This window comes from Palleronia pelagia, assembly GCF_900110115.1.
Lineage (GTDB): Bacteria > Pseudomonadota > Alphaproteobacteria > Rhodobacterales > Rhodobacteraceae > Palleronia > Palleronia pelagia.
On record NZ_FOCM01000003.1, the window covers coordinates 220,920 to 276,309 of the forward strand.

Here is a 55,390-nt window from a genome sequence, read left to right on the forward strand (position 1 = left end):
CGCTCGGTAAACTGGTCGACCCCGTTGGCGAAGACCAGCTCGGCGCCCGAACGTTCCAGCAGCGTCTTCGCGATGAACAGGCCCAGCCCCATGCCCTGGCTGTCCTCGCGGCGCGTCGTGCGACCGGCATTGCGGCTGCGCATGAACGGGTCGCCCAGGACGGGCAGAAGGTCGGGCGGAAAGCCGGGGCCGTCGTCCGCAATGCGCAGGTTGATGGTCTCGTCGCTCCAGCGGGCGTCGATCCAGACCCGCGACCGGGCGAAATCCACCGCGTTTTGGATCAGGTTGCGCAGGCCGTGCACCACTTCGGGGCGGCGCAGGATCACGGGCTCCTCGTCCTCGGGGTCGAACTCGACGGCGCCGGTGGGGGCGAGGTCGTAGATCAGCTCGACCCCGCGGGCGCCGTGCGGCTCGGCCGCTTCCTCCAGCACCGCCGACAGGGGCGCGTGGCGCATGTGGCTGTCCTGCTTGCCGGCGCGACCCATGGAGTGAAGGATCATCCGGCACCGCTCGGCCTGGTCGCGGATCAGCCGCGCGTCGTCGCGCAGGTCCGAGTCCTCGCCCAGCTCCTCGAGCATCTCGCCGCTGACCAGCGCGATGGTCGACAGGGGCGTGCCCAGTTCGTGCGCGGCGGCGGCGACCACGCCGCCCAGGTCGGTCAGCTTCTGTTCGCGCGCCAGAGCCATCTGCGTCGCCTGCAACGCGTCGGCCATGGCCGTCATCTCCAGCGTGACCCGGCGCGCGTAGGCGGCCTGGAAGATGACCCCGATGCAGATCGCCGCCCAGAAGCCCAGCCGAAACAGCGGGGGCAGGTGCATCTCGGCCCCGTCGGTGGTGCTGAGCGGGACGTAGACCCAGAAATTCGTCGTGGTCAGCCCCACCGCGACGACGCACACCAGCAGGGTCGCGTTCAGCCGCAGCACCGCGGCCGAGATCGCCACCTGCGCGAGGATCAGGGACGCGAACGGGTTGTTCAGCCCGCCCGTGAGCATGAGCAGCGTCGACAGGTGCACCATGTCGAAGACCAGCACGCCCGCCAGCCCGGTCTCGTTCAGGCGCTTGTTCTCGGGATAGATCAGCGCGGCGGCGACATTGGTGATGACCGCCACCGCGATGGTGACCGCGATCAGCCCGGTGGGCAGCGCCAGGTCGAGGAACACCAGCGACAGGATGACGGTCACGACCTGCCCGGCAATGGCGATCCAGCGCAGCAGGATCATGGTGCGCAGGCGCACCCAGTTCGACCGTCGCGGCGCCGCGAAGATCGGTTCGTTGGGGCCGAAATCGGGCGCTGTGTCTGTCTGCGTCATCGTTTCGCTTGTAAGGCCGGTCACGCGGCCCGATCAATGGGCCGGATTCGGGACGAAAGGACGCAAGCGATGAAGAAGGCTTACCTGTTCGGCGGCGCGGCGGTAGTGGCCGTTGGGGTCGGGCTGACCGCCGGCCTGCTGCTGCGCGAGGATGGCGGTCCCTTCGCGCCCTGCCGGGACAACGTCATCGCCGGGGGCGGCAGCACGATCGGTGGCGACTTCACGCTGGTGTCCGAGACCGGCGAGACCGTGACGTCGGACGACGTCATCGACGGACCGACCCTGATCTATTTCGGCTACACCTTCTGCCCCGATGTCTGCCCATACGATGCCGCGCGCAACGCCGAGGTCGTGGACCTGCTGGACGCGCGCGGCTACGACGTGACGCCCGTGTTCATCACCATCGACCCGGCCCGCGATACGCCCGAGGTGCTGGCCGAGTACACCGACTACCTGCATCCAGACATGCTGGGGCTGACCGGCTCGGCCGAGCAAGTCGACGCCGCGGCGCGGGCCTATCGCGCGTATTACGGGCGCGGGCCCGATGTGGGCGAGGACGGCTACCTGATGAACCACTCGGTCTTCAGCTACCTGGTCCTGCCCGAACACGGCTTCGTCGAGTTCTATCGCGGTGCGCCCGGCGTGGCCGGCGAGGGGATCGAGTCCGACGCGATGGCCGAGAGCATGGAGTGCTACCTCAGCAGGGCGTGATTTGATCGCCGCCGTTCCGCGCCTATGTCACACGACGTAGTAGAGAATTGCGGGATGCGGGATGAGCGAGACTGCCCAGAAAATCGGTTCGGACAAGAGCCTTCTTCTGCTGGATGACGACGAGGCGTTCCTGAAACGCCTTGCCCGGGCGATGGAGAAGCGCGGCTTCGAGGTGCGCACCGCCGAGTCGGTCGAAGAAGGACTGGCCGCGGTCCGCGAGGCGACGCCGGCCTACGCCGTCATCGACCTGCGCCTGGGCGACGGCAACGGGCTGGACGTGGTCGAGCAGATCCGCGAGCGGCGCGAGGACACGCGCATCGTCGTGCTGACGGGCTACGGCGCCATCGCGACCGCCGTGGCGGCGGTGAAGATCGGCGCGACCGACTACCTGTCCAAGCCCGCCGACGCGAACCAGATCAGCGCCGCGCTGCTGGCCACCGGCGAGGATCTGCCCCCGCCGCCCGAGAACCCCATGTCCGCCGACCGGGTGCGGTGGGAACATATCCAGCGCATCTACGAGCAGTGCGACCGCAATGTGTCCGAGACGGCCCGGCGGCTGAACATGCACCGCCGGACCTTGCAGCGGATCCTGGCCAAGCGGTCACCGCGCTAGGTTTCAGGCGGCTTCGGCCCGCAACCATCTTACGAACTTGCGCAGCGTCTCGGGGCGGTGGCCCGGTCTCGTGACGACGAAGTAGCCGTAATCGGTCTCGGTATCCTCGAACAGGTCGATGAGGCTGCCGCGTGCCAGGTCATCGGACACCACAGGGTAGGGGAGGATCGCCACCCGGTCCGACCCGCGCAGCGCCTGTAGCAGCATGGCATTGTCGTCGAACTCGGTCGCGCGCACCCGGTCCAGGTCCAGCCCGTGCGCGCGGGCCCAGTCGATCTCGGCCTGCCTGTAGGGCCCGAGAAGCCAGGGCCAGGTGGACAGCGGCGACAGGTCCGTGAGCGGGCCGACGGCCGGTGCCTCGGGCCCCGCGACGACCACGTGCACCGATCCCATCAACCATTCCGACTCGACGCCCGGCCAATCGCCCTTGCCCTGCCGGATGGCCATGTCGAACCCGTCGCGCGACAGGTCCACCACGCGGTTCGACGGCAGCAGCTCCAGCTCGACCTCGGGGTGGCGGGTCCAGAACCGACCCATGCGCGGCATGATCCAGCTGGCCGCCAGCGACGGCGTCAGCGACACCCGCAGCGGCCGGGTGCTGTTGCGCGTCGCCATGTCCCGCGCCGCACCGGCAATGCGTCCGAACCCGTCCGTCAGCGCGGCACAGAGCGCGATCGCGTCATGCGTCGGCGCCATTCCGTCAGGCGTTCGCTGGATCAGCGCCACCCCGAAATGCGCTTCGAGCTTGCGCACGCTCTGCGACACCGCGGCGTGGGTCACGTTCAGCTCGGCCGCGGCGGCGGTGTAGGAGCCCAGCCGCGCGACGGCTTCCAACCCCCGCAAGGCCTGAAGCGAAGGAACCCCGTGCCAGTCCATTGTAAGCCCACCTTACATGCAAGAATCCGTTCTGATTCGGTATGGCCCACTAGAGCAGCTACATGAGGGACATCGGAAGTCGAAAGGTGCAGCGCCTACCGTAAGAAGCGCATCGTTCCCTTCCTTGGTCCCAAGGGGCCCACCGGAACCCTCACCGCAGGAAAGGATCCTGTCATGATGAACATCTTCGCTCAAAGCTTCCTCGTCGCCACGCGCCAGGAACCCGGTTACCGCAACCGCGCGCAGAAACGGGCAGAAGACGCCCGGACCGAGCGGTGGCACAGCGACCGGCGTTCGGGCTTCAGATCTGCGCCAGCAGAGACGCGTGACGGGCGGTGAACGCCGCCCGCACGTCGCGCGGGGGGCGCAGGACGATGTCGAGATCCGCGATCAGCTCGGAGTTCGGCCGTCCGAAGAATCGCGTTGCCTCCGCTTCGGCGAAACCTGCGATCTGCACCGCTTCCATCCATGCACTGACCCGGTCCGCCGCCTTGATCTGCCGCTTGATGTTCTGCGGCAGGGCGGCGGGCAGGCCGAACCGCAGGTGGATCGCCGCCGTCAGCCGGGCGTCCAGTTCGCCGTAGTTGGCGCCGATGGTGGCCTTCACCGGCGAGATCATGTCGCCGATGACGTATTCCGGCGCGTCGTGCAGCAGCGCGGCCAGCTGCCAGCGCGGATCGGGACGGGCGCTGGTCGCGGTGAACAGGGTTTCGACCAGCAGGGAATGCTCGGCCACGCTGTAGGCGAAATCGCCCCTCGTCTGCCCGTTCCAGCGCGCGACGAAGGACAGACCATGGGCGATGTCCTCGATCTCGATATCCATCGGAGTGGGATCCAGCAGGTCCAGCCTGCGGCCCGACAGCATCCGCTGCCATGCGCGGGGGGTCTTCATGGGTAAGCCTTCGGTGCCGATGTGTCCGTTTCCGCAGCCATAACGCGGGACGCTGACGGGCGCGACCGTGTCCTTCCGCGACCGCGACGTGGCGCTGCGTTGCCCGGTGGCCCGTTGAGTGCTATGGCGCAGAAAATTTTGCAAAGGATGGTGGACATGTCTGACGACTATGTCGTGAAGGATATCGGCCTGGCCAACTACGGCCGGATGGAGCTGGACATCGCGGAAACCGAGATGCCGGGCCTGATGGCCTGCCGCGAGGAATTCGGCGAGGAAAAACCCCTGAAGGGCGCGCGTATCGTGGGCAGCCTGCACATGACGATCCAGACCGGCGTCCTGATCGAGACGCTGGTGGCGCTGGGCGCCGATGTGCGCTGGGCCTCGTGCAACATCTTCTCGACCCAGGACCACGCCGCCGCGGCTATCGCCAAGGCCGGGGTGCCGGTCTTCGCCGTGAAGGGCCAGACCCTGGAAGAGCACTGGGACTACCTCGACCGGTCGTTCCAGTTCGACGACGGCCCCAACATGATCCTGGACGATGGCGGCGACGCGACGCTGTATATCCTGCTGGGCGCCCGGATCGAGGGCGGCGAGGAATTCGGCGTGGCCACCTCGGAAGAGGAAGAGGTCATCCAGAAGCAGATCAAGAAGCGTATGGAAGCCTCGCCCGGCTGGTTCACCAAGATGAAGGAGCAGATCAAGGGCGTCAGCGAAGAGACCACCACCGGTGTGCACCGCCTCTATGACCTGAAGAAGAAGGGCGGTCTGCCTTTCCCTGCGATCAACGTGAACGACAGCGTCACCAAGTCGAAGTTCGACAACAAGTACGGCTGCAAGGAGTCGCTCGTCGACGGTATCCGCCGCGCCACCGACACCATGATGGCCGGCAAGGTCGCCGTGGTCATGGGCTACGGTGACGTGGGCAAGGGCTCGGCCGCGTCGCTGCGCGGCGCCGGTGCCCGCGTGAAGGTGACCGAGGTCGACCCGATCTGCGCGCTGCAGGCCGCCATGGACGGGTTCGAGGTCGTGCTGCTGGAAGACGTGGTCGCGGACGCCGACATCTTCATCACCACAACCGGCAACAAGGACGTCATCCGCATCGAGCACATGCGCGAGATGAAGGACATGGCGATCGTCGGCAACATCGGCCACTTCGACAACGAGATCCAGGTCGCCAGCCTGAAGAACCACAAATGGACCAAGATCAAGGACCAGGTGGACATGATCGAGATGCCCTCGGGCAATCGACTGATCCTGCTGTCCGAGGGCCGTCTGCTGAACCTCGGGAACGCCACCGGCCACCCGTCCTTCGTGATGTCCGCGTCCTTCACCAACCAGGTGCTGGCGCAGATCGAGCTCTGGAAGAACGGCGGCCAGTACGAGAACGACGTCTACATCCTGCCCAAGCATCTGGACGAGAAGGTCGCCCGCCTGCACCTGGACCGGATCGGCGTGAAACTGACCCAGCTGGATCCCGAGCAGGCCGCCTATATCGGCGTGACGCCCGAGGGTCCGTTCAAGCCCGAGCATTACCGCTACTGAGCTTCAGTCAAGCGACAGTCCTTGTGGGGCCCCGGTATCGCCGGGGCCTTTTCGTTTGCCCATGGGGGCTTTCGCGTCATGCCAAGCTTGACGCACGCCTGTTTTGCCTTCGAAACTGCGCGCGGCACCATAACAGGAGGACAACGCGCCATGGGAAAACGGGATGACCTGATCGAGAAATACGCGGCCGACCTGCGTGAGAAATGCGGGATGGAGCCGGACATGGACCTTCTGCGCAAGGTCACCATCGGCTGCGGCCCGGCGATCTACAACGATGACGCGTCCACCGTGGCCGCCAGCGACACGGAAGAGCTCAACCGTATCCGCGAGAACTTCCTGATGAAGAAGCTGGGCCTGCCCGACAACGACAGCCTGATGGGCGGCATCCAGGAGGTCATCCGCATCTATGGCCGCGAGAACCGCAACAAGTATCGCGCCGTGGTCTACTACATGCTGACCAAGCATTTCGGCCGCGAAGCCGCCTATTCCTGAGCCCCCCTGCGCGGGGGCGCACTGGCCCCCGGGGGAACCGCCCCTAGATCCCGCCTCAGCAATGGGGCGGGACGTGCATGAAGGACGCAATCCGGGGATGGTTTTTCGAGGGTGACGACCCCATGCCGTGGCGCGAGGTGGCGATCACCACGCTGGCCGTGGCGGTGCCGCCCGTTCTTGCCATCCTTGCCTTCGGCCGCATGGGCGCTGTGGCCTTCATCGCCTCGCTGGCCGCGCACCTGTCGGCCAAGGACGAGGGCGTCCTGACCGGCACCGTCGTGTCATTGGTGCTGGTCATTTCGGGACTGCTGAGCCTCGGTGATCCAGACCTGGCGCTGCTCACCGCTGCCTCACTGGGAATAATGACCGGCATCTGCGGGTTGCGCGGCATGGCGCGCCCACCCCTGCGCGCGCTGATCACCTGGACCGTCTTCACCAGCCCGATTCTGCCTGCGACCGAAAAACCGCTGCTGTTCGCGCTGTTCATCCTCGCCATGGTCTGGAGCCTGGGCGTCACCCACGTCTTCGGCCAGAGCCGCACCACCGGCGACGAGGACCAGGAGAGCGCCGAGTACGCGCTGGTCTTCGGCATCGCCTTCGCCGTGGGGCTGACGCTCTCGGTCTATATCGGCGGGCGGTATTTCGGCGATCACGGGTTCTGGTTTCCGCTGACCTTCGTGGTGCTGTGCCTGCCGCCGCACGGGCGGCTGTTCCGGCGCACCCTGAAGCGGACCGTGGGCACCGTGCTGGGCACCGCCGCCGCGGTCGCCGTCGCGCTGGTCAGCGAGGCGACGTGGCTGGTGGTGACGCTGGGCGCTGTCAGCCTGCCGCTGGCCTTTCGGATGCTGCCCTATAGCTACACCATCTTCACCGCGATGCTGACGATCTGCGTGCTGGAGCTTCTGGCGCTGGTCTCGCCCGTCAGCACCCTGGCGGCGGAACGGCTGTACACGATGGCGGCCGCGGCGGCGATGACCTACGCGCTGGGCATCGTGGGCTACGGCGTCCTGATGATCCTGAAGCCCGACGCGGCCAAGACCCTGCGCGAGGGCTAGAGCCCGCCCAGGTCGCGTATCAACTCCCATTCCCCGGGCGTCACGGGCTGCACCGACAGGCGGGAATTCTTCACCAGCACCATGTCGGCCAGCCGGTCGTCGGCCTTGATCTGGTCCAGTGTCACGGGCGTCGGCAGCGGCTCGACCGCCTTGATGTCCACGCATTCCCAGCGGTCGTCGTCGGTGGTGCTGTCGGGATGCGCCGTGGCGATGACCTCGACGATGCCCACGACAGCACGTTCCTTCTGCGAGTGGTAGAAGAAGCCCAGGTCGCCCACCGCCATCTCGCGCATGAAGTTGCGCGCCTGGTAATTGCGCACGCCGTCCCATTCCTCGCCCGCGTCGCCCTTGGCGACCTGGTCGTCCCACGACCAGGTCGAGGGTTCCGATTTGAACAGCCAGTAGCTCATGCCTTCGCCCCCTTGCGGCCGCTGCCCAGCATGGGCGCGGCCTCGGTATCCAGCGGCCAGCGCGGGCGCGCGGCCAGGCTCATGTCGTCGGTCTGCCCCAGGCGGAGGCGTTCGATCCCCGCCCAGGCGATCATCGCCGCGTTGTCGGTGCAAAGCGCCAAAGGCGGCGCGGTGAAGGCGATGCCCCGTTCTGCGCAAAGGTCGCTCAGCCCGGCCCGGATCGCGCCGTTGGCCGCCACGCCCCCGGCCACGGCGAAGGCGGTGGCCTCGGGCATCAGGTCCAGCGCGCGGCGCGACTTGGCCACCAGGATATCGGCCACCGCCGCCTGGAACGACGCGCAGATGTCGTCGCGGGTGGACGCGGGCAGGGTGCCGTCGACCAGCGCCGCGTCGCGGGCGCGCAGCACGGCGGTTTTCAGCCCCGAGAAGGACATGTCGCAGCCGTCCCGGTCCAGCAGGGGCCGGGGCAGGGTGATGACATCGCTGCCACGCGCCGCCGCCCGCTCGACCTCGGGGCCGCCGGGCTGGGGCAGGGACAGGGCCTTCGCGATCTTGTCGAAGGCCTCGCCCGGTGCGTCGTCGATGGTGCCGCCCAGCCGGGTGAACCTGTCGGCGGCCGTCACGCGCAGGAACTGGCAATGCCCGCCCGAGACCAGCAGCATGAGATACGGGAACGCCAGCCCGTCGGTCAGCCGGGGCGTCAGCGCGTGGCCGGCCAGGTGGTTCACGCCGATGATCGGCAGGCCCAGTGCGGCGGCGAAACCCTTGGCGCACATCACGCCCGCCATCACCCCGCCGATGAGGCCCGGGCCCGCGGTCACCGCCACGCCGTCCAGGTCACGCGGCCCGAGATCGGCGGCCGCCAGCGCGCGCTCGATGGCGAGGTCCAGTTTCTCCACGTGGGCGCGGGCGGCGATCTCGGGCACCACGCCGCCGAAGGCCGCGTGCAGGTCGGCCTGCCCGAAGACCACGTTCGACAGGATCTCGGGCGGCTGGCCGGGGGCGTGCCGCACAACGGCCGCGCCGGTGTCGTCGCAGCTGCTTTCGATGCCGAGAATGGTGAGCGTCGTGTCCATGCCGGCCTGTTGCCTTGGAAGTCGCCCGGGCCTACCACTTGGCCCTGCAGCCGTCCATTGTGAAGGAGCCGCGCCATCCCCGCGCCGCCGCTTGTCCTTTCGCGTCCGCGCCCGGCCGCCCTGAGATTCGCCCGCACGGTACGCGGCCTGGGTTTCGGGGGGCCGATCCTGTTCGCGCCCGTGCTGGAGATCGTGCCGATGGCGCCCGGAGACCTGCCGGGGGGCGATCTGGTCTTCACCTCCGAACACGGGGCCATCCGCGCCGCCGCACTGGGCCTGCGGGACCGGCGCGCCTTTGCCGTGGGACCACGCACCGGGGCGGTGGCGCGCGCGCTGGGATTCGACTGCGCCGACGGACCGGGGCAGGCCGCTGAACTGCCGGAATGGCTGATGACGCAGGGCGCCGGGCCGATCCTGCACCTGCACGGCCAACACGTCACCGGCGACCTGGCGGGCGCACTGCGGGAGCTTGGCGTGCTGGCCGAGGCCCGCGTCGTCTATGACCAGGTCTCGCGCGCGCCCGGTGCCGCCGCGATCCGCGCGGCGTCCGGGCCGGGTGCGATCCTGCCGTTGTTCTCCGCGCGCACGGCACGCCTGTTGGCGGACGGATTGGAGCAGGTGGACGACAGCGCGCAGGTGCTTTCGATCAGTTCGGCGGTCGCGCGGGCTTGGCCTTTGGGCGGTGTGCAACATATTGCATCAACGCCCGATGCGGCGGGGATGGCGGCTCTGGTGGCCGCCCTTGTTGCACCGGCAGTGGAACGCTAAGGTCGCGTGACGCTTTGGAAAGCAGGAACAGCCGACCCGTCCGGGCGGCGAGAAGGTGGGAAGACGTTGGCATGACCGAGGCAAAGACCGAAAGCACCGACACGACCCGGGGCGGCGCCGAAGACACCAAGGCCGACCCCACGACCGAGACGACCGCGACCACGACGCCCGAGACGCGGAGCACCGGCAACGATGACAGCCGGGCCGCCCACGAAACCAGCCGCACCCCGTTCGCCACGCTTTTCCTTGGGGGTTTCATCGCCGCCGCGCTGGGATACGGCGCGGCCTATTACGGTGAATTCGGCCTGTTCGGCGCTGGCGAGGACGAAGCGCTGGTCGAGGTTGTCGCCGCGCAGGAAGCCCGGATCGACGCGATCGAGGCGGCGCTGGGCGCCCCCGACGAGGTGACCGAGCGGCTGGACGCCTCGGATGCCGGGCTGACCGAATTGCAGCAGAATTTCGGGTCGCTGGCCCAGAACATCGATTCGCTGGATGAGCGCATCGGCGGGGTCGAGGCCGGTCTCGCCGGTCTTGCGCCGGGCGAAGACGCCGAGGGTCAGACCGCCGGCGTGGACCTGTCTATGATCGAAGACCTCACCGACGCGCAGAATTCGATCCAGGGGCAGCTGTCCCAGCGGATCGACGAGCTTGCCGCGCAGGTCGCGGCGCTCGAGCCGGGGGCGAGCACCGACAGCGTCGCCGCGTTGGAACAGCGGCTGGCCGACCTTTCGGCCCAGGTCGACGCACAGTCCGAGGCCATCGCCGGCGCCGAGACCGCCGCCGAGACCGAGACCCGCCGCATCGCTGCGCAGGCCGCGATCAGCGAGATGCGCGCCGCCATCGAAAGCGGTGCGCCCTTCGCCGATGCCGTGGGCGCCTTCGAGGACGCGAGCGGCCAGGACGTGCCCGAGGCGCTCAGCGCGCCCGCCGGTCAAGGCGTGGCCACCCTGTCGTCGTTGCAGGACAGTTTCGACGCCGCCGCGCGCGACGGTCTGGACGCCTCGCTGGCCGTGACGGCCGGCGACGGCGCACTGTCGCGCATCGGTGCGTTCGTGAAGGCGCAGACCGGTGCCCGCGCGCTGAGCGAGCAAGAGGGCAGCGGCCCCGACGCGGTTCTGAGCCGCGCCCAGGCCCGCCTGAACGAGGGCGATCTTCGGGCCGCGCTGACCGAGCTCGACGCGCTGCCCCAGGAGGGTCGCGATGCCATGTCCGACTGGATCGCCCGCGCCGAGACCCGGCTGCGCGCCAGCGCCGCGCTGGCCGACCTGTCGCCGACTTCCAACGCTAACTGAGGACGATCGTCATGCTGTGGTCCCTTCTGAAGGTCGTTCTGTTCTTCTGTGCCGTCGCCGCCCTGACCTGGGGCGCGGGCCAGTTGCTGAATGCAGATGGCGCCATCCGCGTCGCCGTCGCCAATACCGAATTCACGCTCGGGCCGCTTCAGGCGGCCATCGCGCTGATCCTGCTGATCGTCGCGGTCTGGATCGTGTTGAAGATCATCAGCCTGCTGGTCGCGATCCTGCGGTTCCTGAACGGCGACGAGACGGCGCTGAGCCGCCATTTCTCGCGCAACCGCGAGCAGAAGGGCCTTGCCGCTCTGGGCGACGCCCTGCTGGCGCTGGCCTCGGGCGAAGGCAAGGAGGCGCAGGCCAAGGCCGCGCGGGCGCAGAAATACCTGGATCGCCCCGAGCTGACCAACCTGCTGGTGGCCCAGGGCGCCGAGATGACCGGCGACCGCGCCACAGCCGAGCGTGTCTACAAGGAATTGCTGGCCGAGGATCGCACCCGCTTCGTCGGCGTGCGCGGCCTGCTGAAGCAGAAGCTCCAAGACGGCGACACCGACACCGCGCTTGCGCTGGCCGAAAAGGCCTTCGCGCTGAAGCCCAAGCACGCCGAGACGCAGGATACCCTGCTGCGGCTGCAAGCGGGCAAGCATGACTGGGCCGGGGCGCGCAAGACACTGGGCGCCAAGCTGAAATACGGAACCCTGCCGCGCGACGTTCACAAGCGGCGCGACGCCGTGCTGGCCCTGTCCGAGGCGAAGGACCTTCTGGCCGAGGACAGCACGATCTCGGTCCGCGAGAACGCGATCGAGGCCAACCGCCTGTCGCCCGACCTGATCCCGGCGGCCGTCATGGCCGCGCGGGGCTACATCAGGAACAACCAGACCCGTTACGCGACCCGGGTGCTGAAGAAGGCCTGGGAGGCACAGCCGCATCCCGACCTCGCCGCGGCCTTCGCCGACATCTCGCCCGACGAGACGACGGGCGAGCGCGTGCGCCGCTTCGGCACCCTGACGCGGTTGAAGCCCGACCACCCGGAAACCAAGATGCTGCTGGCCGAGCTGCACATCGCCAACGAGGACTTCCCGGCCGCACGTCGCGCGCTGGGGGACCTGGCGACCTCTCACCCGACGACGCGGTCGATCACCATCATGGCCGCGATCGAGCGGGGCGAGGGCGCCGATGATGCGATCGTGCGCGGCTGGCTTGCCCGTGCCGTGACGGCGCCGCGCGGCCCGCAATGGGTCTGCGACAACTGCCAGACGGTGCACGGCGAATGGGAGCCCGTCTGCGGCAATTGCGGTGCGTTCGACACGCTCAGCTGGACGGAACCCAAGGCCGGGTCGATCTCGGTGCCGAAACAGGCCGAGATGCTACCCTTGGTCGTTGCCGGCGGGTCGCCCAGCAGCGACATCGTGATCCCCGACGCGCAGGAAGAGTCCGCGACGACGACCACCCCGTCCGAGCCGCCGATCCCGTCCGAGCCCGCGCCGGCCGCCGAACCGAAGGCCGAGGAGAAGCCCGCGGCCGAGCCGGCCCCCGAGCCCGCGCCGAAGCCCGATCCCAAGGTCCAGCCGGTCGGCGCCGACGAGACGCCCGAGGCCACGGCGGTGCCCGAAGCCGAGGTCATCGTGCCCCAGGACCAGCGCGACGAGGAAAACGCCCGCCGCCCCTGAATTGCCCTTCCACCGCCGCGGTATCCTTGTTACAGACCGCGCCGGTGGACGCCGCTGTAGCTCAGCTGGTAGAGCACGTCATTCGTAATGATGGGGTCGGGGGTTCGAGTCCCTTCAGCGGCACCACCCGTTTTCACTGAAAATTCTCGGAAGCTGGATCGGCCGAATTCCGATCACTTTTACCGCCGCGCCGCCTGACGAGGGTGCGGCTCGCGCTATGCTCTCCCGCAACCCGCCGCACGCGCCAAGGAGAGCTGTCATGTCCACCACCTTCACCGTCAACGGCCGCGAGGTCACAGTCGACGCAGACCCGGACACGCCGCTTCTGTGGGTGCTGCGCGACGAGCTTGGGCTGACCGGCACCAAGTTCGGCTGCGGCATCGCGGCCTGCGGGGCCTGTACCGTGATGCTGGACGGCATGTCGCGCCGGTCCTGCGTCACGCCCCTGTCGACGCTGGACGGCGCGCGGGTCGAGACCATCGAAGGCGTCACCGGCCCCGAGGCCGAGGTGGTCCAGGCGGCCTGGGTCGATATCAACGTCCCGCAATGCGGATACTGCCAGTCGGGGCAGGTCATGGCGGCCACGTCGCTGCTGCAGATGATCCCCAAGCCCACGGACGAGGAGATCGACAACGCCATGGCCGGCAACATCTGCCGCTGTGCAACTTACGTTCGCATCCGCCAGGCCATCCGCCAGGCCTCGGACAACCTGGAGGCCTGATCATGCTGCCGCACATCGCCAAAGCCGCCCCCCGTGTCGCGACCACGCGCCGGGGTTTCCTTGCCGGGGCCACCGGCCTTGTCATCGCCACCCATCTGCCGGGCAAGTCCCGCGCCCAGGCCGCCCGCGTCGTGACCGAAGGCATTCGGCGCAGCTTGCGCCGAATGCCTTCGTGCGCGTGGCGCCGGACAACACCGTGACCGTTCTGGTCAAGCATATCGAGATCGGCCAGGGCGCGAATACCGGCCTGCCGGTGCTGGTCGCCGAAGAGATGGACGCCGACTGGTCCCAGGTCCGGGCCGAGGCCGCACCCGAGGACGTGACGCTCTACAAGAACCTGGCCTTCGGGATCCAGGGCACGGGCGGCTCCACCGGCCTGTCCAACAGCTACATGCAGATGCGCGAGGCCGGGGCCGCCGCGCGGGCGATGCTGGTCGATGCCGCCGGCCGCCGCTGGGGTGTGCCCGCGACCGAGATCACCGTCTCGAAGGGCGTGGTCAGCCACGAGCGGTCGGGCAACAGCGCCACGTTCGGCGAGCTGGCCGAAGAAGCGATGGAAAGCGAGATACCGGTCGGCGTGCAGCTGAAGGATCCCGCCGATTTCACGCTGGTGGGCACGAAGGTCACGCGCACCGACTCGGCCGCCAAGTCCACGGGACAGGCGACCTTTGCGCTGGATATCTACCGCGATGGGATGAAGACCGTCGCCCTGCTGCACCCGCCGCAATTCGGCGCAACGGTGGTGACGGTCGATGACAGCGCCGCCATGCAGGTCGCCGGCGTCCGCCAGGTGGCGCAGGTGCCCAGCGGCGTGGCCGTCATCGCCGACAATACCTTCGCCGCGCTGAAGGGTCGTGACGCCCTGAGCGTCGAGTGGGACACCAGCAGCGCCGAGACCCGCAGCAGCGCCCAGATCGCCGAGGCCTTCCGCGCCCAGGCGCAGCCCGGCGCCGGCACCCAGGTCGAGGGCAACGGCGATATCGACGATGCGCTGGCCGGGGCTGACCGCACCTTCGAGGCGGAATACCTGTTCCCCTATCTCGCCCACGCGTCGATGGAGCCGCTGGACGGCGTGATCGAGGTGAAGGACGGCGAGGTCGACGCCTGGATCGGGTCGCAGTTCCCGACCGCCGACAATCAGACCATCGCCGGTGTCCTGGGCCTGTCGCCCGAACAGGTACGCGTGCACACGATGTTCGCCGGCGGCTCGTTCGGGCGCCGCGCAACGCAGGGATCCCATTTCGCGGCCGAGCTCGCCAACGTCGCCAAGGCGGGTGGCGACGGCGCCTACAAGCTGATGTGGACGCGCGAGAACGACATGCGCGGCGGCTATTACCGCCCGCTGACCGTGCACAAGCTGCGCGCCGGTCTCGACGCCGAGGGCAACATCACCGGCTGGGACAATCTTGTCGTGAACCAGTCGATCATGATGGGCACGCCGATGGAGGCGATGGCCGTGCAGAACGGTCTCGATCCCACGTCCTACGAGGGGTCGAACGACCTGCCCTATGGCTTCCCGGCCCACCGGCTGAGCTGGGCGCGGGGCGAGGCGGGCGTGCCGGTCCTGTGGTGGCGTTCGGTCGGGCACACGCACACGGCCTACGCGGTCGAGACGTTCCTGGACGAGCTGCTCGAAGCCGGCGGCAAGGACGCGGTCGAGGGGCGTCTTGCCTTGATGAAGGACGAACGCCCCCGCGACGCGGCGGTCCTGCGGCGGGTGGCCGAGATGGCCGACTGGTCGGGGCCCGGCACCGGCGACACGCGCTTCGGCGTCGCCTATGCCCGCAGCTTCGGCAGCTACGTGGCCCAGATCGCCGAGGTCGAGGATCGCAACGGCGTGCCCCATGTGCGCCGGGTCTGGTGTGCCGTGGATTGCGGTGTGGCCGTGACGCCCGACGTGATCGCCGCCCAGATGGAAGGCGGCATCGGTTACGGCCTGGGCCACGCGCTGTATTCGCAGATCACGCTGGACGACACGGGCCGCGTGCGCGAATCCAACTTCGACACCTATCGCAGCCTGCGCCTGTCCGAGATGCCGCAGATCGAGGTTTCGGTCATGGACAGCACCGCCAACCCCACCGGCGTGGGCGAACCGGGCCTGCCGCCGATCGCCCCGGCCGTGGCGAACGCCTGGCGCAGCCTCACCGGCGTGTCGCGCCGTGACCTGCCCTTCGTAAATCGTATGTCCTGAAAGGAATGACCATGAAACCGATCGGGACGCTTGCCCTGGCCGCGCTGCTGGCCGCCGGGCCCGTTTTCGCCGAAAGCCACCAACCCGAGATCGCGACCGAGCTTCAGCCCGTCTCGGCCTTCGAGGATATCGAGAACGACGACGAACGGGCCTCGGCGCTGTTCACCGAGATGGCGAAGGTGCTGCAACACCCGCGCTGCCTGAACTGCCACCCGGTCGAGGGGGGCCCGCTGCAAGGCGACGATATGCAGCCGCACGATCCGCCCGTGGTGCGCGGCGCGGGCGGCATGGGGGCCATCGGGATGCAGTGCAACACCTGCCACGGGGCCGAGAACGTCGCCTTTACCGGCGCCCAAGGCTCGATCCCCGGCCATTCGCCCTGGATGCTGGCACCGCTTTCCATGGGCTGGATCGGCTTGACCGTCCCCGAGATCTGCGCCCAGCTGAAGGACCCCGAGCGTAACGGCAATCGCGACCTGGCCGCCATCCACGAGCACAACGCCGAGGATGGTCTGGTCGGTTGGGGCTGGCATCCGGGCGAGGGCCGCACGCCGGTGCCGGGCACGCAGGAGCAGTTCGGCGAGCTGACCCAGGCCTGGATCGACGCGGGCGCGGGCTGCCCGAGCTGAGTTAGCCGTCCGAAGTTTTTGAAGCGGGCCGCCAACGGGCGGCCCGTTTTCTTTTGAGCGATGTCCGGGACTCGCTTTCGCGTGCCCCGAAGCTTTGCCTACAGCGCCAGTTCCGGCGTGAGACCCGTCTTCTCCAGCGCCCAGGCGGCGGCCCAGACGCCGTCGCGCCGGGTCAGCATCAGGTAGTTGCGTTGCGCGCAGTAGATCCCCGGACGACCGGGCAGCGCGCGCAGACGGATCGGGTGGCCTTTCAAGGGCGCTTCGCCGAACCGGGCCAGCGTGCCCAGCCCGCGCGCGAAGGCCGTGGGCGGCGCGGGATGCGAAATGCCCGAGGCCACGAGCTGATGCAGCGGCCCGCTCGCGGCATCCATCGTGCCGCGCGTGGCCAGGTGGATCTCGCCCGACAGGACCGTCACCGGCGTCTCGGGCCGCTCGTGCCGGTCGAGGATCAGGCGCAGGAACCGCTGCCATTCGGCCCGGTGGGTGCGGCTTTGCCACTGGTCGCGCAGGTCATCCTCGTATTTTTCCATCCGGTGCGTGAGGCCCATCAGCCGCTCGACGATCGACAGCCGCGGCCCCAGGGCGGGGACCGATGACAGCAGGAACAGGTGCCCCGTCGGAGCGCCGGTGATCGCGTCGGTCACGTCATGCCAGGTTGCGTCGTCCATGACCCGTTCGGGCCGCCGGGTGGAGCGCAGGTCGGGCGCAACGAAGCTGACGCCCGGCGCATCCACGCGCCACGACAGGTGCCCCGACCCGGTGGCGACCGGGGGCTGCTCATCGGGCGCGCAGCCCATCTGGAACATCAGGAACGATTCGCGCGCGACCTCGAACAGGGTGCGGCCCACGTCGCTGTCCAGGATGTCCTCGGGCAGCGATCCCCAGCCGTCGCAGATGTCGTGGTCGTCCCACATGGACAGGCTGGGCACGCGCGCGGCGACCGCGGCATAGCCCGCCTGCGCCGACTGGAAGGCATAGCGCAGGAAGAACGCGCGGCGGAGCGCTTCGCGCAGGTCGGCCAGCGTGGAGGCCGACTGGGGGCGGGTGTCGATGTCGGGCCAGTCGCGGCTGATCGGATGCGCCTCGGTCACCTCGTCGGCATAGATCTGGTCGCCGCCCTGGAGCAGCAGGTGCAGCGGCGCGCGGTCGTTGCGTTCAGCCAGCTGGCGCCACATGGCGTTGCGGCTGGCCTCGGGGCGGTCGAGATCGCCATGCTCCTGCCCGTTGCACGAGGTGTAGGCCACGTTCAGGTCGCCGCCCCAGCGGGTGTTCACGCGGTATTCGCGCCCGTCGATCTGGTAGCTTGCGGCCGGATCCGCGGGCAGGCGGAAATCGTATCGCCACATGGTCGCCCCCGCCGCACCGCCCAGCCGCACGGGGTCGACCTGCGTGCCATCGGCCTCCAGCACCGGGGGCTTCCTGCCGTCGTGGCGGACCAGTGTCGCGGCGAGGGTCACGCCCCGTTCGTCGACCTTGCGCAGGTGCAGCATCGGAAGGGTGTCGGGGGCACGGTCTGGCAACATCGCCCTGAGATAAGCCCCCCGCGCCCGCCCGCAAGTGCGCTTGAACCGGCGGTGATCTGGTATACCATTTGCCGGGAAACCGAGGAGGACAAGATGGCAGACAAACCGACAGTCGGCTTTATCGGCGTGGGCTACATGGGCCACGGCATGGCCAAGAATATCCTGCAGGGCGGCTATCCCATGCAGATCAAGGGCAACCGCAACCGCACCCCCGTCGACAGCCTTGTCGGGATGGGCGCGACCGAGGCCGATACGCCCAAGTCCATGGCCGAGGCTTGCGACATCATCCATATCTGCCTGTCGAATTCCCCCCAGGTGGAAGAGATCATCCGGGGCGAGGACGGCATCCTCGCGTCGGGCAAGAAGGGCCTGATCGTGGTGGACTGCACCACCGCCGATCCCGGCTCGACCGACGCGCTGGCGGCAGAGCTGGCCGAGGCGGGCATGACCATGGTGGACGCGCCGCTGGGCCGCACCCCGAAGGAAGCCGAGGAAGGCACGCTGGACGCCATGGTGGGCTGCGACGACGCGACCTTCGAGACGTTGAAGCCGGTGATCGAATGCTGGGCCGGCACCATCAACCATATCGGCCCCGTGGGCAGTGCGCACCGGATGAAGCTGATCATGAACTTCATCGCCATGGGCTACGGCGCGCTTTTCGCCGAGGCGCTGAGCCTCGGGGCGAAGTCCGGTATCTCGCCCCAGACCATCCGCAAGGTCATCGGCGAAAGCCGCATGTCCAACGGGTTCTTCGAGACGTTCATGTCCTACGCCGTCGACCGCAATCGCGAGGCGCACAAGTTCACCATCACCAACGCGCTGAAGGACGTGACCTATGTCGCCTCGATGGCGCAGGGGGCGGGGGTGATGAACCCCATCGGCGCGGCCACGCGGAACTACTACGCCCATGTCGCCGCGCTGGGGCAGGGGGCGGATTACGTGCCCATGGTCGCCGACCACGTGGCCCGTCTGAACGGGCTGGACCTGGCCGACGAGGTCAAGAAGGGCGAGAAATAAGCGCCGGGCTGGCCGGGGTCAGTGGGCCCCGGCCTTGTCCTTGGTGCCGAAAAGGCCGCTGACGGTCTTCACCACCGGCACCAGGATCGCGCCCAGGATCAAACCGATGACACCGTCGAGGAACGCCGTCACCGCCCATTCGACAGCACCGCGATAGCCCGACAGCGCATCGCCCGCGGCGACCGCCAGGTCGTGGATGATGTCGTAGGGCAGGTGCCAGCCCATCTCGTGCAGGCCGTGGACGATGATGTTGCCGCCGACCCACACCATGGCGGCGGTCCCGATGACCACCAGCGCCTTCATGATCCACGGCATCGCCTTCACGATGAACCGGCCCAGCGACCGCGTCACCGACAGCCGCCCCTTCGCGGCCATGGCGACGCCGGCGTCGTCGGCCTTCACGATGACCGCCACCGCCCCGTAAACCGCCACGGTGATCAGGATTCCCGCCGCGCCCAGTACCAGCGCCACGCGCCACAGGCCCATATCCTCGGGCAGGGACGACAGCACGATGGTCATGATCTCGGCCGACAGGATGAAATCCGTCTTGACCGCGCCCTTGACCTTCTTCTCCTCGAGATGCGCGTCGGCCATCTTTTCCTTCACCAGGTCCTCGGCGTGATGATCGGCCGGGTTGATGGCGTGAAGCACCTTCTCGGCGCCCTCGAAACACAGGTAGGCGCCGCCCAGCATCAGAAGCGGCGGGATCGCCCAGGGCGCGAAGACCGACAGCAGCAGGGCGATGGGCAGCAGGATGACGATCTTGTTGAAGAACGACCCCTTGGCGATCTTCCAGACGATCGGGATCTCGCGGTCGGCGGAAAAGCCGTGGACGTATTTCGGGGTGACCGCGGCGTCGTCGATCACGGCGCCCGCGGCCTTGGACGACGCCTTGACCGCCTGCCCCATGACATCGTCGACCGAAGCCGCCGCCACCTTCGCGATGGCCGCCACGTCGTCCAGTAGCGCGATCAGACCGCTCATCCGGCGTCCTCCTTTGCCTGCTCCGGGGTGACATAGCACCGCAGGGCGGCCGCGCAATGCGAGGGCCGGTACGGCGGGCCAGGTGGCTTGGGGCGATCAGCCCGGCTTGCGCGCCCATCCCATGTAGATGACGGCGGTCGTGGGCACGCGGCCGAAGACCGGATCCAGCCGCTTGTTTAACCTGCGCGGCCCCAGCCCGGTCGTCTCGCGCGGCGCGAGCCCAGCCCGTTTCAGCAGGGTGTCGAGCTCGGCGGGCTTGATGAACATATCGGGGTCGTGGGTGCCCTTGGGCAGGATGCGCAGCACGTCCTCGGCCATGGTGATCGCCGCCAGGCGCGACACGGGGTTGCGGTTGAGCGTGTCGAACAGGAACAGCCCGTCCGGGCGCAGCACGCGCGCCACCTCGCGCAGGGTCTGCTCGACGCTTTCCACGTGCTCCAGCACGTCGACGCAGACCACCGCGTCGAAGGCGCCGTCGTCGTAGGGCAGCGCCTCGCCCTTGCCCACGTCATAGCGGATGTCGCGCCCGCCCTGCTCGGCGTGTTGCCGCGCGGCCTTGATCGAGTCTTCGGCCGGGTCGATGCCCGTGACGCGCGCACCGCGATCGTCCAGCGCCTCGGCCATGAAGCCCCCGGCGCAGCCCAGGTCCAGCACCTGCTTGCCCTGCCAATCGATCAGCCGGTCGAACCACGACAGACGCCCCGGCACCATGTTCTTTAGGGTGCGCACCCAGCGGATGTCGTCCGACCACCATTGCCGGGCGAAATCGTCGTAGATCTGCAGGTTGTTGCGTTTCGTTTCGGCCATGTCCGCCCCTTCGATCCTTCGCCGCACAGATAGCGCGGGTTGCGCCACACCCAAGCCATGCAATGACCTTATTCGGTTAGCCCCCGGTTCATCGCTGCGACCGTAGATCCGTCTTCGGGATTTAAGGGGGTGACACCATGGCATCGAACGCGCCGATCATAATCAAACGCAAGAAGAAGGGCGGCGGCGACGGCCATCACGGCGGTGCCTGGAAGGTGGCCTATGCCGATTTCGTCACGGCGATGATGGCCTTCTTCATGCTGATGTGGCTGCTGAACGCCACGACCGAGACCCAGCGCAACGGGCTGGCCGACTATTTCAACCCGGCCATCCCCATTGCGAAGCTCTCGGGCGGGGGCGATGGCGTGTTCGGCGGGGACGACGTGGCGTCGAACGACCAGTTCGTGGGACGCGCCGGGGGCGCACAGGTGGTGCAGTCGTCCGGCGCAGGTGCGGGGCAGGGCGCCGAGGCGGCGCTGTCTGACGCGCTGGGCGACGTGAAGGATCAGCTCGACGCCAATTCCGGGGAATCGACCGTCGCCGACGACCTGCTACAGCATATCGACGTGCGCATCACCGACGAGGGCCTGATCGTCGACATGTTCGACCTCCCCGGCGCGCCGCTGTTCGAGCCCGAGCGCGATACGCCCACAGCGCTGGGCCGCGAGCTGATCGCGGTGGTCTCGGACATCTTCCGCCTGGCCGAGAACCGGGTCGCCGTGAACGGCCATGTCCGCGCCCAGCCCGTCGTTCGGGTGGAACGGGCGGAATGGGACCTGTCAGCGGCCCGGGCCCAGAAGACGCGCATCCTGATGACCGGAAACGCGATCCCGGCCGATCGCATCGCCCGCATCGGCGGCTTTGCCGACCGGAACCGGCTGCACAAGGCGCCGACCGATCCGCGCAACAACCGGATCGAGCTCATCCTGCTGCGCTGACCTGCGTTAGCGGCCTGTTAAGCCCGGTCGGCTAACCCTTCCTCAAAGACGACGCGGTGACATCAGAAAGGCGCACCCCATGACGATCTCTTCCTCCCTCGCCGCCGGGGTCTCCGGCCTGAACGCGAACGCCCAGCGGTTGGCCAGCATTTCGGACAATATCGCGAACTCGGCGACCATGGGCTACAAGCGGGTCGAGACCGACTTCCACGCCATGGTCCTCGAAAGCGGCAATGCAAGCCGGTTCAACGCGGGCGGCGTGCGCAGTTCGACCGCGCGGCTCATCGACGAACGTGGCCAGTTGCAGACCACGCAGAACGCCACCGACATTGCGATGAATGGACGGGGGTTCCTGCCCGTCTCGCGGCAAGCGGCGCTGTCCCAGCAGGGCGAACTGCCGCTGTCGCTTATGACCACGGGATCGTTCCGACCCGACGATAGCGGCATCCTGACCGACCCCGTGGGAAATGTCCTGCTGGGCTGGCCGGCCCGGCAGGACGGCAGCTTCCCGTCCTTCCCGCGTGACAGCACCGACGGGCTGGAGCCGATCAACATCTTCCACAACCAGTACTCGGCCAATCCCACGACCGAGATGACGATGCATGTGAACCTGCCCTCGGACGACAGCGCGCCCGGCGCCAGCGGCGATCCGTATGACATCACCCTGGAATACTTCGGCAACCTTGGTCAGAAGGAGTCGCTGAATGTCGTTTTCACCCCGACCGTGGGTGGCGCGGCCCCGTCGAACCAATGGACCATGCAGGTGACCGACAGTGGCAGTGCCGGCGCCGTCATCGCCGAGTACACGCTGGACTTCAACACGGGCAACCCGGGCGGCGGCACCATGGCGTCGGTCACGGCGGTGACCGGCAATGCGTATGATCCGGCGACCGGTACGGTGGACCTGACGACCGGCGGCGGGACGGTTTCGCTCGACATCGGGCGACTGAACGAGAACTCGGCCATCACCCAGCTGGACTCGGTCTTCGCCCCCTCGTCGCTGTCGAAGAACGGCACGTCTGTCGGAACGCTCCTTGGCGTGGAGATCGACCCGAGCGGCATCGTCAGCGCCGTCTACGATTCGGGGTTCACCCGGTCGATCTACCAGGTGCCGATCATCGATGTCGCCAATCCCAATGGTCTCAAATCCGGAGATGGCCAGACCTACTCGGTGACCGGTGATAGCGGCGACATGTTCCTGTGGGATGCCGGCGAAGGGCCGGTGGGTGAGACCGTGGGCTATACCCGTGAAGCCAGCACCACTGACGTGGCGAACGAGCTGACGACCCTGATCCAGACCCAACGCGCCTATTCGTCGAACGCCAAGATCATCCAGACGGTGGATGAGATGCTGCAGGAAACCACCAACCTCAAGCGCTGAGCGGCGCCGATCCCCTAGAAAATCGACGGGAGCCCCCAATTGGCCATTTCGAATGCATTGAACAACGCCATATCGGGCCTCGGCGCGGCCGGGCGCAGCGCGCAGGTCGTGTCGTCGAACATCGCCAACGCCCTGACACCCGGCTATGGCAAGCGCGAGGTCGACCTGGCCAGCCGGGCCCTCACCGGCGGAGTGACCGTGGCCGGGGTCACGCGCGCTTCGGATCCCGCGCTGCTTGCCGAACGCCGTGCATCGGATGCGGCCGTGGCCGGCGGCGACAGCAAGGTAACCGGCCTGCAACGATTGGCCGATGCCATGGGAGAGCCCGGCTCGCCGCAATCCATCCCGGGTCGCGTCGCGGCTCTGTCTGGGCTCTTGACCGAGGCGGCCAGCCAGCCCGCATCGCAGCCGCGGCTGAACGCGCTGCTCGACGGCGCGCGCGCCCTCGCCGGCAGCCTCAACGCGGCCTCCGAAACGGTGCAATCAGTCCGGCTCGACGCTGACAGGTCGATCTCCGCGCAGGTTGATCGTCTCAACACCAGCCTCGTCCGCGTGGATACACTGAATGGCGACATCCTGCGCGCCCGCGTGCAGGGCAACGACGTGAACGGCCTTCTGGACGCCCGCCAGGCCGAGATCGACAGTATTGCCGGGATCGTCCCGCTGCGGGAACTGCCGCGCCCGAACGGCGGCGTGGCGCTGATCACCACGGGCGGCGCTTTGCTGCTGGATGACCGACCGGCCGAGATCGGGTTTTCGCAGGCGGGCGCGATGTCGCCCGGCGATGCGCTGGGCGGGTCATTGTCGGGTCTGAGCATCAACGGCCTACCCATCGACATGACGCGCAACTCGGGCCGGATGGCGGGTGGATCCCTGCAGGCCGCCTTCGACTTGCGCGATCGCACCGGGGTCGCCGCACAGGCGCAGCTGGACGGGCTGGCGCGCGAGCTGATCGCACGCGTCTCTGCCGCCGGTGTGGACCCGACGGTCGCCGCCGGTGCACCGGCCTTGTTCACCGACGCAGGCGCGGCATTTGCCCCCGCCAACGAAGTTGGCCTCGCCGGACGTGTGGCTCTGAACGCGGCGGCGGATCCCGCGCAGGGCGGCGCCGTCTGGCGGCTCCGCGACGGGCTGGGCGCAGCCGCGCCGGGCCCGCAGGGAGACGCGCGACTTCTGAACGCGCTGGGCGCGGCGCTCGGCGCCTCACAACCTGCCGCGTCGGCTGCGCTTGGAACCGGATCCTTCAGTCTCGGCGGGCAGGCCGACCAGGTCGCGTCGAGCCAGGGATCGTCCCTGTTCCGGGCCGAGCAGGATCGAACATTTGCGCTGTCCCGGTCGTCTGAACTGATCGCCCGCGAGCTCGAGCAGGGGGTCGATACCGATGCCGAACTGCAAACCCTTTTGTTGGTCGAACAGATTTACACCGCCAATACCAGGGTGATCCAGGCCGCCGACTCGATGTTGCAGCAACTTCTGGAGATCTGACCTTGCCTTTCTCATCCATTGGCGACCTGGCCCAGACTTTCGTGACCCGCCGCGCCAACACCCGGCTGACGTCCGAGCTCTCCAAGCTGGGGACCGAACTGACCACTGGCCTCAAGCGCGACAAGGGCACCGCCCTTTCGGGCGATCTGGGGATGCTCACCGCGCTCGAACGCAGCGTGACCGAAATCGCCGCCCTCAGCAGCGCGGCGAAGGAAGCCAAGGTCTTCGCCGACGCCACCGAGGCTCGCTTGGGCCGTATCCAGGACCGGGTACAGGATCTTGGGACGAAAGCGATCCTGTCCCAGGGCGGCGTCGGCGGCAATGTCGAACCCGCCGTCATCGCCGCGGCACAAGACGCCTTCGCGACGACCGTGTCGTCAATGAACGCGACGGGGGTGGGCCGCTTCCTGTTCTCGGGAACGGCGACCGGAACCCCCCCGCTTCGGGACGCCGATGCGATCCTGGCCGACCTGGCAGCGGCCGTCGCCGGGGCTCCCGACGCGGCCAGCTTCAATGCGGCGGTTGATGCCTATTTCGGCCCCGGGGGCGGATATGAGACGACCGATTACCAAGGCACGACCCAGGACCTCGCGCCGCAAAGGGTCAGCCAGGATGAAGCGGTCGACCTTGGCCTTCGGGCCGACTCCTCTGTCTTCCGGGATACTCTTGCCAACATCGCGAGGATCGCACTTCTCGACGGCGGCGCCTTCGTTGGAGCCCCGGCCGAACGTCAGACTATAATCGACACCGCGATCGGCGGGCTGCGCGTCGCGGGCAACGCACTGACCCGTGAACGGTCGGTGGTTGGCAGCGCGCAGGGCCTGATCGACCGCGCGATCACCCGGAACGCCTCCGAAACAACGGCGCTTGATCAGACCCGCATCAGCCTCATAGGAGCCGATCCCTATGAAACCGCGACACGGATCGAGCAGACGCAGGTCCAACTCGAATCTCTCTACACATTGACCGCGCGCCTATCGCGCCTGAACCTGGCGAACTTCCTGTGATGCGCTGGCTTGAGATAACATGCGCGGTCTTGATCCTCGGCCTGACCGCCGCCTCGGCATCGCCGGTACGGATCAAGGACCTGGTGGAGTTCGATGGCGTCAGGGGCAACGACTTGCTGGGCTACGGCCTGGTGGTCGGGCTGAATGGCACCGGAGATGGGTTGCGCAATTCCCCCTTCACCGAAGAGATCATGGCCAGCATGCTGGAACGGCTGGGCGTAAACGTCACCGGCGAACAGTTTCGCCCCAACAACGTTGCGGCTGTGCTGGTGACCGCGGTCTTGCCGCCCTTCGCCCGCGCCGGCAGCCAGATCGACGTGACCGTGTCAGCTATCGGCGACGCCAGTTCGCTGCTTGGTGGCACCCTTGTCATGACCCCGTTGAATGCTGCGGACGGCCAGATTTACGCGGTGGCGCAGGGCACCATCATCGCCGGTGGCGCCACGGCCGAGGGTGACGCGGCCACTGTCACCCAAGGCGTGCCGACCTCCGGGGCAGTGCCGGCCGGCGCACGCGTTGAACGCGAGATCGACTTCGACTTCGGCTCGCTGACCCGCGTGCGGCTGGCCTTGCGGACCCCCGACTTCACCACGGCGGCCCGGATCGAACAGGCGATCAACGCGGATTTGAACCGCGGGGTCGCGATCATGCTGGACGCGGGAACGGTCGAGGTCGATATCGCCGCGACGCGGGCCCGCTCACCCGCCCACGCGCTGGGCCGGATCGAGAATATCCGGGTCGAGCCCGAGCGGCGTGCGCGCGTGGTGGTGGACCAGAGATCGGGCACCATCGTCATGGGATCGGACGTACGGATCAGCCAGGTGGCCGTCAGCCAGGGTGGCCTGACCATCCGCGTCGAGGAAGCACCGGTCGCGGTCCAGCCGAACCCCTTCGCGCCGGGTGAGACGGTTGTCGTACCCCGCACCAATGTCGGGATCGAGGACGAGGCGGGGATAGGGCTGGCCGTCGTGCCGGATGGGACATCCCTGTCCGAGGTGGTGGCCGGCCTGAATGCGCTGGGCGTGGCGCCGCGCGACATGATCGACATCCTGAAGACGATCAAGTCCGCCGGCGCGCTGCATGCCGAACTCGTGGTGCAATGAGGGGTCGATGTGACGGGAGACTTGGTGGAACCGGAGCTCAGTTTTCTTGCCGCAGGGGAGCATCGGGTCGTGTCCCCGATTGAGCGATCTGCGCGGCGATGTGGTCGGCCACCACGCCCGGCGCCTCTTCGGGCACCAGATGGCCGTAGGGGCCCAGCTCCAGGACCTGACCGCGGGAGGCCAGCCGCGCCGCCTTGCGAGACACTTCAGGTGATACGGTCCGATCGGCGTCGCCAACCAGCAGGACGAGCGCGCCGGTCCAATCGCGCAGCAACGACGGAAGGCCTGCGGTCGACCATTGCGCCATCATGTCGAGCGTGCCGCGCAGGTGCTGGGGGTCGGCCAGGAGACGCGCGTAGATGTCGAGGCTCTCTTGGGGCAGGCGCGACCCGGTGCTTCCCATGATCTGGCTAAGGCGCGCCGGGCTGCGCGCCACGCGCGACAGCGCGGCGCCGATGCCGGGGGTCGCCGCCATGGCACGGGCGGCCATGGGAAACGCCCAGGCGGCTGCACCCTGGAACCCGTCCAGCGCAGGGTTCACACCGATGAGTCCGTCCACGCGGTCGGGCGCCTGCGCACCCATGTGCACGGCCAGCGCGCCGCCCGCCGAGTGTCCGACGATCCAGCGGGGCCGCGCGCCGAGCCAGTCCATGAGCCGCCACAGATCCTCGGCCATGGTGACCGGACGGCTGCGTTGCCGTGTCCCGGGCCGGGTGAAGCCATGGCCCGGCAGGTCGGGCGCGATGACGCGGAAATCCTTGGCGAGGAGCGGCATGACCCCCGCCCAACCATGGCACGTGCCGCCCGTTCCGTGCAGCAACAACAGGTCCGGACCGTCGCCCATGACCTGCACGTGCCAGTCATGGGGTCGGCAGCGAACGCGGCGCGAGGCCGCCCGGTTCGGCCAGTCCCGCGCGTCGCGCGCCCAATCCACGTTCAGCCGTCCAGAAGGGGCGCCACCGTTCGGGACAGGCTGGCGGCGTCGGCGCGGGGCAACGGGACGTAGCTGGCCGCCGCGCGCTCGGCCAGCGTGGCGAGGGTGGGGCTGGGCCGCCGCCCGGTATCAATGACGATCCCGCCCGGCAGGCCGCGCCCCGCGCGCGTGGCGGCGGTCAGGGCGTCGTCCTGGGCACGCTGCCGGTCGGGCCGCCCGTCGAGGTCTATATTGGCGCGCCCGTCCGTGAGCAGCGCCAGCGACGGTGTCAGCCCGCGCCGCGCGGCTATCTGCGCAAGATCGCAGGCGGTGGAAACCCCGGCGGCCAGCGGGGTGCCACCGCCGCCCGGCAAGGCGGCGAGCCGTTTCTTGGTCTGCACGAGCGAACGGGTGGGCGGCAGCAGCACCTCGGCCGCCTTGCCGCGGAAGGCCACCAGCGCCACGTGATCGCGCCGGGCGTAGGCTTGTGCCAGCAACAGCTCGATCGCGCCCTTCGCCTCGGCCAGCCGCGCCACGGCCTGCGAGCCGGACGCGTCGACGCAGAAGATCAGCAGCCGCTCGGTCCGCTCCTCGAAGCGCTGGATGCGGAAATCGGCGGGCCGCAGGTGAACCAAGCGGGGGACCTGCGCGGTGCGGGCGCGGATGGTCTGCCATGGGGCAGCCGCGCGGAGGGTGGCCACGAGATCCAGCCGCGCGGCATCGCCCGGCCGACCGGGTCGCGCGGGCAGGGGACGCCCCCGCCGGTGGCCGCGCTGGGCCGCGCCGGTGCCGCCGGAGCCCTTGGCGGCCCGCGCGCGGCGCCCCTCGGCAAGGCTGCGGAGCAGATCAGTCGGCAATTGCGCGCGGGCCGCGGCGACGAGTAGCTCGGCCGGCAGGCTGTCGGATGGCGCGTCGGTGCTGTCATCCGCGGCGGCGCTGTCGCGCTCCTCGGGCGGCGGCGTGTCGTCCTCGGCCGTCTCGTCGGTGTCTTCCGTCTGGGGCAGCGGCGTGCCGCGATGGGCGAGGCACAACGCCACCGCCCGCGCGAGGTGATCCTCGGTGACCGTAGCCGCGCCGTCCAACGCCGCGAGGCCCCGCGCCGTGCGGGCGGCAAGAAGGGGGGCGCGCATCCCGTCGATGGCGAGGGCGGCTGCGGTTTCGACCAGCGCGCGGACCTGGTCGGGTGCGAGCGTCACGTCCGGCCCCTGCATCGCCGCGCCTCCGGGCGACACGGTGTCGAGATCGTCCAGCGCATCGTGGCGCATATCGTCGAGATAAAGGAACAGCCCCAACCGGTCGGCGAGCGCAGCCGGCAGGCCCTCGTCCTCGGCGGCGCCCTCGTCGAGGCAGACTAGCACCAGGCCGCCGTCATCGACCGCCTGCGCCAGCCGCGCGGCGCGGGCCGGGTCCAGGCGTTCGGCCCCCGTCACGATGACCAGCCCGCCGTCTTCAAGAATGCCGGGCCGGGACACGACCTGCCCCGCCGACAGGGTCGCGGCAAGGTCGATTCCACCGCTCAACGCGTCTTCCGGGGTTTGCGGACCGATGCGGCGGGCGCCGAGCGGTTCGAGCGCGGCCAGTACCGCGTCGCGCACCGGGCCCGGCCGCGCGCGAAGCCACAGACCGCCAAGCCCGGCACCGTCCAGCGCCAGCAGCCGCAGCGCATCGCGGATCCGTCGCGGTGTCATTCCGCCGCGACGCGGACCGGGCCCAGCGTGTCGGCTACGATACGTTCGACCCGGGCGGCGCTGCCCGATTCGTCCATGGGATCGCGGCGCAGGCGATGGCCCAGGGCCATGGCGGCGACCCGGCGCAGATGTTCGCGCTCGACGGTCCCGGCGCCCTCGAATGCGGCGGCGGCGCGGGCGGCCTTCAGCAGCGTGAGCTCGCCCCGCAGCCCGTCGGACCCGAGTGCGATGCAAAGGGCGGCGCAATCGGTCAGCGTGTTCTCGGGCGTCGACACCTTGGGCAATGCCTTGCGCGCGGCGAGGATATCCTGCCGCAGCTGGGCGTCCTGCGGCTTCCACAGCTTCAGGAACCCGCGCGGATCGCGATCGAAGGCGTCGCGGCGGCGCATGACCTCGACCCGTGTGTCGATATCGTGGGGCGATGTCACCTCGACCGACAGGCCGAACCGGTCCAGAAGCTGCGGGCGCAGCTCGCCTTCCTCGGGGTTGCCCGAGCCCACGAGCACGAAGCGCGCGGGATGGCGGATCGAAAGACCCTCGCGCTCGACCAGGTTCTCGCCAGATTGCGCCACGTCGAGCAGCAGGTCGACGATGTGATCCTCGAGCAGGTTCACCTCGTCGATATACAGGTATCCGCGGTTCGCCTTCGCCAGCAGGCCGGGCTGGAACGCCTTCTCGCCCTTGGTCAGCGCGCGTTCGATATCCAGCGCGCCGGTCACGCGGTCGTCCGAGACGCCCAGCGGCAGGTCGACCACCGGGGTCGGGCGGCTGACGATGCGGGTGTCTTCGACCGCGGTCCAATCGGGGCAATCGGCCTTCCGGGGGCTATTCACCGGGCAGCCCGCCACGCATCGGATGGGTGGCAGCAGTGCGGCCAGCGCGCGCACGGCGGTGGACTTGCCGGTGCCCCGGTCGCCGAAGACCAGAACGCCGCCGATGGACGGATCAACCGCGGTCAGCACCATGGCGTGTTTCATGGCTTCCTGGCCGACGATGGCGGAAAAGGGAAAGGGTTGGCTCATGCGGCCTGTCCTTCGGTTGGGAGGGGTCGGGCGGCCTGCCAGTGGCCGCATGTGTCGATGACGCGGAACCGCGCGTAAAGCTCTTCCGCGAACCAGTCGCCGTCCCGCACCGCGCGGATGGCGCGGGCATGGGGCCCGTCCGCCCGGGCGAAGGCCGCCATCGAGGCGGCGTTGGGCCAGACGGAAAAGGTGATCTGGTGCAGGAACGGAATCTCGCCGATGCCGATCTTGAACGCCACGTTGGGATCGGCGCCGATCACGTCGGAGATCGCGGGCGCCTGGTCCCAGAACCGCAGCAGGTGGCGCGGCCGGATCGTCGCCCGGGTCAGCGCGGCCAGCGGTCCACCCGGGTCGGGCGATGCGCTGAAGGGCGTGCGCCGCGACCATTCCCCCCGCACCGAGGTCGGGCGCAGGAACAGGGTCCAATCTTCCGAGGCGCGATCGCGCCAGCGCCGGAACACGGGCGTGTCGCGCAGGCGGATCCGCGCGGTGGCGGCATCGGGCCAGACCGCCAGAATCGCCCAGACGGCGGTTTCGGGGCGTGGCGTGAACCCTTCGCCGCTGCCCGACCCGCAGAGCTTCCAGAACTGGCAGTCGGGAACACGGGACAGTGGCAGACGTGAGGCACCCATCTGCGCGAACGCCCAAAGGCGCGCGGAAACCGTGTCAAAACGGTGGATGGACAGGGTCACGGTCTGGATGGGGCGCCCTCCGCAAGCGGCCACGAAGTGTAAATCTAGTCTGACAGATATCTGATCACTTGCAAAGCGCGCGGCGTGATACAGCTGATTGTCAGGCAAAGTTGACATCTATAGGCTGTAACCATGCGCAGTACATCGAAACCCAGTGATCCAAGCCACGCCGTCGTCATCGGCGCGGGTCTGGGCGGCCTGGCCGCGGCCATGCGGCTGGGGGCCAAGGGCTATCGTGTCACGGTGCTGGACCGGCTCGACAGCCCCGGGGGCCGCGGCTCGGCCCTGCACGAGGAAGGGCACCGATTCGATCTCGGGCCCACCATCGTCACCGTGCCGCAGCTGTTCCGCGAGCTCTGGTCCGATTGCGGACGCGACTTCGACGCCGACGTCGATCTGCGCAGCCTCGATCCGTTCTACCAGATCCGCTGGCCCGACGGGTCGACCTTCACCGCGCGGCAGGACACCGACGCCATGCGCGACGAGGTCGCCCGCCTGTCGCCCGGTGACGTCGCGGGCTACGAGCGATTCCTGGAAGACAGCGAGGCGCGGTACCAGTTCGGGTTCGAGGACCTTGGGCGCCGGTCGATGCACCGGCTGCGCGACCTGGTCGCGGTGCTGCCGAAATTCGCGTGGCTGCGCGCCGACCGCTCCGTCGCCGCCCACGCCAAGCGGCGGTTCCGCGACCCGCGGCTGCAGATGGCGTTCAGCTTTCACCCGCTGTTCATCGGGGGCGATCCGTTCAACGTGACCTCAATGTATATCCTGGTCAGCCACCTCGAGAAGGAATTCGGGGTCCACTACGCCATCGGCGGTGTCGCCGCCATTGCCGAGGCGATGGTGCGGGTGATCGAGGACCAGGGCGGTCACGTGCGGCACGGGGCCGAGGTGGAAGAGATCGTGATCGAACGCGGCACGGCGAAGGGCGTGCGTCTGACCACGGGCGAAAGCATTGCGGCCGACCTCGTGATCTCGAACGCCGACGCGGGGCACACCTATGACCGGCTGCTTCGCAACCATGCCAAGCGGCGCTGGACCCCGGCCAGGACGAAATCGCGCCGCTGGTCCATGGGGCTTTACGTCTGGTATTTCGGCACGCGCGGCACGGCGGAGATGTGGGGCGACGTGGGCCACCACACCATCCTGAACGGCCCGCGCTACCAGGGGCTGGTGCGCGACATCTTCATCAAGGGGCAGCTGTCGCAGGACATGAGCCTGTATATCCACCGCCCCTCGGTCACCGATCCGACCGTGGCGCCCGCGGGCGACGACACGTTCTATGCCCTGTCGCCGGTGCCCCACCTTGGGTTCGACCATGCGGCCGACTGGGAGGCCGAGGCGGACCGGTACCAGGACCTGGTCGCCGCGCAGCTGGAGACCGTGATTCCCGGTTTCCGCGACCGCATCAGCGCGAGCCACGTGATGACGCCCAACGATTTCCGCGACCGCTACCTGTCGCCGCACGGATCGGGTTTTTCCATCGAGCCGCGCATCCTGCAATCGGCCTGGTTCCGGCCCCACAATGTCAGCGAAGAGGCGCGCGGGCTTTACCTGGTCGGCGCGGGCACCCACCCGGGCGCGGGGCTGCCCGGGGTGATCTCGTCGGCCGAGGTTCTGGGCAAGCTGGTCCCCGACGCCGCGCGCCCCGTTTCGCCGCCGATCCCCCAGAAGGTTGCCGCCGAATGATCGACCCCGACGACATGCAGCATTGCCGCGACGCGATCCGCCACGGGTCGCTGTCGTTCCACACCGCGTCGCGCATCCTGCCGGCCAAGGTGCGCGACCCGGCGCTGGCGCTCTATGCCTTTTGCCGGCTGGCCGACGACGCGGTGGACCTGGTCGACGACAAGGCCGCGTCGGTCCTGCGGCTGCGCGACCGGCTGGACCTGGCCTATGACGGGCGGCCGCTGAACGCGCCGGCCGACCGGGCCTTCGCCGCCGTCATCGCCGATTACGAGATGCCACGCGCCCTTCCCGATGCCCTGCTGGAAGGGCTGGCCTGGGACGCGCTGGGCCGGCGCTACGCGACCCTGTCCGAGCTGCATGACTACTGCGCCCGGGTGGCGGCGGCCGTGGGCGCGATGATGTGCGTGCTGATGCGGGTGCGCGATGCCGATGCGCTGGCCCGCGCCTGTGACCTGGGCGTGGCGATGCAGCTGACCAATATCGCCCGTGACGTGGGCGAGGATGCGCGCGCGCGGCGGATGTATCTGCCGACCGACTGGCTGGACGCGGCGCGGATCGACGCGGACGCCTTCTTCGTCGAACCGCTGCCCACCGACGCGGTGCGCGGCATGGTGCGGCGTCTGCTCGACCACGCCGACCGGCTGTACCTGCGGGCCGAGGCTGGCGTCGCCGCCCTGCCCATGGGCGCGCGCCCGGGCATCTTCGCGGCAAGGCACATCTACGCCGGCATCGGCACCGCCGTCCGGCGCAACGGGTGCGATTCGGTCAGTTGGCGCGGCCGCACGTCGCGGCGGCAGAAGGCGGGCTGGATGGGCCTGTCGATGTTGCGCGCGGGGATGACTGTGGCGATGCCGCGCTCGGCCGTGCTCTATGCCCGTCCCCTGCCCGAGGTGCAGTTCCTGGTCGATGCCGCTGCCCGGCAGCCGCGAGCAAGCGCGCCCTGGGGCGAAGGCCGCTCGGGCGCGCTGATCGGCGCATTCGCGCAGCTTGAACAGGTCGACCGCGTGCGATCCGGCCGCGCGGCAGGCTGAAACAGGCATTTCCTGAAAACTGGTCGGGCAGAGAGGATTCGAACCTCCGACCCCCTGCTCCCGAAGCAGGTGCGCTACCAGGCTGCGCTACTGCCCGACCGTGGGGGGCGGACTACTGCTTCGGCGGGCGCTTGGCAAGGGCCTGATAGCCGGGCGGCACCCGGTTCGCCTGGTTTCGCAGAAGCATGGCGATCCGGGGCACCGCCACGTTGTCGGTGCGGTGGCGATAGGCGGTGGCGGGCGTGGTCTGCGACCGGCCGCCTAGGCTTTCGCGCAGCACGATGTAGACGCCCGACGCGATGATGATGGCCGCGCCGATCCAGGTGGGCGTGTCGGGACGTTCGCCGAACAGCAGCGCGCCGAAGATCGCGGCCCAGATGATCTGGCTGTACTGCATGGGGGCGACCACCGCGGCCTCGCCGTTGCGGAAGGCCGCGATCATCAGCAGGCCCGCAAGAAACGCCAGGAGCGCGACACCCCCCGCCATACCCACGTGGAGCAGCGGCATGGGCTGGTAGACCAGCGGCATCATGGCGCCCGCCAGCACGAAGTTCGTCATCATCGGATAGAGCAGCAGGACCACCGGACGTTCGTCCTTGCCGATCTTGCGCACCACGACCGACGCGGTGGCCGAGCCGCACGCGGTCAGCAGCGCGGCGGCGTGGCCCAGCGTCAGTTCGTCGGCGTTCCACGGCCGCAGCACCACCAGCACGCCGATCAGCCCGGCCACCACCGCCGCCCAGCGATGGGCCCCGACCCGTTCCCCGAGGATCGGGATCGACAGCACCGTGATGATCAGCGGCGCCGCGAAGATCAGCGCATAGACCTGCGCCAGCGGCAGGTTCGAGAACGCGTAGAACGCGCCCATCAGGGCCGAGACACCCGCCAACGTGCGCAGCGCCGTCCACCAGGGGTGCACCGGGCGCAGCGTGCCCGAGACCGGGTCGCGCATCAGCATCACGGTAACCAGCGGGAATCCCAGCAGCACCGAGAAGAAGATGATCTGGAAGGACGAGTAGGTCGCCCCCAGCGCCTTCACCAGCACGTCGTGGGTGGCGAAGATCGCGTAGGCCAGCAGGGCGAAAAGCGGGCCTTTGATGGCGTGGGGCAGCGTGAAGGTCATGTCGTCTCAGAACGCCTGAACGCGCCACAGGTCAAGGGGGAACCGCCGCGCCCGGCGAACGCTGTCCTGCCAGATCGGAAAGGGACCGCCCATGGAAATCATCTACCTGCTGTTGCGCGCCGCCACGGGCGTCGCGCTTGTCGTGCTGCTCGCCCGCCTGAACGGCCTGCGCAGTTTCTCGAAGATGTCGGGCTTCGACTTCGCCATCACGGTTGCAACGGGCTCGGTCCTGGCGGCCGTCGTCACGGCGGACAAGATGCAGGCCTACCTGGTGGCCATGGGCGCACTGGTCGCCCTTTTCGTCGTTCAGCGCGCGTCGTCACAGGCGCGGTCGCGGAGCGATTCCTTCCACCAAGCCATCGACAACACGGCGCTTCTGTTGATGGAGAACGGCGAGATCCTGCAGCACAACATGCTGCGGGGCCGGGTCACCCACGATGACCTGATGGGCAAGCTGCGCGAGGCGAATGCCCTGCGCCTGGCCGATGTCCGCGCCGTGGTGCTCGAGGACACCGGCGACGTCAGTGTCCTGCACGGCGCGGATCAGGTCGACGATTGCCTGCTCGAGAATGTGCGCCGTTAGCCGGCGCCCAGCGCGGCGACGATGGCATCGCCCATTTCCGAGGTGGTGACGGGGTCCTTGCCGTCCTCGCCCAGCAGGTCGGCGGTGCGCAGGCCCTGCGCCAGCACCGCCTCGACCGCGCCTTCCAGCGCCATCGCGTCGTCGCCCCGGTCGAAGCTGTACCGCAGCGCCATGGCGAAGCTAAGGATACAGGCGATGGGGTTCGCCTTGCCCTGTCCCGCGATGTCGGGCGCCGAGCCGTGGACGGGCTCGTACAGCGCCTTGGGCCGACCGTTTTCCATCGGCGCGCCCAGCGAGGCCGAGGGCAGCATCCCGAGGCTGCCGGTCAGCATCGCGGCGGCGTCGGACAGCAGGTCGCCGAACAGGTTGTCGGTCACGATCACGTCGAACTGCTTGGGATTGCGGACCAGCTGCATGGCGCCGTTGTCGGCATACATGTGACTGAGCTCGACATCGGGGTAATCCTTGCCGACCTCGGTGGCGATCTGGCGCCAGAGCACGCCCGATTCCATCACGTTGGCCTTCTCCATCGAGCAGAGCTTCTTGCCCCGGCGCATGGCCAGCTCGAAGGCCGAGCGGCAGACGCGCTCGATCTCGGACTCGGTATAGCGCTGGGTGTTGATGCCCACGCGCTCGTTGCCTTCCTCGATGATGCCGCGCGGCTCGCCGAAATAGATGCCGCTGGTCAGTTCGCGCACGATGACGATGTCCAGCCCCGCGACCACGTCCTTCTTCAGCGAGCTGAAATCGGCCAGCGCGTCGAAGCACTGGGCCGGGCGCAGGTTGGCGAACAGGTCCATTTCCTTGCGCAGGCGAAGCAGGCCGCGCTCGGGCTTCACGCTGAAATCCAGGTCGTCGTATTTCGGGCCGCCCACGGCGCCCAGCAGCACGGCATCCACGCGCTGGGCCTGTGCCATGGTCTCGTCGGTCAGGGGCGTGCCGTGCTTGTCGTAGGCGCAGCCGCCCACGAGATCCTCGGTCACGTCGAAGGTCAGGTTGCGATGGGTGCCGAACCAGTCGATGACCTTGCGGACCTCGGCCATGACCTCGGGGCCGATGCCGTCGCCGGGAAGGATCAGAAGGGAAGGGTTCGGCATGGGTTACGCTCCGTCGCTATGGGTCCAGCGCGGGGTATAGCGGGGGCGTTGGGCCGTCAAGCGCGGGGCCCCGGGCGTGGTTAGGGCAGGGTGATGTCCGCCCAGACCAGGCGATGGCGCGGCCAGTCTTCGGCCGGCCCCAGATCGGCCGCCAGGGGGGTGCCCGGGGCGGGCCAGAGCACGCCGGCATCGCGCACCGTGATGTCTGTCGAGGGCAGAAGCACGCTCAGCCGCAGGTTGCCCGGGCCGTCCAGGTCCGCAGTGTCGAGCGACGGATCGCCCCGGTGGTCGGGGTCCGCGGCGGCCATGCCGCCGGCGCTGCGCGGGGCGGAATCCTGCACGCGCGGATCATCCAGAAGCGCGTTCACCGCTTCGGCGCGCCCCTCGCCATCCATCGGGTCGATATTGCCGAGACCCAGGATCACGAAAGGCGCGGGCGGCGCAGGGACATCCAGCGCGCCGTCCAGCAGGCGCAGCCACAGCGCCGTCTCGTCATGGGCGCGGCGACCGTTCAGATCCTCGGGTCCATCGAAGACCGGGGGTGTCGCGGACCAGGTCATCAAGTGCAGAACGGAGTCCTCGACCGTGATCGGAACGATCCAGTGGCCGGTGGAGGACAGCCGCCTTTGCGCGGCGGTTTCGGGGTCGGGGAAGGGAGCGTCTGGGGGTATGGCGCCGGGAAGATCGTCCCACAGCAGATCGGACAGATCGGTGGCGGCGCGGGCGTCGATGGGGAATCGCGACAGCACCGCCATGCCGCCCTGCCCGGCGAAGCGTCCGTAGCCCATCGCGTCGCGCGGGCCGCCCAGGCGGCCGTCGCCGTCCAGGTCCAGCCCCGTTGCGCGGCCGGAATTCGGCGGCAGGGCGAAGCGGTAGGGGTAGCCAGGCGCGCCGGCGTCGGTCGCGGTATCGGCCAGGGCATTCAGCGTGGCGGCGCCCGCGTCGTAGTCGACCCCCTGCAGAACCAGGATGTCGGGTGCGGCCTCGGCGATCATGCGCGCGACGGCCTGCGGGCGTGGGGCATCCTCGAGAATGTCGCGCAGCATCAGGCCGGGGCCGCGCGCGAAGAGATCGGTGTTGAAGGTGGCGATCCGCAAGTCGGTGGCGCCGGCCAGACCCGGCAGCGCGGCCAGCAGCAGCGCGGCGGACAGGTGGCCGATCAGGCGGATACCACGCCGCCCGAGGTGAGGGAGGACTGGCGCCGCCGCTCGTCGATCATCGTGGCGATCCGGGTCATGGCGATGCCGCGCATGAACAGCGAGGCCGGCAAGAAGGCCCAGGCCGAGATCACCCAGATCATCGTCTGCGGGTCCTGCAGGCTGATGCGGCCGAACTGGTCGGATGCTGTGCTGATGGCCACGGGCATGAGGAAGGGCAGCAGCAGGCCGAACAGCACGTTGATGCGTCCGTCGCGTTCCAGCCGGGTGACGACATCGCCGCCACGGGTCGGATCGAAGGTCGGAAGGTTGACCCAGACGTTGAAGCTGCCGCCTTTCAGCGGCCAGCTGCGACGCCCGAGGAGCAACACGAACACCGCCAGCGACAGCAGCGAGATCACGTGCGCCAGGCCCACGGCGCTGCGCACGAGCAACAGTTCGCGGACCGTCGCGTCGTCGGGCATGATCAGCACCAGCAGGCGCACCGGCGAATAGGGGAAGTCCATGGCGCGGCCGATGACATGGCCCACGATTTCCAGAAGGACGGTCAGCGAGTTCGGGTCGCTCTGCCCGCGCGCGATCAGGCTGATGGAGGCCACGGTCAGGAACAGCATGAGGAAGCGAATGCGATTGAACGGCGCAGCGTCGCGGAATTCGTAGAGGCAGGGATAGCGCGAGCCGTATTCGAACATGGTCAGGACGCCGGCGCAGATGGCGATGAACGCCACCGCCTGTGTCGTGTCGGCGGACACGACAGGCAGGATCAGCGATGGCGTCGCGATCAGCAACGCAACCATGACCCCGCGCAAAAGCGCGCCTGTTACCCGTGAGATCACTGTCTCATTACCCCATTCCGGACGCGACCGATACGATGCCGGGCGCTTGTTCCTACCATGGTCCGCATCTGCGTGCGGTATGCCTCAATCTTGCCCAATTTTTGCCCCACTTGCCGCTGGACGCGCAACGTCGGATCTTGGTTAACAGATCATTCGGGGCGGTTTCGTGGAATAACTGGTGCGACTTTGCATCAAATAAGGCACAAAAAAGGGGCCGACCGTAAGCCGACCCCTGCATCTTGTGGTTGTGCCTTGCCGACCTACAAGGGTCAGACCCAGGGACGCGCCTGCGACGCCTGCGCCTCGAACGTGTCGATCGCCGCGGCCTTTTCCAGGGTCAGGCCGATATCGTCCAGTCCCTCCATCAGGCAGTGCTTGCGGAAGCTGTCGACCTCGAAGGAAATCTGCTCGCCATCGGATGTCGTGATGGTCTGGCTTTCCAGATCGACCGTCATCCGGGCGTTCGACCCCTTCTCGGCGTCCTTCATCAGCAGGTCCACCTGCTCCTGCGGAAGCGCGACGGGCAGGAGGCCGTTCTTGAAGCAGTTGTTGAAGAAGATGTCGGCGAAGCTGGTCGAGATCACGCAGCGGATGCCGAAATCCTTGATGGCCCATGGCGCGTGCTCGCGCGACGAGCCGCAGCCGAAATTATCGCCCGCGACCAGGATTTCCGCGTCGCGGTAAGCCGGCTGGTTCAGGACGAAATCGGGGTTTTCGCTGCCGTCGTCGTTATACCGCATCTCGTCGAACAGGTTCACGCCCAGCCCCGACCGTTTGATGGTCTTCAGGAACTGCTTGGGGATGATCATGTCGGTGTCGATGTTGATCAGCGGCAGAGGCGCGGCAATGCCGGTCAGCTTTTCGAATTTTTCCATGGATTTGATCCTTATGCCGGTTCGGCCACGGGTTGCATGAGATCGCGTACGTCGGTCAGCCGACCGGTGACGGCGGCGGCGGCGGCCATGGCGGGGCTCATCAGGTGGGTGCGCCCACCGCGGCCCTGGCGACCCTCGAAGTTGCGGTTCGACGTGGCCGCGCAGCGTTCACCCGGGGAAAGCTGGTCGGGGTTCATGGCCAGGCACATGGAGCATCCCGCCATCCGCCATTCGAAGCCTGCGTCGCGGAAGATGTCCGCCAGGCCTTCCTCCTCGGCCTGCGCGCGGACGAGTCCCGAGCCCGGAACGACCATTGCGCGCTTCACGGCAATCTTCTTGCCCTTCAGGATCTCGGCCGCGGCGCGCAGGTCCTCGATCCGGCCGTTGGTGCAGGAGCCGATGAAAACCGTGTCGATCTCGATCTGGTTCAGCGGCGTTCCGGCGGTCAGGCCCATGTATTGCAGCGCGCGCTTGGCTGCGTCGACCTTGCCGCCCTGGAAGCTTTCGGGCGCGGGGACCTCGGCGGTGATGGGCAGGACGTCCTCGGGCGAGGTGCCCCAGGTGACCACGGGCGCGATGTCTTCGCCGCGGATGGTGATGACCTTGTCCCAATGGGCGTCGTCGTCGGACTTGAGCGTTTTCCACCAGTTCAGCGCGGCTTCCCATTGCGCACCCTTCGGCGCATGGGGGCGGCCCTGCACGTAGGCGAAGGTCTTCTCGTCCGGCGCGATCAGCCCGGCGCGGGCGCCGCCCTCGATCGCCATGTTGCAGACCGTCATGCGGCCTTCCATGGACAGGTCGCGGATCGCCTCGCCGCAATACTCGATGACATAGCCGGTGCCGCCGGCGGTGCCGGTGCGACCGATGACGGACAGGGTGATGTCCTTGGCCGTGACGCCGGGCGCGAGCTTGCCCGTGATCTCGACCTTCATGTTCTTGGACTTCTGCTGGATCAGAGTCTGGGTGGCCAGCACGTGCTCGACCTCCGAGGTGCCGATGCCGTGGGCGAGCGCGCCGAACGCGCCATGGGTCGCGGTGTGGCTGTCGCCGCAGACGACGGTCATGCCAGGCAGGGTCCAGCCTTGCTCGGGCCCGATGATGTGCACGATGCCCTGCCGCACGTCGCTGACCGGGTAGTAGTGAATGCCGAAATCCTTGGCGTTCTTGTCCAGCGCCTCGACTTGGATGCGGCTTTCGGGGTTTTCGATCCCCTTCTCGCGGCCCTCGGTCGTGGGCACGTTGTGGTCGGGAACGGCGATGGTCTGGCCCGGGGCGCGCACGGTGCGGCCAGCCAGGCGCAGGCCCTCGAAGGCCTGCGGGCTGGTGACCTCGTGGACCAGGTGTCGGTCGATATAAAGAAGGCTGGTGCCGTCCTCGGCCTCGTGGACCAGGTGAGCGTCCCAGATCTTGTCGTAAAGCGTCTTGCCGGACATGGCGTGTCCTCTGATTGGCGAATGTCTGTAGGTGGGTGCGGACGGGGCGCAGCCCTATAGGCGCGCCAGCACCGTCCGGGTGGCCCCGAAGAAACGTTCGCGCAGGCGGGTGCGGTCGCAAAGGTCGAAGACTCGGGTCATGGGCGCGGGTTTAGCCCAAGCCATGCGGCAAATAAAGCACCTCGCGCCCGGCCGGCTTGTCTTGTGATCGGGGCCTCGTCATTCTGCCGGGATGGACCAGGAATTCGCGGCGCTCAGGACCGCCTTCGTCGAGCTGTGGGATCTTGCCCAGCTGCAGTTTCAGAGCCTGCTGCTGCCCTCGCGCCTGTGGCAGATCGCAATCATCGTCGGCATGGTGGTCGCCGCCTGGACGCTGAACGCATGGTGCAGGCCGCGCATGCACGAATGGATGCGCGGGCTCGAGGGGCGGCCGAAATGGCAGCTGCGTCTTCTGCTGACAGTGAACAAGCGTCTGAAGCTGATCTTCTTCGTGGTGCTGATCTGGCTCGCCGTGTGGACGGTCCGCGCCTACACGCCATTCCCGTCGCGCAGCTATATCCTGGCACTGGCGGGGTCGCTCTCGCTGGCCTGGCTGGGGGTGGTCTTCGCCACGCGGCTGGTGCGCAACCCGGCCCTTCGCGTCGTTGTGCGCTGGGGCTTGTGGATCTACGTCACGCTTTACCTGCTGGGCGTCACCGAGGAGGTCGGCGCGGCGCTGGACGGCATTGCCTTCGGCTTCGGAGATTTTCGTCTGAGCCTGCTGACCCTGCTGAAGGCCGCCGTTCTTGTCAGCCTGCTGATGGTGGGCGCGCGGCTGGTGGCCACAAGCTCGGCCGAGCAGATCCGCCGCAACGAGAACATCAGCCCGTCCATGCGTGTGCTGATGGTCAAGGTCATGCAGATCCTGCTGTATGGCGCGGCGTTCTTCATCGCGCTGAAAGTCGTGGGCGTCGACCTGACCGGACTTGCGGTCCTTTCCGGCGCCATCGGGGTGGGGTTGGGCTTCGGTCTTCAGAAAGTGGTGTCGAACCTCGTTTCGGGCGTCATCATCCTGCTGGACAAGTCGATCAAGCCCGGCGACGTGATCTCGCTGGGCGAGACGTTCGGCTGGATCAACACGCTGGGCGCGCGGTACGCCTCGATTACGACCCGCGACGGCAAGGAATACCTGATTCCGAACGAGGACCTGATCACCGGACAGGTGGTGAACTGGTCGCATTCGAACAATTTCGTCCGGCTCGATATCTATTTCGGCACGGCGTACGGAGACGATCCGCACAAGGTCCGGAAGATCGCGATCGAGGCGGCGTCCGAGGTGAACCGCGTGCTGACCACGAAGCCGCCAGTCTGTCATATCGTCGGATTCGGCGACAGCTCGGTCGACTATATCCTGCGGTTCTGGATCACCGACCCGACCCAGGGCCTGACCAATATCCGCGGCAACGTCTACCTGGCGCTGTGGGATGCGTTCCAGGAGCACGGCATCTCGATCCCGTTCCCGCAGCGCGAGGTGAAAGTGCTGAACGACGCGGTGTCGATGGAGACGCGGGCCCTGGACTGACGGGCGCGGTGGGATCGATTACTTGTGGACCAGTGACGTTTTCGGCGCGAACGGCTTATCCAGTTGCCTCGCCGTGATCACGTCAGCCCGCGGGCTAACGTGGCTGGCAGGCGTCGCGCCAAGGTATTTCCGGACCAGTGATAGGGCGGGGCCGGGCGCGACAGGCTGGCGACTTGCAAGGGGGCGGCGCGGGCGCCATCTTCCGGTCATGTCCTGGCTCACACGTATCGCCGAACGCCTGATCGAAGCCTCCCGCGACGCGGGGGACCTGTCGCAGCTCGAAGGGGAAGGCGCGCGCCTCGCGATCGAGGAAAGCGGGCTGGACCCGATGGAAGAGGCGGGCATGAAGGTCATGAAGTCCGAAGGCGTCGTGCCACCCGAGGTCACGCTGTACCAGCGGGCGTCGCAGCAGCGCGCGGCCCTGGCCGCCGCCACGACCGAGGCCGAACGCCGCGCGGCCATGTCGGCCCTGTCGGAGACGCAGATGCGCCTGGCCATGATGTCCGAGCGGCGGCGCGGGCTGCGCTATTGATCCGGCGCGCCGGGCGCTAGGTTGCCGGGCATGGACTGGATGCTTTTCCTCATCTTCCTCGTGGGCTGCGGCGCGGCCGCCACCACGGGTGCCATGTTCCAGCCGGGGCAGTGGTACGACGCGCTGGCCAAGCCGCGCTGGACGCCGCCCGACTGGGTGTTTCCGGTCACGTGGACGGTGCTTTACCTCTGCATTGCCGCCGCAGCCGCACGGGTCGTCGTGCTGGACGGCAATGCCTACGCCATGGCGTTCTTCGCGGTGCAGCTTGCGTTCAACGTGCTCTGGACGCCAATCTTTTTCGGGCTGCACAGGATGAAGGCGGCGCTTCTGGTGATCGCCCTGCTCTGGGCGTCGGTGGCGGCGACGCTCTGGCAGTTCTGGCAGCTCGACTGGATCGCCGGCCTGCTGTTCGTGCCCTACCTGGTCTGGGTCAGCATCGCGACGGCGCTGAATTTCGAGGTCTGGCGCCTGAACCGGCACAACGCTCTCAGGACCTGAACCGCCAGCCCGCGCGCCGCGGGACGCGCACCGCCAGCATGGGCATCAGCCAGGGTCCGCGGAACCGGTCGAGGTCCAGCGCCTCGTGCACGCCGGTACTGGGTTCTCCCTCCACCACCGTTTCCACAGCCGCGCGCGTGTAGAACGGCGCGTCGAGCATCGGCAGCACCTGGCGCGGCGCCTGGCCTGCATCGCAGCGCGTTTCGCGCCGCACGGCCCAGAGAGACCGGGGCAGGCGCGCACGGGGCGGGGGCGTGTCCATCTCCACCACCGACCCATCCGCGCCGATCTTCAGGGCTGTGGCCCCGTGACTGCCATCGCGCAGCACCGCGTCGTAGAAGCAGGCGGCGCCGTCCTTCAGCGGATAGCGGCCCCAGGTCCAGTAGCTGAAATCGGTCTCGAGCGCCCGGGTGCCGAAATTGGCGTCGAAATAGCCGTGGCCCGACCATTGCCCCCGTTTGCCTAGGTCGACCTCGACCCGGCCCGAGGGCGCGAACGGGCGCCAGACATGGGCGCCGTCGGGGGTCAGCGCCAGTTCGACACCCGTGACCGCGTCGGGGGTCAGCGTGATCGTCCCGCGCACACGGCTGACCAGCGGAAGCGAGCTGACCTCGTCCATCGTGATGACCAGCTTGCCGTCGGTCCAGCGCATGGACGAGGGCCCGACCTCGAAAGTATCGGGCGACTGGCGCAGCGCGGCCCGGCCCCGGTCGGTCATGGTGAAGCGGCCGCCGGGACCGTAGGTGGCCACGTTGATGCAGCAGTGGTTTGCCGGATCGCGCCGCCCCGACCAGCGATACCAGGGCGAGAAGACCGAGCCGATGAAGCCGATTACCGACAGCGCCCGCGTCCCGTCATCGCTGAGCGCGTCCATGTACCACCAGGCATAGCCGTCGGGCGGAACCTCTAGGTCGAAATTCGGTCGCTCAGAATCGTCTCGGCCGCGTGCCGACCGGAGAGCGTCGCCATCGGCACCCCCGCCCCCGGATGCGCCCCGCCCCCCGCCAGGTAGAGACCCGGCACCCGGCTGCGCGCCGTCGGTCGCGCGAAGGCCGCCATCATCCCCTCGGGGGATCGCCCGTAAAGAGCACCGCCGCTGCCCGGAAACAGGCTTTCGAACCCGGCCGGCGTCGTCAGGGCCTCGGGCCCCGGTGGCGGATCGAAGCTCAGCCTGCGGTCCTTCAGTGTTTGAAACGTCCTTCGGTGACATTCTTCGAACTCCTGTTCCGGGCTGTCAGGCGCGGCGTTCACGATGATCTCGAACCGCTCGGGTGCGGGCGGCGCGGCACCCGTTCCGCGATCCTGTGCACAGACATAAAGGGTGGGGTCGCGGGGCGGCGCGCCGCGGGCGATGGCTTCGAACTCGGTGCGCGGGTCGCGCCCGAAGAACACGTTGTGATGGGCCAGGTCGCGACCGTGGGGCGTGGCGGCAAAGGACCAGACCTCGGCCGACAGGCTGCGCGGGGTGACGGCCTCGGGCGCGACGGCGTCCAGCACGCCGGTGCCCAGATGCCCGTGGGCCACCGCGCGCGGGTCGCCATTGAAGACGACCGCGTCGCATTTGAAGTGGTCGCCGTTCCCCATCGTTACGCCGCGCGCGCGCCCGCCGGATACGTCGATCTGGGCGACTTCGGCGTCATAGTGCAGCGCGACGCCTTGGTTTTGGGCGAGGTCTTCGATCGCGCGGGCCAGCGCGTGCATCCCGCCTTCGACGCGCCACACGCCCGCGGCCTCGGCCTGCCAGACCAGCGACAGAAGCGCGGGCGCGGTGTAGGGCGAGCCGCCGACATAGGTGGCGTAGCGCCCGAACAGCTGCCGCAGCCGGGGGTCGCTGAAATCGCGTGCCAGCCGCGCGGCGAGGCTCAGACCCGGCGCCATCGCCCCGATCAGGCGCGGGTTGCGCATGACCAGCCCGGTGACGGCCGCGCGATCGGGCACGGCGGTTTCGATCATCGGCGTCTCGAACGCGTCATAGAGCGCGCGGGTTCGGGTGCAGAAGGCGCGGAACTGCCCTGCCGCCCGGGCGCCCGCGAAGGCGCCGACGGCCTCGGCGCTCTGGTCGAGATCGGCGTGCAGATCCAGCTGGCTGCCATCGGGCCAGAAGTGCCGCGCCAAAAGCGGCTCGGGCACCAGCGTCACGTGGTCGTCCAGCCGCGCGCCGAGATCCTCGAACAGCGCGTCGAACACGTGGCGCAGGGTCAGGACCGTGGGTCCGGCGTCGACCGGCCCGGCGTCCGAGGGCACCTGCCGCATCTTGCCGCCCGGCGTTCCGGCCCGTTCCAGCAGGGTGACGGCGTGCCCGGCATGGGCCAGCCGGGCGGCGGCCGCGAGGCCGCCCATGCCGGCGCCGATGACGATGATGCGAGCGGATGCCATGTCCGAAACTTGACTCGGTTCCGCGCATGTGTCCAGATAAGTTGACAGTTTGGGGTATGGGTTCATGTCTCGAAATCCTGACAAGATAGGAGCCGTCATGCCGCTCACCGCCCGTATCGAAGCCGCCATTGCCGGGGCCGTGGCCACGGGGCAGGGCGGCGATGCGCCGTCGCGCCTGTCGTCCGCGCTGCACTATGCGACCGCGCCCGGCGGGGCCCGGATCCGGCCGACGATCCTGACCAGCGTCGCCATGGCCTGCGGTGACGACAGGCCCGCGCTGACCGACGCGGCCGCCGCCGCGCTGGAGCTCATTCACTGTGCCAGCCTCGTCCATGACGACATGCCGTGCTTCGACGACGCCGACACGCGGCGCGGCAAGGCATCGGTGCACCGCGCGTATTCCGAACCGCTGGCCCTGCTGACCGGCGACAGCCTGATCGTCATGGCGTTCGACACGCTGGCGCGGGCCGCGCCCGACGCGCCGCTGCGTGGGATCGGCCTGATCCGGCTCCTGTCCACCCGCACCGGGATGCCGCACGGCATATGCGCCGGGCAGGGTTGGGAGAGCGAGGCGCGCATCGACCTCAGGGCTTACCACCGCGCCAAGACCGGTGCGCTGTTCATCGCCGCAACGCAGATGGGCGCGCTGGCCGCCGGGGAAGAGCCCGAGCCATGGGAAGAGCTTGGCGCCCGCATCGGCGAGGCGTTCCAGGTGGCCGACGACCTGCGCGACGCGGTGATGGATGCCGGCACCTGCGGCAAGCCCGTGGGTCAGGACGACCTGCACGGCCGCCCGAACGCAGTGGCGGAACTGGGCGTCGAAGGGGCCATCGCGCGGCTCGAGGACATCCTGGGTGGTGCGATCGCGTCGATCCCGTCCTGCCCGGGCGAGGCCGCGCTGGCGGCCCTCGTGCGCCGTTACGCCGACAAGCTGGTGCCGCTGACCCAAACCGCGCAGGCGCGCTGAGCCCGTGGGACCGCTGGCCGACCCGCGCCGCGCCCGTGGCTGACCTGCCCTTGCCCGACAGCCCCCGCCGTGGATGGTTCGCGCCCGGATGGCGCAACCGGCTGATAGCCTCGCGCCCGTTCCAGCGCTGGGCGGCACGCTTTCCGCTCACGCGGTCGCATGTCAGGAACGAAGGCACCGCGATCTTCGACCTTGTTGCAGGATTCGCCACCAGTCAGGCCCTGCGTGCGCTGATCGAACTGCGCGTCCTGCACCTGCTGCGCGACGAGCCGCTGACGGCAGGGGACGCGGCAGCGCGCCTGTCGCTGCCGCCGCGCCGCGCCGAGGTCCTGCTGCGCGCCGGCGTGGCCATGGGGCTTTTGCGGCTGCGGCGCGGACGGTTCGTCACCGCTGCCCGTGGGGCCGCGCTGTTGGGCGTGCCGGGGCTGGAGGACATGATCCGCCACCACGACGTGCTTTACCGCGATCTCGCGGACCCCACGGCGTTCTTCCGGGGCGAGACCGAGCCCGAGCTGGCATCCTTCTGGCCCTATGTCTTCGGCGCGGGCGGCGATGTCAGCCCCGAGGACAGCGCGCGCTATTCCCGTCTCATGGCCGACAGCCAGGGGTTGGTGGCCGAGGATACACTCTCGCAGGTGGCCCTGTGCGGTATCCGCTGCCTGATGGATGTCGGCGGCGGCACGGGGGTGTTCCTGAGCCACGTGGCCCGCCGCGCGCCCGACCTGAAACTCATGCTCTTCGATCTGCCACCGGTATTGGAGGCGGCGCGGGAATCGCTGAGCCGGCAGGGCCTGTCGCAGCGGGTCGCCCTGCACCCCGGCAGCTTCAAGACCGACTCGCTTCCCGGGGAAGCGGACGCCATTTCGCTGGTGCGGGTGCTTTACGACCATGACGACGCGCAGGTGGCCGACCTGTTGTCGAAAGCGCGCGCCGCGCTGCCGTCCGGGGGGCGGCTGATCGTGTCCGAACCGATGACCGGGGGCGACCGGCCCCACGTGGCCGGCGACGTGTATTTCGCCCTCTATTGCATGGCGATGGGGACGGGGCGGGCGCGCTCGGGCGCCGAGATCGGGGCACTGATGGGGGCGGCGGGTTTCGTCGATATCCGGCCGGGCCGCGCCCATCGTCCTTTCGTCACGAGCACGATCACCGCACACCGCTCCTGAACAAACTGTCTAATTTATTTGACAGTCTTGAGTGTAAAGATACACTGACAGTCCAAGAGGTGTGGTCAATTCAGGCCGCAGTTTCAGGAAGACCGGGAGGGGTCAACTTGATCGACACCGCCGCCATCATCCTAGAGGGACCGCAGGCCATCGGCCTTGGCAGCATCCCCATTTCCGACCCGCAGGACGGTGACGTGGTGGTGGATATCGACTGGTCCGGCATCTCGACCGGCACCGAAAAACTCTTCTTCACAGGCAAGATGCCCCCGTTCCCTGGCATGGGATACCCGCTGGTCCCCGGATACGAATCGGTGGGCCACGTGGTCGAGGCGCGGCCCGGATCGGGCCTGCGCGCCGGTCAGGCCGTGTTTGTGCCCGGGGCCAACTGCTTCGGCGCGATTCGCGGGCTTTTCGGTGGTGCCGCGCGGCGAATCGTGACGGGCGCCGACCGCGTGACCCCGATCGATGAGTCGCTGGGGGCCGACGGGGCGCTCCTGGCGCTGGCCGCCACGGCGCGGCACGCGCTGGCTGGGCTTCGCACCGAACTGCCCGAGCTGATCGTGGGTCACGGCACCCTGGGCCGTCTGCTGGCACGCCTGACCATCGCCGCGGGCGGATGCCCGACGGTCTGGGAAATCGACGTAAGCCGCCGCGATGGCGCATCGGACTATCCGGTCATCGACCCGGCCGAGGATGCCCGCCGCGACTACACCACGATCTACGACGCCACCGGCCGCGCGGACCTGCTGCCCGAGCTGATCGGCCGCATCGCCAAGGGCGGCGAGATCGTCCTCGCCGGGTTCTACACCGACCCTATCAGCTTCGCCTTTCCGCCCGCCTTCATGAAGGAGGCGCGGCTGCGCGTCGCGGCGGAATGGACGCCCGACGACATGCAGGTGACGCACCGGTTGGTGCGCTCGGGCGCGCTGTCGCTGGACGGTCTCATCACCCACAGGCGCCCGGCGGCCGATGCCGTCCGCGCCTACCCGCAGGCCTTCGACGACCCGGCCTGCCTGAAAATGATACTCGACTGGAAGGACGTGGCATGAGCCTCGACGACGTTCCGAACCTCAAGAGCTATGACGCCAAGCTGAAGGACGAGGCGGCCGAGCCCACGCTGGAAGTGCCGCAGGCCGAGCCGACCTCGAAAACCCAGATCATCGCGATCTACGGCAAGGGCGGGATCGGCAAGTCGTTCACGCTGGCCAACTTGAGCCACATGATGGCCGAGCAGGGCAAGCGCGTGCTGCTGATCGGCTGCGACCCGAAATCGGACACCACGTCGCTGCTGTTCGGCGGCAAGGCCTGCCCGACGATCATCGAGACGTCGACCAAGAAGAAACTGGCCGGCGAGGAAGTGAAGATCGGCGATGTCTGCTTCAAGCGCGGCGGCGTTTTCGCCATGGAACTCGGCGGCCCCGAGGTCGGCCGCGGCTGCGGTGGGCGCGGCATCATCCACGGCTTCGAGCTGCTGGAGAAGCTGGGCTTCCACGACTGGGATTTCGACTACGTCCTGCTGGACTTCCTGGGCGACGTGGTCTGCGGCGGCTTCGGCCTGCCCATCGCGCGGGACATGGCACAGAAGGTGATCCTGGTCGGGTCCAACGATCTCCAGTCGCTTTACGTCGCCAACAACGTCTGCTCGGCGGTGGAGTATTTCCGCAGGCTGGGCGGCAATGTGGGCGTCGCGGGTCTGGTCATCAACAAGGACGACGGCTCGGGCGAGGCGCAGGCCTTTGCCAAGGCGGTGGACATCCCCGTGCTGGCCGCGATCCCGCAGGACGATGACCTGCGCAAGAAATCCGCGAACTACCAGATCGTCGGCACCGACAAGTCGCCCTGGGGCAGCCTGTTCGCCGAGCTGGCCGAGGCCGTGAGCGGCGCGCCCGGCTGTCGCCCCGCGCCCCTGGACCAGGACGGTCTGCTGGGCCTTTTCGACAGCAAGGACACCGGCGGCGACGTGGTGCTGGAGCCTGCGACCGACGCGGACATGCGCGGCAAGAAGGGCGCGGTGAAGCCGTCGCTCGAGGTGATCTACGACGAGGTCTGACGGCCGCCGGCCGGGGGCCAGCCCCCGGACCCCCGAGGTACTTGAAGAAAGATGATGACAGTTTGACGGACCAGAAAGTGACATATGACCGGTCGGACGAGGTCCAGGTGAGCGAGGGCACCGCACGCGGTGACGCGCCGGCCCTGGCCGTCGATCCCGGCGCGGGCGATGGCATGGGCTGTCACGCCGGTGCCGCCACGATGGAGGTCGCCGCGCGCGAGGCCGGGGCCAGCGACCTGCTGGACGGGTTCGCCGCCGACTATCCCAAGGGCCCCCACGACAAGCCGCAGAGCATGTGCCCCGCCTTCGGATCGCTGCGCGTGGGGCTGCGGATGCGCCGGGTCGCCACCGTGCTGTCGGGCTCGGCCTGCTGCGTCTACGGGCTGAGCTTCGTGAGCCATTTCTACGGCGCGCGGCGATCGGTGGGCTACGTGCCGTTCAACTCGGAAAGCCTGGTCACCGGCAAGCTGTTCGAGGACATCCGCGAGAGCGTTCACGAGATGGCCGACCCGGACCGCTATGACGCGATCGTGGTCACAAATCTCTGCGTGCCGACCGCATCGGGCGTGCCGCTGCGCCTTTTGCCAAAGGAAATCAACGGCGTACGCATCATCGGGATCGACGTGCCGGGCTTCGGCGTGCCCACCCATGCCGAGGCGAAGGATGTGCTGGCCGGCGCCATGCTGGACTATGCCCGGGCCGAGGTCGCGGCGGGGCCGGTGCCCGCGCCCGCAACGGGCCGCGACGACCGACCGACCGTGACGCTTCTGGGCGAGATGTTCCCGGCCGACCCGATGATGATCGGCGCGATGCTGGCCCCCATGGGCCTGGCCGCCGGACCCGTCGTGCCCTGCCGCGAGTGGCGCGAGCTTTACGCCGCGCTGGATTGTGGCGCGGTGGCCGCGGTGCACCCGTTCTACACCGCCGCGATGCGGTCGTTCGAGGCCGCCGGCCGCCCCATCGTGGGCAGCGCACCGGTGGGCCACGACGGCACCGCCCAGTGGCTGGCGTCCATCGGCGACGCTTTCGGGCTGCCCGCCGACCGGGTGGCCGCGGCGCAGAACGCTTTCCTGCCCGCGATCAAGGCGGCGCTGGAGGGCGCGAGAATTGACGGCACGATCACCCTGTCGGGCTACGAGGGCAGCGAGCTTCTGGTCGCGCGCCTGCTGATCGAGAGTGGCGCTCGGGTTCCATATGTCGGCACCGCCTGCGCCAAGACGGAACAGAGCCGCCAGGACCGCGAATGGCTTGAGGCCCATGGCGCGATGGTGAAATTCCGCGCCTCGCTCGAGGATGATCTCGCGGCGATGGAGGCGGTGCAGCCGGATCTCGCCATCGGCACGACGCCCGTGGTCCAGAAGGGCAAGGAACTGGGGATTCCCTCGCTTTACTTCACCAACCTGATTTCGGCACGGCCCCTCATGGGTCCCGCCGGCGCCGGATCGCTGGCGCAGGTGGTGAATGCCGCCATGGACAACCGCGACCGCATGGCGACGATGAAGGCCTTCTTCGAGGGCGTGGGCGGCGGCGACACGGCCGGCGTCTGGGAAGGCACGCCGAATATCCGCAAGGATTTCCGCGCCCAGAATCTCAAGAAGCTGGAAAAACAGGCCCGCGCCCGCAAGGCGGAGCAGATGATATGACCCGGTGCCTGCTTTTCATGTCGCGCGTCCATCGCACCCGGATCGGGGGGACTGGCCCATGCTGATCCAGGACCATGACCGCGCCGGCGGCTACTGGGGCGCCGTCTATGCCTTCTGCGCCGTGAAGGGATTGCAGGTGGTGATCGACGGCCCCGTGGGCTGCGAGAACCTGCCGGTCACGTCGGTGCTGCACTATACCGACGCGCTGCCCCCGCATGAATTACCCATCGTCGTCACCGGTCTTGGCGAGGACGAGATGGGATCGGGCACCGAAGACAGCATGAAACGGGCGTGGGATACGCTCGACCCGGCGCTTCCTGCGGTGGTCGTCACCGGCTCGATCGCCGAGATGATCGGCGGCGGCGTCACGCCCCAGGGCACCAACATCCAGCGGTTCCTGCCCCGCACCATCGACGAGGACCAGTGGGAAGCCGCCGACCGCGCGATGACGTGGCTGTTTACCGAATTCGGCCAGACCAAGGGCCGGATGCCTCCCGAGAGGAAGCGCGAAGAGGGCGCCAAGCCGCGGGTCAACATCCTCGGGCCCATGTACGGCACCTTCAACATGCCATCGGACCTGGCCGAGATCCGGCGCCTGGTCGAAGGCATCGGCGCCGAGGTCAACATGGTCATGCCCTTGGGCGCGCACCTGGCCGAGATGCGCAACCTGGTGAACGCGGACGTCAATATCTGCATGTATCGCGAGTTCGGGCGCGGCCTGTGCGAGGCGCTGGACAAGCCCTACCTGCAGGCGCCGATCGGCGTGGACAGCACGACCCGGTTCCTGCGCTCGCTCGGCGATCTGCTGGGGCTGGATCCCGAGCCATTCATCGAGCGCGAGAAGCATTCGACCCTGAAGCCCGTCTGGGACCTGTGGCGGTCGGTGACGCAGGATTTCTTCGCCACGGCCGAGTTCGGCATCGTGGCGGGCGAAACCTACGCCCGCGGGATCCGCAATTACCTGGAAAACGACCTGGGCTTTCCCTGTGCCTTCGCGGTGGCGCGGGTCGCCGGCAAGAAGACCGACAACGACGACGTGCGCGCGATGATCCACCAGAAGCGGCCGCTGGTCGTGATGGGGTCGATCAACGAGAAGATGTACATGGCCGAGATGAAGGCGGGCCACGGACCGGCCCCGGCTTTCATCCCCGCAAGCTTCCCCGGCGCCGCCATCCGGCGGGCGACCGGAACGCCCTTCATGGGCTACGCGGGCGCGACCTACCTGCTGCAAGAGGTCTGCAACGGGCTGTTCGACGCGCTGTTCCACATCCTGCCGCTGGGCAGCGAGATGGACGCGGCCGAGGCGACGCCCGCCACGCTGAAGCACGATTTCCCATGGGACCCGGACGCGCAGGCCGAGCTTGACCGCATCGTCGCCGAACACCCGGTCCTGACCCGCATTTCCGCCGCCCGAACCCTGCGCGACGCCGCCGAACGCGCGGCGCTGAAGCAGGGGTCCGACCGGGTGAAGCGCGAAACCGTCGCGGCGCTGTCGCCCGCGGCCAAGAGATCCAACACGGAGGACGCCACATGAGCGACATGACCACCCAGCTGAGCGCGACCGCGCCGCCGAAAAGGGCGAACGCGCGGGCCGAGTTCTACGCCTATTTCGCGCTGATCTTCGCGGCGACCCTGCCCCTGGCGATCCTGACCTGGGCGCTGACGGCCGCGCGGCAGATGACCCTGCCCGAGAAGGGCCCAGTCGCGCGGGCCTGGAGCCAGGCGCGCATCATCACGCCGATGATCTTCTCGGCGTGACGGAACGATCCCGCGCCCGGTCCTGATCCGGGGCGGGGACCACAGAATTCCTCCGGTCGCGTGCGGCCGGGTGAAGTCCGGAAATCTCCGGAACCCGGCCGCGGGGTCCCGCGGCGTCAGCTTGACGATCCTAAGGAGAGTTAAATGGCTGATAGAACCGACCTGTCGTTCACAGGTCTTACCGACGAGCAGGCGCAGGAATTGCACTCTGTCTACATGAGCGGGCTCTGGCTGTTCTCGGCCGTTGCCGTCGTCGCTCATCTGGCGGTGTTCATCTGGCGTCCCTGGTTCTGAGGAAGGACTGAGACATGGCACAATTCTACAAGATCTGGCTGGTGTTCGACCCGCGTCGCGTTTTCGTGGCGCAGGGCGTGTTCCTGTTCCTGCTGGCGGCGATGATCCATCTCGTCCTGCTCAGCACGGACCGGTACAACTGGTTCGAACAGTCCGCTGCCAAGTACGGCACCGGCGCTGTCGAGGCTGCCGAGTAAGGCCCGGCCCCACATCAACGATGCGGGGCGGCGCCGGCCGTCGCCCCCATCAACCCGATAAGGACCAAGACGGCCCGCCAGGCGGACGCCGCCAAAAAACGGAGTAAGAAGATGGCATTGCTCAGCTTCGAACGAAAATATCGCGTGCCGGGCGGCACGCTCATCGGCGGCGACCTGTTCGATTTCTGGGTCGGGCCATTCTTCGTGGGATTCTTCGGCGTGGTGGGGACGTTCTTCATCGGGCTGGGAACGATCCTGATTTTCTATACCGCCGCGATCCAGGGAGTGTGGAACCCCTGGCTGATCTCGGTGAACCCGCCGCCGATCTCCTACGGGCTCGGCGCCGCGCCTTTGCAAATGGGCGGGCTCTGGCAGATCATCACCATCTGCGCGCATGGCGCCTTCATCTGCTGGGCGCTGCGCGAGGTCGAGATCTGCCGCAAGCTGGGCATCGGCTATCACGTGCCCGTCGCCTTCGGTTTCGCGATCCTGGCGTATTTCACGCTGCAGGTGATCCGGCCCGTCCTGATGGGCGCCTGGGGACACGCCTTTCCCTACGGCATCTGGAGCCACCTCGATTGGGTGAGCTACACCGGCTATCTCTACGGCAACTTCCACTACAACCCGGCGCACATGGTCGCGGTGACGTTCTTCTTCACCACCTGCCTGGCGCTGGCGCTGCATGGCTCGCTGATCCTGTCGGCCTCGAACCCCGAGAAGGGCAAGGTCATGCGCAACCCCGAGCACGAAGACACCTTCTTCCGTGACTTCATCGGCTATTCGATCGGGCCGCTCGGCATCCACCGGCTGGGCACGCTGCTGGCGATCAATGCGGGCCTGTGGAGCGCGATCTGCATCGTGATCTCGGGGACCATCTGGTTCGACCAGTGGGTCGCCTGGTGGGATTGGTATCTGAACCTGCCCTGGTGGGCCGACCTGTAAGGAGACCTGGATATGCCAGAGTATCAAAACATCTTCACGCAAGTGCAGGTCCAGGGCCCGCCCGAGATGGGCATGGTCGAGGACGCCGACCTGCGCGACCGCACCAAGGGCGCGAGCTTTTCCCAGCTGCTGGGCTGGTTCGGCAACGCGCAGCTGGGGCCGATCTACCTGGGACCCTTCGGCGTGGTGTCGTTCATCACCGGCGGTCTTTGGTTCTTCCTGGTAGGGATCAGCTTCTGGGTGCAGGTCGATTTCTCACCGGGGCTGTTCTTCCGCGACCTGTTCTACCTGGCGCTCGAGCCGCCCGCGCCGGAATACGGTCTGGGCATCGCGCCCCTGTGGGAAGGCGGGCTGTGGCTGATCGCGTCCTTCTTCCTGCTGATCGCGGTCATGTCCTGGCTGATCCGGTCATGGGTGCTGGCCAACCAGCTGGGCATGGGCAAGCACGTGTTCTGGGCCTTCTCCAGCGCGGTCTGGCTGTTCCTTGTGCTGGGCCTCATCCGACCGATCCTCATGGGATCGTGGTCCGAGGCGGTGCCCTACGGCATCTTCCCGCACCTGGATTGGACGAACCTGTTCTCGCTCAGCTACGGCAACCTGTTCTACAACCCGTTCCACGCGCTTTCGATCGTGTTCCTTTACGGCTCGGCCCTGCTGTTCGCTATGCATGGCGGCACGATCCTGGCCGTCAGCCGCTACGGCGGCGACCGCGAGCTCGAGCAGATCGCCGACCGGGGCACGGCATCCGAACGGGCGGGCCTGTTCTGGCGCTGGACCATG

At 68.3% G+C, this 55,390-nt stretch carries 55 protein-coding genes and 2 tRNA genes (2 of these 57 only partly in view); 36 read left to right on the plus strand and 21 right to left on the minus strand.

Annotated features, from left to right (window positions below):
* Nucleotides 1–1,310, minus strand: the 5' portion of a protein-coding gene (gene regB / locus BMX96_RS08040) for a sensor histidine kinase RegB (RefSeq protein WP_091845023.1). It extends 118 nt beyond the left edge of the window; the window shows 1,310 of its 1,428 coding nt (coding positions 1–1,310); its start codon is at nt 1,308–1,310; the stop codon falls past the left edge of the window.
* Nucleotides 1,311–1,379: 69 nt separating this feature from the next.
* Between regB and BMX96_RS08045 the strand changes: the two genes are divergently transcribed.
* Both BMX96_RS08045 and BMX96_RS08050 read left to right on the plus strand, forming a co-directional pair.
* Nucleotides 1,380–2,021, plus strand: coding sequence for an SCO family protein (locus tag BMX96_RS08045; protein ID WP_091845024.1), 642 nt, complete (start codon nt 1,380–1,382; stop codon nt 2,019–2,021).
* A gap of 61 nt (nt 2,022–2,082) precedes the next feature.
* The gene (locus tag BMX96_RS08050) at nt 2,083–2,634 is read left to right on the plus strand and encodes an ActR/PrrA/RegA family redox response regulator transcription factor (RefSeq protein WP_091845025.1); all 552 of its coding nucleotides are present in this window, start codon (nt 2,083–2,085) and stop codon (nt 2,632–2,634) included.
* A 3-nt stretch (nt 2,635–2,637) separates the two neighbouring features.
* Here BMX96_RS08050 and BMX96_RS08055 read toward each other — a convergent pair whose 3' ends face one another.
* Both BMX96_RS08055 and BMX96_RS08060 read right to left on the minus strand, forming a co-directional pair.
* Nucleotides 2,638–3,510: a LysR family transcriptional regulator gene (locus BMX96_RS08055; RefSeq protein ID WP_091845026.1), complete on the minus strand. Its 873-nt coding sequence runs from the start codon at nt 3,508–3,510 to the stop codon at nt 2,638–2,640.
* 301 nt (nt 3,511–3,811) lie between these two features.
* Nucleotides 3,812–4,402 carry a YfbR-like 5'-deoxynucleotidase gene (locus tag BMX96_RS08060; protein WP_091845027.1) on the minus strand — a complete coding sequence of 197 codons (591 nt, stop codon included), beginning with the start codon at nt 4,400–4,402 and terminating at the stop codon, nt 3,812–3,814.
* Nucleotides 4,403–4,558: 156 nt separating this feature from the next.
* Here BMX96_RS08060 and ahcY point away from each other — a divergent pair, with 156 nt between their 5' ends.
* The 3 genes from ahcY (at nt 4,559) to BMX96_RS08075 (ending at nt 7,491) form a co-directional block, all read left to right on the plus strand.
* Complete coding sequence (gene ahcY, locus BMX96_RS08065; RefSeq protein ID WP_091845028.1) at nt 4,559–5,944, plus strand: adenosylhomocysteinase; 1,386 nt, start codon at nt 4,559–4,561, stop codon at nt 5,942–5,944.
* A gap of 150 nt (nt 5,945–6,094) precedes the next feature.
* On the plus strand, nt 6,095–6,436 hold the full coding sequence (locus tag BMX96_RS08070) for a DUF2853 family protein (protein WP_073127004.1): 342 nt from the start codon (nt 6,095–6,097) through the stop codon (nt 6,434–6,436).
* Nucleotides 6,437–6,513: 77 nt separating this feature from the next.
* Nucleotides 6,514–7,491 (plus strand): FUSC family protein, encoded by a 978-nt coding sequence (locus tag BMX96_RS08075; RefSeq protein ID WP_091845029.1) that lies wholly within the window; start codon nt 6,514–6,516, stop codon nt 7,489–7,491.
* Here BMX96_RS08075 and BMX96_RS08080 read toward each other — a convergent pair.
* Nucleotides 7,488–7,901, minus strand: a complete 414-nt coding sequence (locus BMX96_RS08080; RefSeq protein ID WP_091845030.1) for an EVE domain-containing protein — start codon at nt 7,899–7,901, stop codon at nt 7,488–7,490. The two genes, BMX96_RS08075 and BMX96_RS08080, sit on opposite strands and share 4 nt — an antisense overlap.
* A complete protein-coding gene (gene tsaD, locus BMX96_RS08085; RefSeq protein ID WP_091845031.1) occupies nt 7,898–8,977 on the minus strand; it encodes a tRNA (adenosine(37)-N6)-threonylcarbamoyltransferase complex transferase subunit TsaD in 1,080 nt (359 codons plus the stop codon). The genes BMX96_RS08080 and tsaD overlap by 4 nt, the downstream gene beginning before the upstream one ends.
* 165 nt (nt 8,978–9,142) lie before the next feature.
* Here tsaD and BMX96_RS08090 point away from each other — a divergent pair, with 165 nt between their 5' ends.
* The 8 genes from BMX96_RS08090 (at nt 9,143) to BMX96_RS08125 (ending at nt 16,245) form a co-directional block, all read left to right on the plus strand.
* Nucleotides 9,143–9,745: a uroporphyrinogen-III synthase gene (locus tag BMX96_RS08090; RefSeq protein ID WP_407944662.1), complete on the plus strand. Its 603-nt coding sequence runs from the start codon at nt 9,143–9,145 to the stop codon at nt 9,743–9,745.
* A 71-nt stretch (nt 9,746–9,816) separates the two neighbouring features.
* Nucleotides 9,817–11,037, plus strand: coding sequence for a mitofilin family membrane protein (locus tag BMX96_RS08095; protein WP_091845033.1), 1,221 nt, complete (start codon nt 9,817–9,819; stop codon nt 11,035–11,037).
* Between the two features lie 11 nt (nt 11,038–11,048).
* Nucleotides 11,049–12,704 (plus strand): heme biosynthesis protein HemY, encoded by a 1,656-nt coding sequence (locus BMX96_RS08100; protein ID WP_091845034.1) that lies wholly within the window; start codon nt 11,049–11,051, stop codon nt 12,702–12,704.
* Between the two features lie 50 nt (nt 12,705–12,754).
* A tRNA-Thr gene (locus BMX96_RS08105) sits at nt 12,755–12,830 on the plus strand.
* Nucleotides 12,831–12,963: 133 nt separating this feature from the next.
* The gene (locus BMX96_RS08110) at nt 12,964–13,425 is read left to right on the plus strand and encodes a (2Fe-2S)-binding protein (protein WP_073127016.1); all 462 of its coding nucleotides are present in this window, start codon (nt 12,964–12,966) and stop codon (nt 13,423–13,425) included.
* Nucleotides 13,426–13,427: 2 nt separating this feature from the next.
* Complete coding sequence (locus BMX96_RS20185; protein WP_091845035.1) at nt 13,428–13,625, plus strand: hypothetical protein; 198 nt, start codon at nt 13,428–13,430, stop codon at nt 13,623–13,625.
* On the plus strand, nt 13,622–15,616 hold the full coding sequence (locus tag BMX96_RS08120; RefSeq protein WP_407944660.1) for a xanthine dehydrogenase family protein molybdopterin-binding subunit: 1,995 nt from the start codon (nt 13,622–13,624) through the stop codon (nt 15,614–15,616). Before BMX96_RS20185 ends, BMX96_RS08120 begins: the two co-directional genes overlap by 4 nt.
* Nucleotides 15,617–15,627: 11 nt before the next feature.
* A complete protein-coding gene (locus BMX96_RS08125) occupies nt 15,628–16,245 on the plus strand; it encodes an Isoquinoline 1-oxidoreductase subunit (RefSeq protein WP_091845251.1) in 618 nt (205 codons plus the stop codon).
* 98 nt (nt 16,246–16,343) lie between these two features.
* Here BMX96_RS08125 and BMX96_RS08130 read toward each other — a convergent pair whose 3' ends face one another.
* Nucleotides 16,344–17,768: an alkaline phosphatase D family protein gene (locus BMX96_RS08130; protein ID WP_091845037.1), complete on the minus strand. Its 1,425-nt coding sequence runs from the start codon at nt 17,766–17,768 to the stop codon at nt 16,344–16,346.
* A 93-nt stretch (nt 17,769–17,861) separates the two neighbouring features.
* Here BMX96_RS08130 and BMX96_RS08135 point away from each other — a divergent pair, with 93 nt between their 5' ends.
* A complete protein-coding gene (locus tag BMX96_RS08135; protein WP_091845252.1) occupies nt 17,862–18,785 on the plus strand; it encodes an NAD(P)-dependent oxidoreductase in 924 nt (307 codons plus the stop codon).
* An 18-nt stretch (nt 18,786–18,803) separates the two neighbouring features.
* Here the strand turns inward: BMX96_RS08135 and BMX96_RS08140 are convergent, their stop codons facing one another.
* Both BMX96_RS08140 and ubiG read right to left on the minus strand, forming a co-directional pair.
* Nucleotides 18,804–19,769 carry a DUF808 domain-containing protein gene (locus BMX96_RS08140; RefSeq protein ID WP_091845038.1) on the minus strand — a complete coding sequence of 322 codons (966 nt, stop codon included), beginning with the start codon at nt 19,767–19,769 and terminating at the stop codon, nt 18,804–18,806.
* A 96-nt stretch (nt 19,770–19,865) separates the two neighbouring features.
* Nucleotides 19,866–20,576: a bifunctional 2-polyprenyl-6-hydroxyphenol methylase/3-demethylubiquinol 3-O-methyltransferase UbiG gene (gene ubiG / locus BMX96_RS08145; protein WP_091845039.1), complete on the minus strand. Its 711-nt coding sequence runs from the start codon at nt 20,574–20,576 to the stop codon at nt 19,866–19,868.
* 137 nt (nt 20,577–20,713) lie between these two features.
* On the opposite strand from ubiG, the gene BMX96_RS08150 reads away from it, so the two are divergent.
* From BMX96_RS08150 to BMX96_RS08170, 5 genes are all read left to right on the plus strand, one after another.
* Nucleotides 20,714–21,514 carry a flagellar motor protein MotB gene (locus BMX96_RS08150; protein ID WP_091845040.1) on the plus strand — a complete coding sequence of 267 codons (801 nt, stop codon included), beginning with the start codon at nt 20,714–20,716 and terminating at the stop codon, nt 21,512–21,514.
* A gap of 79 nt (nt 21,515–21,593) precedes the next feature.
* The gene (locus BMX96_RS08155; RefSeq protein WP_091845041.1) at nt 21,594–22,895 is read left to right on the plus strand and encodes a flagellar hook protein FlgE; all 1,302 of its coding nucleotides are present in this window, start codon (nt 21,594–21,596) and stop codon (nt 22,893–22,895) included.
* 57 nt (nt 22,896–22,952) lie between these two features.
* Nucleotides 22,953–24,380 (plus strand): flagellar hook-associated protein FlgK, encoded by a 1,428-nt coding sequence (gene flgK, locus BMX96_RS08160; protein ID WP_175481686.1) that lies wholly within the window; start codon nt 22,953–22,955, stop codon nt 24,378–24,380.
* Between the two features lie 41 nt (nt 24,381–24,421).
* On the plus strand, nt 24,422–25,387 hold the full coding sequence (locus BMX96_RS08165; RefSeq protein WP_139210014.1) for a flagellin: 966 nt from the start codon (nt 24,422–24,424) through the stop codon (nt 25,385–25,387).
* On the plus strand, nt 25,387–26,490 hold the full coding sequence (locus tag BMX96_RS08170; RefSeq protein ID WP_091845044.1) for a flagellar basal body P-ring protein FlgI: 1,104 nt from the start codon (nt 25,387–25,389) through the stop codon (nt 26,488–26,490). Before BMX96_RS08165 ends, BMX96_RS08170 begins: the two co-directional genes overlap by 1 nt.
* Before the next feature lie 37 nt (nt 26,491–26,527).
* On the opposite strand, the gene bchO is transcribed toward BMX96_RS08170, so the two are convergent.
* The 4 genes from bchO to crtA are packed head-to-tail and all read right to left on the minus strand — an operon-like array spanning nt 26,528 to nt 30,814.
* A complete protein-coding gene (gene bchO / locus BMX96_RS08175; protein WP_175481687.1) occupies nt 26,528–27,424 on the minus strand; it encodes an alpha/beta fold hydrolase BchO in 897 nt (298 codons plus the stop codon).
* Nucleotides 27,425–27,426: 2 nt separating this feature from the next.
* Nucleotides 27,427–29,091, minus strand: coding sequence for a magnesium chelatase subunit D (locus BMX96_RS08180; RefSeq protein WP_091845046.1), 1,665 nt, complete (start codon nt 29,089–29,091; stop codon nt 27,427–27,429).
* A complete protein-coding gene (gene bchI / locus BMX96_RS08185) occupies nt 29,088–30,113 on the minus strand; it encodes a magnesium chelatase ATPase subunit I (protein ID WP_091845047.1) in 1,026 nt (341 codons plus the stop codon). The genes BMX96_RS08180 and bchI overlap by 4 nt, the downstream gene beginning before the upstream one ends.
* On the minus strand, nt 30,110–30,814 hold the full coding sequence (crtA, locus tag BMX96_RS08190; RefSeq protein WP_139210031.1) for a spheroidene monooxygenase: 705 nt from the start codon (nt 30,812–30,814) through the stop codon (nt 30,110–30,112). The genes bchI and crtA overlap by 4 nt, the downstream gene beginning before the upstream one ends.
* Before the next feature lie 123 nt (nt 30,815–30,937).
* Here crtA and BMX96_RS08195 point away from each other — a divergent pair, with 123 nt between their 5' ends.
* Both BMX96_RS08195 and crtB read left to right on the plus strand, forming a co-directional pair.
* Entirely contained in the window at nt 30,938–32,491 is a 1,554-nt protein-coding gene (locus BMX96_RS08195; protein WP_091845048.1) for a phytoene desaturase, read from the plus strand.
* Nucleotides 32,488–33,522: a 15-cis-phytoene synthase gene (gene crtB, locus BMX96_RS08200; RefSeq protein WP_091845049.1), complete on the plus strand. Its 1,035-nt coding sequence runs from the start codon at nt 32,488–32,490 to the stop codon at nt 33,520–33,522. The genes BMX96_RS08195 and crtB overlap by 4 nt, the downstream gene beginning before the upstream one ends.
* A 20-nt stretch (nt 33,523–33,542) precedes the next feature.
* On the opposite strand, the gene BMX96_RS08205 is transcribed toward crtB, so the two are convergent.
* Nucleotides 33,543–33,619, minus strand: a tRNA-Pro gene (locus BMX96_RS08205).
* Nucleotides 33,620–33,634: 15 nt separating this feature from the next.
* Nucleotides 33,635–34,645: a DMT family transporter gene (locus tag BMX96_RS08210; protein ID WP_091845050.1), complete on the minus strand. Its 1,011-nt coding sequence runs from the start codon at nt 34,643–34,645 to the stop codon at nt 33,635–33,637.
* A 91-nt stretch (nt 34,646–34,736) separates the two neighbouring features.
* On the opposite strand from BMX96_RS08210, the gene BMX96_RS08215 reads away from it, so the two are divergent.
* Nucleotides 34,737–35,228 carry a DUF421 domain-containing protein gene (locus BMX96_RS08215; RefSeq protein WP_091845051.1) on the plus strand — a complete coding sequence of 164 codons (492 nt, stop codon included), beginning with the start codon at nt 34,737–34,739 and terminating at the stop codon, nt 35,226–35,228.
* Here the strand turns inward: BMX96_RS08215 and leuB are convergent.
* The 5 genes from leuB to leuC form a co-directional block, all read right to left on the minus strand.
* Nucleotides 35,225–36,325, minus strand: a complete 1,101-nt coding sequence (gene leuB, locus BMX96_RS08220; protein ID WP_073127056.1) for a 3-isopropylmalate dehydrogenase — start codon at nt 36,323–36,325, stop codon at nt 35,225–35,227. The two genes, BMX96_RS08215 and leuB, sit on opposite strands and share 4 nt — an antisense overlap.
* Nucleotides 36,326–36,405: 80 nt before the next feature.
* Entirely contained in the window at nt 36,406–37,422 is a 1,017-nt protein-coding gene (locus BMX96_RS08225) for an endonuclease/exonuclease/phosphatase family protein (protein ID WP_175481688.1), read from the minus strand.
* Nucleotides 37,423–37,484: 62 nt separating this feature from the next.
* Nucleotides 37,485–38,279: a hypothetical protein gene (locus tag BMX96_RS08230; protein WP_236737003.1), complete on the minus strand. Its 795-nt coding sequence runs from the start codon at nt 38,277–38,279 to the stop codon at nt 37,485–37,487.
* Nucleotides 38,280–38,587: 308 nt separating this feature from the next.
* On the minus strand, nt 38,588–39,193 hold the full coding sequence (gene leuD / locus BMX96_RS08235; RefSeq protein WP_091845054.1) for a 3-isopropylmalate dehydratase small subunit: 606 nt from the start codon (nt 39,191–39,193) through the stop codon (nt 38,588–38,590).
* An 11-nt stretch (nt 39,194–39,204) separates the two neighbouring features.
* Complete coding sequence (gene leuC, locus BMX96_RS08240) at nt 39,205–40,626, minus strand: 3-isopropylmalate dehydratase large subunit (protein WP_091845055.1); 1,422 nt, start codon at nt 40,624–40,626, stop codon at nt 39,205–39,207.
* A gap of 232 nt (nt 40,627–40,858) precedes the next feature.
* On the opposite strand from leuC, the gene BMX96_RS08245 reads away from it, so the two are divergent.
* The 3 genes from BMX96_RS08245 (at nt 40,859) to tspO (ending at nt 43,217) form a co-directional block, all read left to right on the plus strand.
* On the plus strand, nt 40,859–42,187 hold the full coding sequence (locus BMX96_RS08245) for a mechanosensitive ion channel family protein (protein WP_091845056.1): 1,329 nt from the start codon (nt 40,859–40,861) through the stop codon (nt 42,185–42,187).
* Nucleotides 42,188–42,395: 208 nt separating this feature from the next.
* Complete coding sequence (locus tag BMX96_RS08250) at nt 42,396–42,719, plus strand: DnaJ family domain-containing protein (protein ID WP_073127069.1); 324 nt, start codon at nt 42,396–42,398, stop codon at nt 42,717–42,719.
* 30 nt (nt 42,720–42,749) lie between these two features.
* Nucleotides 42,750–43,217: a tryptophan-rich sensory protein TspO gene (tspO, locus tag BMX96_RS08255; RefSeq protein ID WP_091845057.1), complete on the plus strand. Its 468-nt coding sequence runs from the start codon at nt 42,750–42,752 to the stop codon at nt 43,215–43,217.
* Here tspO and crtC read toward each other — a convergent pair.
* Nucleotides 43,207–44,091 carry a carotenoid 1,2-hydratase gene (crtC, locus tag BMX96_RS08260; RefSeq protein ID WP_091845058.1) on the minus strand — a complete coding sequence of 295 codons (885 nt, stop codon included), beginning with the start codon at nt 44,089–44,091 and terminating at the stop codon, nt 43,207–43,209. The genes tspO and crtC overlap by 11 nt on opposite strands.
* Nucleotides 44,092–44,123: 32 nt before the next feature.
* A complete protein-coding gene (crtD, locus tag BMX96_RS08265) occupies nt 44,124–45,593 on the minus strand; it encodes a 1-hydroxycarotenoid 3,4-desaturase CrtD (protein WP_091845059.1) in 1,470 nt (489 codons plus the stop codon).
* Between the two features lie 97 nt (nt 45,594–45,690).
* Between crtD and BMX96_RS08270 the strand changes: the two genes are divergently transcribed.
* From BMX96_RS08270 to pufM, 11 genes are all read left to right on the plus strand, one after another.
* Nucleotides 45,691–46,560: a polyprenyl synthetase family protein gene (locus tag BMX96_RS08270; protein ID WP_091845060.1), complete on the plus strand. Its 870-nt coding sequence runs from the start codon at nt 45,691–45,693 to the stop codon at nt 46,558–46,560.
* A gap of 50 nt (nt 46,561–46,610) precedes the next feature.
* Nucleotides 46,611–47,726: an acetylserotonin O-methyltransferase gene (locus tag BMX96_RS08275; RefSeq protein ID WP_236737004.1), complete on the plus strand. Its 1,116-nt coding sequence runs from the start codon at nt 46,611–46,613 to the stop codon at nt 47,724–47,726.
* 110 nt (nt 47,727–47,836) lie between these two features.
* Entirely contained in the window at nt 47,837–48,775 is a 939-nt protein-coding gene (gene bchC / locus BMX96_RS08280) for a chlorophyll synthesis pathway protein BchC (RefSeq protein WP_091845254.1), read from the plus strand.
* The gene (locus BMX96_RS08285) at nt 48,772–49,776 is read left to right on the plus strand and encodes a chlorophyllide a reductase iron protein subunit X (protein ID WP_091845061.1); all 1,005 of its coding nucleotides are present in this window, start codon (nt 48,772–48,774) and stop codon (nt 49,774–49,776) included. Before bchC ends, BMX96_RS08285 begins: the two co-directional genes overlap by 4 nt.
* Nucleotides 49,777–49,949: 173 nt before the next feature.
* Entirely contained in the window at nt 49,950–51,419 is a 1,470-nt protein-coding gene (bchY, locus tag BMX96_RS08290) for a chlorophyllide a reductase subunit Y (protein WP_236737019.1), read from the plus strand.
* Between the two features lie 58 nt (nt 51,420–51,477).
* Entirely contained in the window at nt 51,478–52,953 is a 1,476-nt protein-coding gene (gene bchZ / locus BMX96_RS08295) for a chlorophyllide a reductase subunit Z (protein WP_091845063.1), read from the plus strand.
* Nucleotides 52,950–53,177: a cytochrome PufQ gene (pufQ, locus tag BMX96_RS08300; protein ID WP_091845064.1), complete on the plus strand. Its 228-nt coding sequence runs from the start codon at nt 52,950–52,952 to the stop codon at nt 53,175–53,177. Before bchZ ends, pufQ begins: the two co-directional genes overlap by 4 nt.
* 144 nt (nt 53,178–53,321) lie before the next feature.
* Nucleotides 53,322–53,471 (plus strand): light-harvesting antenna LH1, beta subunit, encoded by a 150-nt coding sequence (gene pufB / locus BMX96_RS08305; RefSeq protein WP_073127086.1) that lies wholly within the window; start codon nt 53,322–53,324, stop codon nt 53,469–53,471.
* 14 nt (nt 53,472–53,485) lie between these two features.
* On the plus strand, nt 53,486–53,668 hold the full coding sequence (gene pufA, locus BMX96_RS08310; RefSeq protein ID WP_073127088.1) for a light-harvesting antenna LH1, alpha subunit: 183 nt from the start codon (nt 53,486–53,488) through the stop codon (nt 53,666–53,668).
* A 111-nt stretch (nt 53,669–53,779) separates the two neighbouring features.
* Complete coding sequence (pufL, locus tag BMX96_RS08315; RefSeq protein WP_091845065.1) at nt 53,780–54,610, plus strand: photosynthetic reaction center subunit L; 831 nt, start codon at nt 53,780–53,782, stop codon at nt 54,608–54,610.
* 12 nt (nt 54,611–54,622) lie between these two features.
* Nucleotides 54,623–55,390, plus strand: partial view of a photosynthetic reaction center subunit M gene (gene pufM, locus BMX96_RS08320; protein ID WP_073127093.1) — the 5' portion only. It continues 213 nt past the right edge of the window; 768 of the gene's 981 nt are visible here — the first part of the coding sequence; it begins with the start codon at nt 54,623–54,625; its stop codon lies off the right edge, out of view.

Excerpts from the sequence above, each read along its gene's own strand:
- BMX96_RS08045 (WP_091845024.1), top strand. The coding sequence starts at position 1,380 with ATGAAGAAGGCTTACCTGTTCGGCGGCGCGGCGGTAGTGGCCGTTGGG.
- BMX96_RS08050 (WP_091845025.1), top strand. The coding sequence starts at position 2,083 with ATGAGCGAGACTGCCCAGAAAATCGGTTCGGACAAGAGCCTTCTTCTG.
- BMX96_RS08055 (WP_091845026.1), bottom strand. The coding sequence starts at position 3,510 with ATGGACTGGCACGGGGTTCCTTCGCTTCAGGCCTTGCGGGGGTTGGAA.
- BMX96_RS08060 (WP_091845027.1), bottom strand. The coding sequence starts at position 4,402 with ATGAAGACCCCCCGCGCATGGCAGCGGATGCTGTCGGGCCGCAGGCTG.
- ahcY (WP_091845028.1), top strand. The coding sequence starts at position 4,559 with ATGTCTGACGACTATGTCGTGAAGGATATCGGCCTGGCCAACTACGGC.
- BMX96_RS08070 (WP_073127004.1), top strand. The coding sequence starts at position 6,095 with ATGGGAAAACGGGATGACCTGATCGAGAAATACGCGGCCGACCTGCGT.
- BMX96_RS08075 (WP_091845029.1), top strand. The coding sequence starts at position 6,514 with ATGAAGGACGCAATCCGGGGATGGTTTTTCGAGGGTGACGACCCCATG.
- BMX96_RS08080 (WP_091845030.1), bottom strand. The coding sequence starts at position 7,901 with ATGAGCTACTGGCTGTTCAAATCGGAACCCTCGACCTGGTCGTGGGAC.
- tsaD (WP_091845031.1), bottom strand. The coding sequence starts at position 8,977 with ATGGACACGACGCTCACCATTCTCGGCATCGAAAGCAGCTGCGACGAC.
- BMX96_RS08095 (WP_091845033.1), top strand. The coding sequence starts at position 9,817 with ATGACCGAGGCAAAGACCGAAAGCACCGACACGACCCGGGGCGGCGCC.
- BMX96_RS08100 (WP_091845034.1), top strand. The coding sequence starts at position 11,049 with ATGCTGTGGTCCCTTCTGAAGGTCGTTCTGTTCTTCTGTGCCGTCGCC.
- BMX96_RS08110 (WP_073127016.1), top strand. The coding sequence starts at position 12,964 with ATGTCCACCACCTTCACCGTCAACGGCCGCGAGGTCACAGTCGACGCA.
- BMX96_RS20185 (WP_091845035.1), top strand. The coding sequence starts at position 13,428 with ATGCTGCCGCACATCGCCAAAGCCGCCCCCCGTGTCGCGACCACGCGC.
- BMX96_RS08125 (WP_091845251.1), top strand. The coding sequence starts at position 15,628 with ATGAAACCGATCGGGACGCTTGCCCTGGCCGCGCTGCTGGCCGCCGGG.
- BMX96_RS08130 (WP_091845037.1), bottom strand. The coding sequence starts at position 17,768 with ATGTTGCCAGACCGTGCCCCCGACACCCTTCCGATGCTGCACCTGCGC.
- BMX96_RS08135 (WP_091845252.1), top strand. The coding sequence starts at position 17,862 with ATGGCAGACAAACCGACAGTCGGCTTTATCGGCGTGGGCTACATGGGC.
- BMX96_RS08140 (WP_091845038.1), bottom strand. The coding sequence starts at position 19,769 with ATGAGCGGTCTGATCGCGCTACTGGACGACGTGGCGGCCATCGCGAAG.
- ubiG (WP_091845039.1), bottom strand. The coding sequence starts at position 20,576 with ATGGCCGAAACGAAACGCAACAACCTGCAGATCTACGACGATTTCGCC.
- BMX96_RS08150 (WP_091845040.1), top strand. The coding sequence starts at position 20,714 with ATGGCATCGAACGCGCCGATCATAATCAAACGCAAGAAGAAGGGCGGC.
- BMX96_RS08155 (WP_091845041.1), top strand. The coding sequence starts at position 21,594 with ATGACGATCTCTTCCTCCCTCGCCGCCGGGGTCTCCGGCCTGAACGCG.
- BMX96_RS08170 (WP_091845044.1), top strand. The coding sequence starts at position 25,387 with ATGCGCTGGCTTGAGATAACATGCGCGGTCTTGATCCTCGGCCTGACC.
- BMX96_RS08180 (WP_091845046.1), bottom strand. The coding sequence starts at position 29,091 with ATGACACCGCGACGGATCCGCGATGCGCTGCGGCTGCTGGCGCTGGAC.
- bchI (WP_091845047.1), bottom strand. The coding sequence starts at position 30,113 with ATGAGCCAACCCTTTCCCTTTTCCGCCATCGTCGGCCAGGAAGCCATG.
- BMX96_RS08195 (WP_091845048.1), top strand. The coding sequence starts at position 30,938 with ATGCGCAGTACATCGAAACCCAGTGATCCAAGCCACGCCGTCGTCATC.
- crtB (WP_091845049.1), top strand. The coding sequence starts at position 32,488 with ATGATCGACCCCGACGACATGCAGCATTGCCGCGACGCGATCCGCCAC.
- BMX96_RS08210 (WP_091845050.1), bottom strand. The coding sequence starts at position 34,645 with ATGACCTTCACGCTGCCCCACGCCATCAAAGGCCCGCTTTTCGCCCTG.
- BMX96_RS08215 (WP_091845051.1), top strand. The coding sequence starts at position 34,737 with ATGGAAATCATCTACCTGCTGTTGCGCGCCGCCACGGGCGTCGCGCTT.
- leuB (WP_073127056.1), bottom strand. The coding sequence starts at position 36,325 with ATGCCGAACCCTTCCCTTCTGATCCTTCCCGGCGACGGCATCGGCCCC.
- BMX96_RS08230 (WP_236737003.1), bottom strand. The coding sequence starts at position 38,279 with ATGGTTGCGTTGCTGATCGCGACGCCATCGCTGATCCTGCCTGTCGTG.
- leuD (WP_091845054.1), bottom strand. The coding sequence starts at position 39,193 with ATGGAAAAATTCGAAAAGCTGACCGGCATTGCCGCGCCTCTGCCGCTG.
- leuC (WP_091845055.1), bottom strand. The coding sequence starts at position 40,626 with ATGTCCGGCAAGACGCTTTACGACAAGATCTGGGACGCTCACCTGGTC.
- BMX96_RS08245 (WP_091845056.1), top strand. The coding sequence starts at position 40,859 with ATGGACCAGGAATTCGCGGCGCTCAGGACCGCCTTCGTCGAGCTGTGG.
- BMX96_RS08250 (WP_073127069.1), top strand. The coding sequence starts at position 42,396 with ATGTCCTGGCTCACACGTATCGCCGAACGCCTGATCGAAGCCTCCCGC.
- tspO (WP_091845057.1), top strand. The coding sequence starts at position 42,750 with ATGGACTGGATGCTTTTCCTCATCTTCCTCGTGGGCTGCGGCGCGGCC.
- crtC (WP_091845058.1), bottom strand. The coding sequence starts at position 44,091 with ATGGACGCGCTCAGCGATGACGGGACGCGGGCGCTGTCGGTAATCGGC.
- crtD (WP_091845059.1), bottom strand. The coding sequence starts at position 45,593 with ATGGCATCCGCTCGCATCATCGTCATCGGCGCCGGCATGGGCGGCCTC.
- BMX96_RS08270 (WP_091845060.1), top strand. The coding sequence starts at position 45,691 with ATGCCGCTCACCGCCCGTATCGAAGCCGCCATTGCCGGGGCCGTGGCC.
- BMX96_RS08285 (WP_091845061.1), top strand. The coding sequence starts at position 48,772 with ATGAGCCTCGACGACGTTCCGAACCTCAAGAGCTATGACGCCAAGCTG.
- bchY (WP_236737019.1), top strand. The coding sequence starts at position 49,950 with ATGGGCTGTCACGCCGGTGCCGCCACGATGGAGGTCGCCGCGCGCGAG.
- bchZ (WP_091845063.1), top strand. The coding sequence starts at position 51,478 with ATGCTGATCCAGGACCATGACCGCGCCGGCGGCTACTGGGGCGCCGTC.
- pufQ (WP_091845064.1), top strand. The coding sequence starts at position 52,950 with ATGAGCGACATGACCACCCAGCTGAGCGCGACCGCGCCGCCGAAAAGG.
- pufB (WP_073127086.1), top strand. The coding sequence starts at position 53,322 with ATGGCTGATAGAACCGACCTGTCGTTCACAGGTCTTACCGACGAGCAG.
- pufA (WP_073127088.1), top strand. The coding sequence starts at position 53,486 with ATGGCACAATTCTACAAGATCTGGCTGGTGTTCGACCCGCGTCGCGTT.
- pufL (WP_091845065.1), top strand. The coding sequence starts at position 53,780 with ATGGCATTGCTCAGCTTCGAACGAAAATATCGCGTGCCGGGCGGCACG.